This is a genomic window from Paenibacillus sp. J31R30, from assembly GCF_059692115.1.
This window is the reverse complement of the sequence record NZ_JCAUAV010000002.1, coordinates 346,028-403,698: the sequence shown is the minus strand read 5'-3', so window position 1 is coordinate 403,698 and position 57,671 is coordinate 346,028. Positions and strand designations below refer to the sequence as shown.

Annotated in this window: 44 protein-coding genes (2 of these 44 running past the window's edge); 16 read left to right on the top strand and 28 right to left on the bottom strand. The window is 44.6% G+C overall.

Annotated elements, in window-relative coordinates:
* Positions 1–1,222, bottom strand: the 5' portion of a protein-coding gene (locus tag AC58QO_RS07710) for a hemolysin family protein (RefSeq protein WP_497264718.1). It extends 59 nt beyond the left edge of the window; 1,222 of the gene's 1,281 nt are visible here — the first part of the coding sequence; the start codon lies at positions 1,220–1,222; the stop codon falls past the left edge of the window.
* A 448-nt stretch (positions 1,223–1,670) separates the two neighbouring features.
* Between AC58QO_RS07710 and rocF the strand changes: the two genes are divergently transcribed.
* The gene (gene rocF / locus AC58QO_RS07705) at positions 1,671–2,588 is read left to right on the top strand and encodes an arginase (protein ID WP_497264717.1); all 918 of its coding nucleotides are present in this window, start codon (positions 1,671–1,673) and stop codon (positions 2,586–2,588) included.
* A 14-nt stretch (positions 2,589–2,602) separates the two neighbouring features.
* Positions 2,603–2,980 carry a glyoxalase superfamily protein gene (locus tag AC58QO_RS07700; RefSeq protein WP_497264716.1) on the top strand — a complete coding sequence of 126 codons (378 nt, stop codon included), beginning with the start codon at positions 2,603–2,605 and terminating at the stop codon, positions 2,978–2,980.
* Between the two features lie 478 nt (positions 2,981–3,458).
* On the opposite strand, the gene AC58QO_RS07695 is transcribed toward AC58QO_RS07700, so the two are convergent.
* Complete coding sequence (locus tag AC58QO_RS07695) at positions 3,459–4,877, bottom strand: aspartate ammonia-lyase (RefSeq protein WP_497264715.1); 1,419 nt, start codon at positions 4,875–4,877, stop codon at positions 3,459–3,461.
* Between the two features lie 243 nt (positions 4,878–5,120).
* On the opposite strand from AC58QO_RS07695, the gene AC58QO_RS07690 reads away from it, so the two are divergent.
* Positions 5,121–6,320, top strand: coding sequence for an ornithine--oxo-acid transaminase (locus AC58QO_RS07690; protein WP_497264714.1), 1,200 nt, complete (start codon positions 5,121–5,123; stop codon positions 6,318–6,320).
* Between the two features lie 174 nt (positions 6,321–6,494).
* On the opposite strand, the gene AC58QO_RS07685 is transcribed toward AC58QO_RS07690, so the two are convergent.
* From AC58QO_RS07685 to AC58QO_RS07675, 3 genes are all read right to left on the bottom strand, one after another.
* Entirely contained in the window at positions 6,495–7,103 is a 609-nt protein-coding gene (locus AC58QO_RS07685) for a carbohydrate-binding family 9-like protein (protein ID WP_497264713.1), read from the bottom strand.
* A gap of 33 nt (positions 7,104–7,136) precedes the next feature.
* Entirely contained in the window at positions 7,137–7,580 is a 444-nt protein-coding gene (locus tag AC58QO_RS07680; protein WP_497264712.1) for a DUF2663 family protein, read from the bottom strand.
* Positions 7,581–7,725: 145 nt separating this feature from the next.
* Complete coding sequence (locus tag AC58QO_RS07675; protein WP_497264711.1) at positions 7,726–7,959, bottom strand: cold-inducible protein YdjO-related protein; 234 nt, start codon at positions 7,957–7,959, stop codon at positions 7,726–7,728.
* Between the two features lie 156 nt (positions 7,960–8,115).
* On the opposite strand from AC58QO_RS07675, the gene AC58QO_RS07670 reads away from it, so the two are divergent.
* From AC58QO_RS07670 to AC58QO_RS07635, 8 genes are all read left to right on the top strand, one after another.
* Complete coding sequence (locus AC58QO_RS07670) at positions 8,116–9,384, top strand: MFS transporter (RefSeq protein WP_497264710.1); 1,269 nt, start codon at positions 8,116–8,118, stop codon at positions 9,382–9,384.
* Between the two features lie 131 nt (positions 9,385–9,515).
* Positions 9,516–11,885 carry a helix-turn-helix domain-containing protein gene (locus AC58QO_RS07665; RefSeq protein WP_497264709.1) on the top strand — a complete coding sequence of 790 codons (2,370 nt, stop codon included), beginning with the start codon at positions 9,516–9,518 and terminating at the stop codon, positions 11,883–11,885.
* A gap of 342 nt (positions 11,886–12,227) precedes the next feature.
* Positions 12,228–13,892, top strand: a complete 1,665-nt coding sequence (locus AC58QO_RS07660) for a type 2 periplasmic-binding domain-containing protein (protein ID WP_497264708.1) — start codon at positions 12,228–12,230, stop codon at positions 13,890–13,892.
* Between the two features lie 72 nt (positions 13,893–13,964).
* On the top strand, positions 13,965–14,897 hold the full coding sequence (locus AC58QO_RS07655; protein ID WP_497264707.1) for an ABC transporter permease: 933 nt from the start codon (positions 13,965–13,967) through the stop codon (positions 14,895–14,897).
* 16 nt (positions 14,898–14,913) lie between these two features.
* Positions 14,914–15,789: a carbohydrate ABC transporter permease gene (locus tag AC58QO_RS07650; RefSeq protein WP_497264706.1), complete on the top strand. Its 876-nt coding sequence runs from the start codon at positions 14,914–14,916 to the stop codon at positions 15,787–15,789.
* 158 nt (positions 15,790–15,947) lie between these two features.
* Entirely contained in the window at positions 15,948–16,718 is a 771-nt protein-coding gene (locus AC58QO_RS07645) for a class I SAM-dependent methyltransferase (RefSeq protein WP_497264705.1), read from the top strand.
* Positions 16,719–16,846: 128 nt separating this feature from the next.
* A complete protein-coding gene (locus tag AC58QO_RS07640) occupies positions 16,847–23,566 on the top strand; it encodes a DUF7507 domain-containing protein (protein WP_497264704.1) in 6,720 nt (2,239 codons plus the stop codon).
* The gene (locus AC58QO_RS07635; RefSeq protein WP_497264703.1) at positions 23,563–25,248 is read left to right on the top strand and encodes a hypothetical protein; all 1,686 of its coding nucleotides are present in this window, start codon (positions 23,563–23,565) and stop codon (positions 25,246–25,248) included. Before AC58QO_RS07640 ends, AC58QO_RS07635 begins: the two co-directional genes overlap by 4 nt.
* A 43-nt stretch (positions 25,249–25,291) precedes the next feature.
* Here the strand turns inward: AC58QO_RS07635 and AC58QO_RS07630 are convergent, their stop codons facing one another.
* The 7 genes from AC58QO_RS07630 to AC58QO_RS07600 form a co-directional block, all read right to left on the bottom strand.
* Positions 25,292–27,055 carry a glycoside hydrolase family 2 protein gene (locus tag AC58QO_RS07630; protein WP_497264702.1) on the bottom strand — a complete coding sequence of 588 codons (1,764 nt, stop codon included), beginning with the start codon at positions 27,053–27,055 and terminating at the stop codon, positions 25,292–25,294.
* 455 nt (positions 27,056–27,510) lie between these two features.
* Entirely contained in the window at positions 27,511–27,789 is a 279-nt protein-coding gene (locus AC58QO_RS07625) for a hypothetical protein (protein ID WP_497264701.1), read from the bottom strand.
* 165 nt (positions 27,790–27,954) lie between these two features.
* Positions 27,955–28,782, bottom strand: coding sequence for a DUF8832 domain-containing protein (locus AC58QO_RS07620; RefSeq protein WP_497264700.1), 828 nt, complete (start codon positions 28,780–28,782; stop codon positions 27,955–27,957).
* 11 nt (positions 28,783–28,793) lie between these two features.
* The gene (locus AC58QO_RS07615; RefSeq protein ID WP_497264699.1) at positions 28,794–29,819 is read right to left on the bottom strand and encodes a hypothetical protein; all 1,026 of its coding nucleotides are present in this window, start codon (positions 29,817–29,819) and stop codon (positions 28,794–28,796) included.
* Between the two features lie 13 nt (positions 29,820–29,832).
* Positions 29,833–30,594 (bottom strand): DUF975 family protein, encoded by a 762-nt coding sequence (locus AC58QO_RS07610; RefSeq protein WP_497264698.1) that lies wholly within the window; start codon positions 30,592–30,594, stop codon positions 29,833–29,835.
* Between the two features lie 223 nt (positions 30,595–30,817).
* Positions 30,818–31,966, bottom strand: a complete 1,149-nt coding sequence (locus AC58QO_RS07605) for a serine hydrolase domain-containing protein (RefSeq protein ID WP_497264697.1) — start codon at positions 31,964–31,966, stop codon at positions 30,818–30,820.
* Between the two features lie 135 nt (positions 31,967–32,101).
* On the bottom strand, positions 32,102–32,998 hold the full coding sequence (locus AC58QO_RS07600; RefSeq protein ID WP_497264696.1) for an ArsR/SmtB family transcription factor: 897 nt from the start codon (positions 32,996–32,998) through the stop codon (positions 32,102–32,104).
* Between the two features lie 140 nt (positions 32,999–33,138).
* On the opposite strand from AC58QO_RS07600, the gene arfA reads away from it, so the two are divergent.
* The 3 genes from arfA to AC58QO_RS07585 all read left to right on the top strand — a co-directional run bounded on the left by arfA (position 33,139) and on the right by AC58QO_RS07585 (position 36,093).
* On the top strand, positions 33,139–34,650 hold the full coding sequence (gene arfA / locus AC58QO_RS07595; RefSeq protein ID WP_497264695.1) for an arabinosylfuranosidase ArfA: 1,512 nt from the start codon (positions 33,139–33,141) through the stop codon (positions 34,648–34,650).
* 124 nt (positions 34,651–34,774) lie between these two features.
* Complete coding sequence (locus tag AC58QO_RS07590; protein ID WP_497264694.1) at positions 34,775–35,554, top strand: sporulation protein; 780 nt, start codon at positions 34,775–34,777, stop codon at positions 35,552–35,554.
* Positions 35,555–35,655: 101 nt separating this feature from the next.
* On the top strand, positions 35,656–36,093 hold the full coding sequence (locus AC58QO_RS07585; protein WP_497264693.1) for a DUF6376 family protein: 438 nt from the start codon (positions 35,656–35,658) through the stop codon (positions 36,091–36,093).
* A 35-nt stretch (positions 36,094–36,128) separates the two neighbouring features.
* Here the strand turns inward: AC58QO_RS07585 and AC58QO_RS07580 are convergent, their stop codons facing one another.
* The 5 genes from AC58QO_RS07580 to AC58QO_RS07560 all read right to left on the bottom strand — a co-directional run bounded on the left by AC58QO_RS07580 (position 36,129) and on the right by AC58QO_RS07560 (position 41,248).
* Positions 36,129–36,902 (bottom strand): TerC family protein, encoded by a 774-nt coding sequence (locus AC58QO_RS07580; protein WP_497264692.1) that lies wholly within the window; start codon positions 36,900–36,902, stop codon positions 36,129–36,131.
* 286 nt (positions 36,903–37,188) lie between these two features.
* Positions 37,189–38,499, bottom strand: coding sequence for an LLM class flavin-dependent oxidoreductase (locus tag AC58QO_RS07575; protein ID WP_497264691.1), 1,311 nt, complete (start codon positions 38,497–38,499; stop codon positions 37,189–37,191).
* Complete coding sequence (locus tag AC58QO_RS07570; RefSeq protein ID WP_497264690.1) at positions 38,496–39,497, bottom strand: aldo/keto reductase; 1,002 nt, start codon at positions 39,495–39,497, stop codon at positions 38,496–38,498. Before AC58QO_RS07570 ends, AC58QO_RS07575 begins: the two co-directional genes overlap by 4 nt.
* A gap of 55 nt (positions 39,498–39,552) precedes the next feature.
* Positions 39,553–40,440, bottom strand: coding sequence for an ABC transporter permease (locus AC58QO_RS07565; protein ID WP_497264689.1), 888 nt, complete (start codon positions 40,438–40,440; stop codon positions 39,553–39,555).
* Between the two features lie 28 nt (positions 40,441–40,468).
* Entirely contained in the window at positions 40,469–41,248 is a 780-nt protein-coding gene (locus AC58QO_RS07560) for an ABC transporter ATP-binding protein (RefSeq protein ID WP_497264688.1), read from the bottom strand.
* A gap of 568 nt (positions 41,249–41,816) precedes the next feature.
* Here AC58QO_RS07560 and AC58QO_RS07555 point away from each other — a divergent pair.
* A complete protein-coding gene (locus tag AC58QO_RS07555; RefSeq protein ID WP_497264687.1) occupies positions 41,817–42,905 on the top strand; it encodes an aliphatic sulfonate ABC transporter substrate-binding protein in 1,089 nt (362 codons plus the stop codon).
* A gap of 39 nt (positions 42,906–42,944) precedes the next feature.
* On the top strand, positions 42,945–44,291 hold the full coding sequence (locus AC58QO_RS07550; RefSeq protein ID WP_497264686.1) for an LLM class flavin-dependent oxidoreductase: 1,347 nt from the start codon (positions 42,945–42,947) through the stop codon (positions 44,289–44,291).
* A gap of 74 nt (positions 44,292–44,365) precedes the next feature.
* On the opposite strand, the gene AC58QO_RS07545 is transcribed toward AC58QO_RS07550, so the two are convergent.
* The 11 genes from AC58QO_RS07545 to AC58QO_RS07495 all read right to left on the bottom strand — a co-directional run.
* Positions 44,366–46,225 (bottom strand): FtsX-like permease family protein, encoded by a 1,860-nt coding sequence (locus tag AC58QO_RS07545; protein ID WP_497264685.1) that lies wholly within the window; start codon positions 46,223–46,225, stop codon positions 44,366–44,368.
* Positions 46,215–46,970, bottom strand: coding sequence for an ABC transporter ATP-binding protein (locus AC58QO_RS07540; protein ID WP_497264684.1), 756 nt, complete (start codon positions 46,968–46,970; stop codon positions 46,215–46,217). The genes AC58QO_RS07545 and AC58QO_RS07540 overlap by 11 nt, the downstream gene beginning before the upstream one ends.
* A gap of 154 nt (positions 46,971–47,124) precedes the next feature.
* A complete protein-coding gene (locus AC58QO_RS07535) occupies positions 47,125–47,955 on the bottom strand; it encodes a sensor histidine kinase (RefSeq protein WP_497264683.1) in 831 nt (276 codons plus the stop codon).
* 181 nt (positions 47,956–48,136) lie between these two features.
* Positions 48,137–48,829, bottom strand: coding sequence for a response regulator transcription factor (locus tag AC58QO_RS07530; RefSeq protein WP_497264682.1), 693 nt, complete (start codon positions 48,827–48,829; stop codon positions 48,137–48,139).
* Between the two features lie 377 nt (positions 48,830–49,206).
* Positions 49,207–50,298, bottom strand: coding sequence for a GerAB/ArcD/ProY family transporter (locus tag AC58QO_RS07525; protein ID WP_497264681.1), 1,092 nt, complete (start codon positions 50,296–50,298; stop codon positions 49,207–49,209).
* On the bottom strand, positions 50,295–51,467 hold the full coding sequence (locus tag AC58QO_RS07520) for a Ger(x)C family spore germination protein (protein ID WP_497264680.1): 1,173 nt from the start codon (positions 51,465–51,467) through the stop codon (positions 50,295–50,297). Before AC58QO_RS07520 ends, AC58QO_RS07525 begins: the two co-directional genes overlap by 4 nt.
* On the bottom strand, positions 51,467–52,861 hold the full coding sequence (locus tag AC58QO_RS07515) for a spore germination protein (RefSeq protein WP_497264679.1): 1,395 nt from the start codon (positions 52,859–52,861) through the stop codon (positions 51,467–51,469). Before AC58QO_RS07515 ends, AC58QO_RS07520 begins: the two co-directional genes overlap by 1 nt.
* Positions 52,862–53,010: 149 nt before the next feature.
* Positions 53,011–53,217, bottom strand: coding sequence for a hypothetical protein (locus tag AC58QO_RS07510; protein ID WP_497264678.1), 207 nt, complete (start codon positions 53,215–53,217; stop codon positions 53,011–53,013).
* A gap of 91 nt (positions 53,218–53,308) precedes the next feature.
* On the bottom strand, positions 53,309–54,058 hold the full coding sequence (locus AC58QO_RS07505; RefSeq protein WP_497264677.1) for a hypothetical protein: 750 nt from the start codon (positions 54,056–54,058) through the stop codon (positions 53,309–53,311).
* A 246-nt stretch (positions 54,059–54,304) separates the two neighbouring features.
* On the bottom strand, positions 54,305–57,301 hold the full coding sequence (locus tag AC58QO_RS07500) for an alpha-L-arabinofuranosidase family protein (protein ID WP_497264676.1): 2,997 nt from the start codon (positions 57,299–57,301) through the stop codon (positions 54,305–54,307).
* Between the two features lie 130 nt (positions 57,302–57,431).
* Positions 57,432–57,671, bottom strand: the 3' portion of a protein-coding gene (locus AC58QO_RS07495) for an extracellular solute-binding protein (RefSeq protein ID WP_497264675.1). Its footprint extends 1,332 nt past the window's final position; 240 of the gene's 1,572 nt are visible here — the last part of the coding sequence; its start codon lies off the right edge, out of view; the stop codon is at positions 57,432–57,434.

The following is a 57,671-nucleotide window of genomic DNA, read 5'->3' as shown; positions in this document are numbered from 1 at the left end:
ACGTAAATCCATCATTCTGCCAAGCTTCTCCCACCTTCAACTCGGACTGCTTACTATATAGCCATCCGCCAATCGAATCCACGTTTTCGTCTTGAATATCAAAGCCCAGTACAGCATTTAACTCGATTATCAAAGCATTGCCATCTATTAAATAGTGTCCTTCGGCCAACTTTTCAATTTCTTTGCGTTCATCTTTATCAAATTCATCCCGAATCTCACCGACAATTTCCTCAAGGATGTCTTCAATCGTAATCAATCCAGACGTCCCGCCGTATTCATCTAGGAGTAATGCAATATGTACTTGATCACGCTGCATTTTCTTGAGCAGGGATTTCACGGGCATACCATCTGGAATCGTCATGATCGGTTGAAGTAAACCTTTAAAGTTAAAATTCGGATTAGAGAAGTAACTTAAGAAAAATTGCTTCGTATTCACGAATCCGATGATATGATCTTTGTTCCCTTTTGCAACTGGAAATCGGGTGTATTGTTCTTTGGTTATAATGCTCATGTTCTCTTCGAGTGACTTGTCCGCGTAAAGACAGATCATATCCGTCCGTGGGACCATAATTTCGCGAGCCAACAATTCGTCGAAGGTGAATATGCGATTCACATAACCGTATTCCGTCTTATTTATTTTTCCACTCTCGAGGCTGTCTGATAAAATAATGCGTATTTCCTCTTCCGAATGGGCTTCTTCATGCTCGCTGGCAAGCTTGACGCCAAAAAGCTTAACAAGCTGAGTAGCGGAGCCATTTAAAACCCAAATGAACGGATACATGATTTTATAGAAAAAGATAATGAATGGAGCGGTTAGAATGGAAATGGCTTCAGCTTTCTGGATCGCTAACGTTTTGGGCGCTAGTTCACCAAGGACAACATGAATATAGGTAATGGATAAAAAGGCGATACCAAACGATAATATGTGCGATATCGTTTCACCTAAACCAAGACCGTGGAATAAAGGTCCGAGAAGCTTTTCAACCGTGGGCTCACCTAACCAACCAAGACCCAGCGCTGTAATCGTGATGCCGAGTTGACAGGCAGATAAGTATCCGTCCAGATTAGAGGTAACAGTTTGAACCGCAATGGCATTTTTCTTACCTTCCAACACCATTTGATCTACACGGCTAGGACGAATGCGAATAACAGCAAATTCTGTCGCGACAAAAAAAGCTGTAAGTACAATCAGTGCAGCGATTAAAAACAAATTGATAAGCATCGTAACTAGGTTACCTACTTTCGAAGTTGAGTTAACTTTTAACCACAATAGAAAGTATAAGTTTTCGGATCCCGAAAACATCTTTCTATTTGGCGATAAAACCATTTATAGGGATCTTTGGTCAAAGACCAAAGTCTCTCTGCTTCTCGGGTCCCCACAAAGTAATCGGAATTTGCTTCGCAGCTTATCTTCACTTTGTGGGGTAGGATAGCGGTCGCTCATCCTTGAATGGCCTCGATAGAGGTTTTCTCATAAGTTTATCTCTCTTGGTCTCACTTATCAATTTTCATGAAAACGAAGCAACGAAAAAGGAATTCTACATCGAACAAAGAAAATATAGCTTCATATAGTAAAGAAGGATGGTTACATGTAGATTGGGAATGTTAGTCAATGGAGCGAGGGCCCGCGGATTTATCGTCTAGTCATCCAATCAAAAGGAGTTGATCCGATGAGTATCAAACCGAACATAGCTGCAATCAGTGTCAACTTTGATCTTGGGGCAGGTCGCCGAGGTGCAAGTCATGGACCTAAGGCCATTTTGGAAGCTGGATTAATGCAAGAGCTGCAGCAATTAACCTATACCGTTGATCACGTTGCTGATCTTCGTCTTGTGAATGACACAGCAACTCACTTAGATGCGCAAGTGGATTCAAGCAATCTCAATTACTTCGCTGAGGTTATAGCAATTAATACTCAGCTTGCCGAACAGGTATCTCAGGTTGTCAGCCAAGGACATTTCCCACTCATTATCGGTGGCGATCATAGTATAGCGATTGGCACAATTGCGGGGTTATCCGCTCATTATTCAAACCTAGGGGTCATCTGGATTGATGCCCATTCAGACTTAAATACACCAGATACAAGCCCAACTGGCAATATTCATGGCATGTCGCTTGCGGTCAGCTTGGGCATTGGGCATCCTTTATTAACCGATATACATGGGATTAATCCTAAGGTGAAGCCAGAGAATATCGTACTCATCGGTGCTCGATCGTTAGATGGTGGTGAGAAGAAGCTGATTCGATCGCTTGGTATCAAGTGCTTTACCATGTACGATATTGATCGCAAAGGTATGGCACACGTGATGCAAGAAGCGATTGATTATATTAAAATAAAAACTGATGGTGTTCATCTCAGTTATGATGTTGATTCCGTAGATCCCATCGAGGCGCCAGGAACGGGGACTGCTGTCAAAGGCGGACTACATTTCCGCGAGGCTCATCTCGCGGTCGAGATGCTGCATGAAGCAGGTATCGTGACTTCTGCCGAGTTTGTTGAAGTGAATCCGCTGCTGGATGACAGCAACAAAACCTCCCAGTTGGCCGTCAGCCTCATCAGCTCCTTGTTCGGTGAGCAAATCTTATAAGCTCTATGCAGGAGGTGAATCTCATACCAACGATCAAAGGATTAACGCCTATTTTTCGAATTTTCGATGAAATGAAAGCCAAGGAATTTTATCTAGATTATTTAGGCTTCTCCCTAGGCTTTGAGCACCGTTTCCAGCCCGATTTGCCTCTCTACATGGAAGTTACCCTAGGATCACATGCTATTCATTTATCGGAGCATCACGGTGACTGCACTCCAGGGGCTGCGATTCGCATAGAAATGGAAGACCTTACAGCCTTCCATAGTCGCTTACTCGAACAAAAATTCAAATTCTCCCGACCAGGCATTGAAAAAACACCATGGGGTACTCGCGAAGTGACTGTGATTGATCCGTTCGGAAATCGGATTATGTTTTATGAGAGAATTGCATAATGGCTAAAAAGAGGTTAAACAGGAATACCTGCTCAACCTCTTTTTTATTTCAAGGAGCTCAGCGGTCCAATGAATTGCTCAGACTCGGCCTCGGCCTCAACCGCAACCCAATCGCACCCTATCGGACATAGAAGACACGATTTGTTAGAAATCTGGTTTTTACAACGCTAACGGACACATGTGAAAACCACCAGCTACATCTCCATCTGCTGAGAAATGCAATAGTGCAGCCTTTCTCTATCAAGTAGATGATTTCAGCTAAAATTGATGCAAATAGGCATCAATTTCTGCATTTTCAGCTCTGTTTACACATTCTCGACCCCAAAAGATGCCTTTTTGCATTTATTTAAAACGTTGGCGTGATTTCCCCTGAAAAGGATGCTCTTTTGCATTTTTGCCACCTGTAAACCGAACATACATAAGGGGTAAGTTTCTGAACAAATAACCCCCGCTCTTTGTAGAGACGGGGGTTAAAAGTCTAGTCTGCTGGACGAAGCAATCTATCGCCTGCGATACCCGGCGTGGTCATTTGAATCGGATTCAGAATTTCTTCGATCTCCTCTTGTGTGAGCAGACCCCGCTCTAAGATGAGTTCTTTCAATGTGAGGCCTGTACGAACCGCCTCTTTGACAAGCTGCGCGGCGACCTCATAGCCAAGATGAGGGTTTAAGGCTGTCACGATGCCGAAGCTTTGCTCCACATAATTTTTGCAGCGCTCACGATCAGCCTCTAAGCCTTCAATCGCGAAGCGTTCAAAGACGCTGGCTGCGTTGCGCAATATTTTAAGTGATTGCAAGAGATTGAAGGCTAAGACTGGCCCCATAACGTTAAGCTCAAATTGACCCGCTTCACAAGCTAAACAAATCGTATGGTCATTGCCAATGACTTGGAACGCCACCTGATTCACAACTTCCGGCATGACTGGATTTACTTTACCCGGCATAATCGAAGAACCTGGCTGTCTAGGCGGCAGCTTTAGCTCACCTAACCCCGCGCGTGGTCCAGAGGCCATCATACGGATATCGTTGCAAATTTTCGAGAGGTTCACGGCGCATACTTTTAAGGAGGCAGACAACTCCGTGTAAGCATCCATATTTTGTGTGCCGTCTACGAGGTGCTCCGAGATCTCGACTGGAATCCCTGCAGCTCCTTTTAGATGAAACATGACTCGTTCCACGTATTCAGGCTTCGCGTTAAGCCCAGTTCCAACGGCAGTAGCCCCCATATTAACGATCAACAACCCCCGCATCGCCTGCTTGATTCGATTAATATCACGCATCAGCACGCGCGCGTAAGCGCCAAACTCTTGTCCCATACGGATAGGTACAGCATCTTGAAGGTGCGTCCGGCCCATTTTGATCACATCGTCAAACTCAATTTCTTTCCGTGCAAAAGCACTTTGTAACGAGCTTAATGCCTCTATTAATTGCTCTGATAAGCGGTACGCAGCTATTTTAATCGCTGTTGGGATCACGTCATTCGTCGATTGCGACATATTTACATGATTGTTCGGATTGCAGTGGAAATAACTTCCCTTTTGCTCGCCTAACAGCTCTAAGGCCCGATTCGCCAACACTTCGTTCATATTCATATTAATGGAGGTACCTGCTCCGCCTTGAATGGAATCGACGATAAATTCCTCAATAAGCCGTCCGTCGCTGACTTCTTCAGCCGCTTTTACTAAAGCTTCGCCAATTTTCTTAGGCAGCATGTGGGTATCCATATTCGCTTGTGCGGCAGCACGCTTCACTTCGGCAAGGGCCGTAATTAACTCCACATGAATGGTGACACCTGTAATGGGGAAATTCTCAATTGCTCTCATCGTTTGAATGCCGTAATAGGCATGAGAAGGAACTTGCTTTTCACCTAAAAAGTCTTTCTCAATGCGAAAAGTCATCGGACTACCATCCTTTATCACTTCATATTTCATTCCCTAAGCTTCTGCCCAACCTAACGCGGCCTCAAGTCCACGATCATGGTTATTTTTAGCTTAAAAGTCAGGGATATGCACGGGCAGGCTAACTTTGAATAGCCTAACCTCAATTTCAATTATATACTTAGGATGTCATCGTACGCTAATACTAGAATACAATGAAGTACATCTGAAGATGCTTTGATCTAATTTAGGGGAGGAATTCACATGACTTCACACAGCTCCTATATCATTGAACAAACCGAGAAATATGGTGCACGTAATTACCATCCACTGCCGCTTGTTATTTCCAAAGCTGAGGGTGTTTGGGTGGAAGACCCCGAAGGTCATCGATATATGGACATGTTAAGCGCTTACTCCGCTCTGAATCAGGGGCATCGCCATCCGCATATTTTGAAAGCATTGATGGAGCAAGCAGGTAAAGTTACTCTGACTTCTAGAGCCTTCCACAGTGAAACGCTTGGATTGTTCTATGAGAAATTATCACGATATACAGGTAAGCCGATGATCTTACCGATGAATACCGGCGCAGAAGCGGTTGAAACAGCGATCAAAGCGGTTCGACGTTGGGGCTACGATGTCAAAGGGATCCCTAGCGATCAGGCAGAGATTATCGTGTGTGAGGGCAATTTTCATGGTCGTACGACGACCATCACGTCATTCTCCTCCTCGCCGGAATACAAACGCGGCTTCGGGCCTTTCACGCCGGGCTTCCGCACCATCCCTTATGGGGATGCCGCGGCGTTGCGTGAGGCTATCGGGCCGAACACCGCCGGGTTTATTGTGGAGCCTATTCAGGGCGAGGCTGGTATCGTCATCCCGCAGGAAGGATATCTGCGGGATTGCTATGAGCTATGCCAAGCGAATCAGGTGTTGTTCGTCGTGGACGAAATCCAGACAGGATTCGGCCGCACAGGCCGCCGCTTTGCCAGCGACTGGGAAGGCGTCACGCCGAACCTGTATGTCTTGGGCAAAGCCCTTGGCGGCGGTGTTTTCCCGATCTCGGCCGTGGCCGGAGATCGCGAGGTTCTTGAGGTGTTCGAGCCAGGCTCCCACGGCTCGACGTTCGGCGGAAACCCACTCGGCTGCGCCGTGGGGATCGCCGCTCTTGAAGTGCTCGAAGCCGAACAGCTCGCAGAGCGTTCGGATGAGCTTGGGGCTTATTTCCTGAAGCGGCTTCAGGAAATCAAGTCGCCGCAGATCAAGGAAATTCGCGGCCGCGGTTTGTTTATCGGTATTGATCTGACCGTGGCCGCACGCCCTTTCTGCGAAGCTCTGAAAGAAAAAGGCCTGCTATGCAAGGAAACGCATGATCATATCATTCGATTAGCGCCACCACTAATCATCACCAAGGAAGAGTTGGATTGGGCTTGGCAGCATCTTAATGAGGTGTTAAGTGTGCAGTAGAGAATAACGTTCCCAGTTGCGCGATGGACTTCTCAGGCGTTCTACCGCTGTAAGCGTGTTTTTCATCACTACAGAGAGATCAGCTCTCGCATTTCGGTGTCTGTCGCGACACGGTGTTACCGGCTCTAACAACAAAAGACTCCCACACTTCCGAGGAAGCGTGAGAGTCTTTCTTCATTCTTTTACAAACACGAGCTCCCCAAATTGCTGCGGTATATGGAAGTTTACTTTCCACGTAGGCGACCAAGCCGAATAATGCCGGATGCCTTCGCGATCATCATCAATCCGAAAGACATTCCAATGCCAAACCGTACCTGGCTGCGGCACGCCTGCATGATCCAAGTCGGTAAAGGGAATTCGCACATCATAGATGAGCGAACCGTCATCAGGACCCGGCGTGACCTCAGCTTGGAATCCTTTCGCGCTCCAAGAGGTATCCACTTCTTTATTCCCATCTAGGGAATTATGGATCAACGCATCGAATAAGACGCCACGCGGACTTACTTCAAATTCGTAGTAGGTCGTACCGCCGCCGAATGGATCAAGAAACACCTCTACAACGTCCTCGTCATAAAGGGGATCGTCACGCTCCGTCATCGTTGCGACAATATGATCATCTTGACATTCATATCGGATATGTATAGCTTTTTTCGTCCAGCAGGCTCGAAAACGCGTTTCAAGCCGCGGTGCTTCCTCGGTCACCACATCTCGTAAGTATTCAATTGGGGACTCTGAGTAATCCCATTGATTAACTTCTTCCACGAAACGACATATATATTTCATTCTGTTACCTCTACCTCACTTCATTTTCCAATATCAGCTCTTGTACACAATATTAATATCATACTCCTTCGAAAGAAAGCTCGAAATTTGATCGCGTGATTCCGACTTCACATCTTTGAGCCATGATGCGTCAAATCGTTCAATCACTTCTATACGTAAGTCTTCATACTTACTTTTGGCCTTCTCTGTTTCGCGCGCTCGATTAGAGGCATATAGAAAGAGCGAAACACAGGCGAGCAACAAGCCACACAGCAATTTATTCGAAATAAGTAAATCCAATATCATAATGGCGTTACCGCCCGAACGGACGACGACTTGACGATATAACAAATAAATGACTAGAAGTAAGATGGCTCCTGTCGCGATTGATAGGATAGGTTGAATCATCTTGAGTTTATCCCATTTCTGTTTTCTCTCTTGCAACTCTTTCAGCAAGACTTCGGTATCATCACTCACATTAATCGTAGGTCCAAGCACAGCATCTCCCCCTCATAATCATGCTATGCTTGTCTACTGCTATTCTTTCCATAAAAAAAAGACCAAGAGCATCACTCTTCACGCCTCGCTGAAGATGCTCTCGATCTTAACCTATTATTAGAAGAAATAACTTCAATAATTTCGTTTAGAAACGTTTCTTTCCTACAAGAAACTTTTTGTTTCCTTTTTTAGATGTTACAGGCACATGCTTGTAGCTGCGCACCATCTGCGTTTTACAAAGCGGGCATGTCGGTAAAGCTTCCGTGACGAATTCTTTGCGAACCCAAGCTTTACACTCAGTTCCTTTACATTTCCAAATCTCAATCTGTTCAACTTCTGGTTTCTGCTCTTCCGTTACAATACTCGTTGATGTAGACATTTCAATTATGTGCTCCCTGCTTCGTAGATTAGACTACTTATTATTATACAGATCCGATCGAATATCAAGTCTTTCCCGTGTTCAAAAGTATTTACCAGTGGTAGAATAGACAAAGCGATTGCAATTTAGACACAACTACAAAGGCAGGAATTTCGCATGACCAATTTACTACGTGAATGGAAGCAGCAACTTGAAGGTTATAGCCGAAATATTAAGCTGTTTTTCTGGTTTAATTTTGTTTGGAACTTAGGCATTAGCATGTTTGGCCTCGTGTACAACTTATATGTGCGCAGCTTGGGCTACGAACAGACCATGGTCGGACATATCGTAGGGATGACCGCTTTGGCTGCAGCAATCATCCTCATTCCAGCGGGCATCATGAACGATCGCTTCGGCCCGAAGCGGGTCATTTCCTTCGGCCTTATTTTCACAATTGGGGCGCTCACCGCACGCTCCCTCATCGAAGCCAACGAAGGAATGATGATTTCTGCCTTCCTAGGCGGCATGGCATTGGCCGTTGTTTCGGCTACGATTCTGCCCTTTATGGCGAATAACTCCACACCTCAACAGAGGGTGCATCTGTTCAGCCTCAATATGGCGCTGGTTATGCTCGCGAATGTCATAGGCATTTCCCTTGGCGGCATCCTGTGTGATTTCTTTCAATTCGTCATTGGCGTTGACGAAATACATAGTCTTCGGTACACCTTATTAATTGGTGTCGCAATCGCAGCACTAGGTGTCCTTCCAATGTCATTATTCGAAAAGAGCGATCATGAAGAAGCAACTGAAGCATCCCCGCAAGCTGAACCGTTAAATTGGAAACTTACCTGGCGTGAACACAAAACGTCCATCCAAGTCATAGGCATTTTCTGCGTACTCGGCTTACTGTCTTCACTTGGCGGCGGGATGATCGTTCCATATCTGAACGTATATTTCGAGGATCGCTTCGAAGCTTCAAAATCCGCCATTGGGATCGTCGTTGCGTTGGGACAAGCCGCTACAGGAGTAGCTTTTCTAATTGGGCCTATGATTGCAAAACGCTTTGGTGAAGTCAAATCAGTTGTGTATTTGCAGCTAAGTTCCATTCCTTTTCTGCTGATTACCGCTTTTTCAGCTAACTTCTATTTATCTTCAGGCGGTTATTTATTCCGTCAAGCCCTGATGAATGCGGCTAATCCCTTTTATAATTCTATCAAAATGAGCTATGTGCACCGTTCGCTTCGCGGCCTTGCATCGAGCTCAGGAGAAGCTGTTTTTAACCTGGGTTGGTTCATTGCTTCTCCTATTAGTACAGGCCTTGTTTTCCGTTATGGCAGTTATTTCGGGTATGCGTATGCCTTTTGTATTACAGCCGTTGTCTATTCTGTCATTTCATATTTATTTTATTTCTTCTTTGGCAAGCAACGATTCAAAACCCTTGAATAATTCCACAAGAAATATCTCTTTTCCCTCGTTGACGTAGACGAAGGAAAGGAAATACAATAGTATGAGAGCGCATTCATTTCCAACTTCTCGGTGCTCAATGATGATAATCGAATACGAGGGGGTCACTACCTATGCGGAATAAGATCATCTTTAATGGACAGAGCATCGTATTAACGTGGTTGATTTCATATATTGTAATCCTCCTACTACCTGTAGCTATAGGTCTCCTATTATATATAGAGTCTAATCGTACCTTGAAGGAAGAAATCCAACAAGCCAATGATTCCTTATTAAAGCAAGTCCGAGAAGTAATGGACAACCAGTTCAAAGCGATGGAACAGCTCAATTTCGAGATTACTTGGAATGTGAATATTCAGGAGCTGCTCTACTCTAACAAGTATGAAACCTATCCGAAAGATTTTCCTTATGATATGTATCAAATCGCCAAAAGCTTATCGCTATATAAAACCTCCTATCCTTTGATCGACTCTTTTTATGTATATTTGAATAAAAGTCAGTCTGTCATTCTCCCTACGACCGTTCGTTCGAAAGATTTTGCCTACGAAACGCTGCATAAAAGCAATGAATTCTCCTTCAATTCCTGGCAATCTATCATGACACATAGTAATTATAAAGGATTTATCCCGATGGACCGTATTGGTGACGATAATAGTCTTCGTAAAACGGTAGCATATGTCAGTACTTATCCTGTTGAACACGACCAGCCTCTTGCTACGAATGTCATTATGATTGATCAGTCGCGCATACTAGGTGCTATTCAGAACATGGAAATCTTCAATAAAGGCCATGTCATCATTCTCAATGAACAGAATCAAGTACTGGCGTCCAGTTCCTCGAGCACGATGCCTGTGGATTTCCCCTATGCCAACCTGGGTAACACCACGAATTTTTATTTTAAAAGCACCGATGGCGAAAAATATGAAGTATTTAATATTCAATCGCCGCGTTCCAAACTTAAATACGTCTCGATCATGCCTAGTACAACGTATTGGCAGAAAGCGTCTCATATCCGTAATCTTACCTATTTAAGTTTGATCATCAGTCTTTTAGGCGGAGGTTTACTGACTTTTGTCTTCCTAAGAAGAAATTACAATCCTGTTCGCCGTTTGGTTCACGCCTTTTCCAAGAAACAGACGCTAGAATCCGGTAAGACCTATAATGAATTTCATTTCATCCAAGAGGCTTTGGATAGTACGTTAATAGAGATGGCTGATTTCAAAAGCAAGGTCGAACAGCATCGGCACATTGTACGCTCTCATTTTGTAGAAAAGCTGCTGAAAGGGAAGCTCGACGGTAAAATTCCGATCGCAGAGGCCTTAACCACCTTTGATATGAAGCTGGACCGGAGAGAATTAGCCGTCATGCTCTTTGTTATAGATAAAAGCGAGTCCTTCTTCGAACGAATTACCCATACTCCCGAAGAGGAAAAGTGGAAACTGCTGCAATTTATCGTCAGTAATGTGGTTGAAGAATTAGTGTCTCAGCAGCACCGCGGCTATGTGTCCGAAATTGATGATACGCTTGCCTGTTTGGTCAATTTGTCGATGGATGACGGCCGAAGTGCCAAAGATGAGTTAATTCGCATCGCAGACGAGGCACAATCCTTCCTAGCCACCACTTACGATATTCACCTTACCATATCCATAAGCAGTGTTTACGAGCATATTTCTTGCGTTCCTCAAGCTTTTCTGGAAGCTTTAGACGCGATGACCTACAAGCTTGTCATGGGGGGGCATGAAATTCTTGCCTATAATGATCTCAAACCCAATACGCACTGCGAGAATCCTTCTGGCTATTATTATCCAATGGGCGTGGAACAGCAATTCCTCAATGCTTTGAAGTTCGGCGAACTAACGGAAGCAAGGGACATTTTGAATGACATTATCCAGAAAAATTTTGAAGGCTCTGGTATTTCCGTTTCATTAACGAAGTGTCTAATACTTGGCTTAGTCACAACGATTATGAAAAGTATCAATGATACGGGCGGTATTCAAGAAAGCTTCTTCATCCGCAATCCTAAACAACTTGATCGCTTATTGAATAGTAAAACCGTCACCGATATAGAGCTTCAATTGGGTGACATGATCGCGCAGGTATGTGCCTTTACAGCCGCTAAACGACAACATGCGAATTCGCTGACGAAGCAGAAAGCACTGCAACAGCTCGTCGAGCAAGTGAACACCTATATTGAGCACAATTATACCGATGTGAATTTAAATGTGACGATGATCGGCAGTCATTTTGACCGTAAAGCGACATATTTATCCAAGCTGTTCAAGGATTATGTCGGTGAAGGGTTGCTAGATCGGATCAACAAGGTTCGTGTGGAGAAATCCAAACAGCTGCTCAGAGGGAGGGAACAATCGGTTGGCGACGCGGCTTACGGGGTAGGCTTCAATGATATTAACGCATTTATTCGTGTGTTCAAAAAGGTAGAAGGAATTACGCCAGGAAAATATAAAGAAATGCTTGATAAATGAGAAAAATACGACGTGACAGATCCAGATAAGAGCGGGCAACCGCTCTTATTTTCGTGAAATAGGAGAGATTTCACCTCAAATTGGCTTTTTTGATGAAGGAATTGGACATTTTGAAGAGCCTATTGCTAATTATCGAGATGCAATTGGAGAAATTCGAGATACCCTTAATGTAAGCGTTATCATATAGTTAGGTTATAGCACAGGCCACTACTCCACGAGACTTCCAAGCCTGTTTTTCTGGTCCATTTCTCATTACAGCTCATCTGCCAGCTTTTATGGCGAAAAACCAGTAACGCTTAAGATGCCAGTTTTTTTGGCGAAAAACTTTGAGGAGGTCAACACATGAAAAGAAACAGTAAAAAAATGTTCACCATGTTGGTTACCACATCTTTAATGGGAAGCTTGGTTGTTGCCTGTTCGTCAAACTCTTCAACTACAAGCACACCTAGTCCAGCAGCTTCATCAGGTACTACACCTGCTGCATCTACAGCGCCAGCAGGGGCAGCGGTTACGTATCCACTCAAATCAGACAAAACCTTAACCTACTGGGGAGAGCTTCCAGGTAACTTAACGGGGGTAAAAGCGACCCATGCCGACACGCCATTTTTCCAAAATTGGCAGAAGGTCACGGGGGTTCCGCTCAAATTCACAGCACCGCCGACGAACCAAACGACACAAGCGCTTAACGTTTTGCTAGCAACTGGCGACCTGCCTGACATGATCGAATACAACTGGCAAGGTGAGTTCCCAGGCGGACCAGAGAAAGCGATTAAAGACGGATACATTCTCAAGCTGAATGATGTCATTGATAAATATGCACCGAATTTGAAGAAATATTTGAAAGAGCATCCAGATGTGGATAAGCAAGTTAAAACGGATAACGGCAGCTACTATGTATTCCCATTCATCCGCGGCGATGATTACCTGCGCGTATTCCAAGGGCCAATCGTACGTAAAGACTGGTTAGATGAACTCGGTCTCCCTATTCCTCAAACCATCGATGAGTGGTACACAACACTGAAAGCATTTAAAGAGAAAAAAGGTGCAACAGCCCCATTCTCCGTCGTATCAGTACCTAGACCATTTAATGAGTCGGGTAACGGCGCTTTCCTCAGTGCTTTCGGTGTAACACGTGACTTCTTTATTGATGATAAAGGCGCCATTAAGTTTGGCCCTGCTGAGAAAGGCTACAAAGACTATCTGGCTACCTTCCACAAATGGTATGCAGAAGGCTTAATTGATAAAAACTTTGCAACTGCTGACAGCAAAGCTATGGATGCGAACATGGCTTCCGGCGCTACAGGCGTAACGGTAGGTAACGCAGGTGGCGGTATCGGTAAATTCCAGCCGCTGATCACAGCTAAGGATCCGAAAGGCGTTCTGATCGGAGCTCCATATCCAGTGCTCAAAAAAGGCGACATCGCGATGTACGGTCAAAAAGACCCTGCGAATGCACCTGGTGGATCAGTTGCTATTACGGCGACATCCAAAAACATAGAAACAGCTGCAAAGTTGCTTGACTACGGCTACTCCCAAGCGGGAGGATTGTTCTTCAACTTCGGAACTGAAGGCACCTCCTACAAAATGGAAAATAACTATCCGAAATACACGGATATCGTTATGAACAATCCAGATAAGCTGGCACCTGCACAAGCATTGTCACTGTATATCCGCGGAAATTACAATGGTCCATTCGTACAAGACAAACGCTATATCGAGCAATACCTGGCTATGCAATCCCAACGTGATGCCGTTTCTACTTGGTCCAAAACCGATGTAGACAAACACAAAATTCCACCAGTCACGGCAACACCTGAAGAAAGTACAGAGCTTGCCAAAATCATGACAGATCTGAACACACTTGTTGATGAGATGACTCTCAAAATCATCTTGGGCACAGAGCCTGTTGATAGCTTCGAGAAATACCAAGAAAAATTCAATTCCGTGAAATTGAGCCGTGCGATCGAAATCAAAAAAGCTTCCTTAGATCGTTTTAACAAACGTTAATAAGTAACTTGGGGGTGGGGGAGCACTAGCTCCTCCCTCCATCCATTCAATTTCCTCGGCGAAAGGAGAGATATGATGCGTAAAACAGCGGAGGCTAGCTTTACCGTACGCTTCAAACGCGATTTTCTGTTGAATAAATATTTATACCTGATGATGGTTCCCGTCCTGGCTTACTACTTTATCTTCCACTATGCGCCGATGTATGGAGCCATCATTGCGTTCAAAGAGTACACTCCGATTAAAGGGATACTCAATAGTCCATGGATCGGATTCCAAAACTTCCATGACTTCTTCACCAGCTACTATTTCTGGCGAATCCTCAAAAATACGGTTCTCATCTCCCTGTATACGTTATGCTTTGAATTTCCAGCCCCGATTATTTTGGCTATCCTCATTAATGAGCTTGCCAATAAGAAGTTTCAACGTTTTGTGCAGACGGTTACTTACATGCCTTACTTTATCTCACTCGTCGTTATTGCTGGTATGATTAAAGATTTTACGAATAACGGCGGCTTAGTGAACAACTTACTGACTTATTTTGGCGCGAATGATACAGCGATGCTGCAAAAGCCTGAGCTGTTTCGAACCATATATGTGTTATCCGAAATTTGGCAAAAAATCGGCTGGGAATCCATCATTTATTTAGCTGCACTCATGAGCATTGATCAAGAGCAATACGAAGCAGCGAAGATGGACGGCGCCACAAGACTTAAATCGATTTGGCATATTACGTTGCCTGGTATTCTACCTACCATTTCGATCATGTTCATTCTTCGTATGGGGAATTTGCTAAATGTAGGATTCGAGAAAATTATCTTGCTCTACAACCCAAGCACCTACGATACGGCTGATGTCATCTCTTCCTTCGTTTATCGTAAAGGTTTGCTAGAATTTGGCTGGAGCTACAGCGCCGCCGTTGGTTTATTCAATTCATTCATTAATTTAGCGCTGCTCATTACAGCTAATAAGATCAGTAAACGAATTAGTGAAAATAGCTTATGGTAGTGAAGGAGGGGCTAAGATGAGAACCAGTTATTCAGACCGTATTTTTTACGCAGTCAACCATGTTTTATTGATTTTGCTAGTCATAGTAACGCTCTACCCGCTCATCTATGTCGCTTTCGCTTCCATTAGCGACGGTGCACAGCTTATCACGCACAAAGGGTTTCTTTATCGCCCTCTAGGCTTCAGTCTGGAAGCGTACAATAATGTATTCAGTAATCCCTCTATTTTAAAAGGGTACCGCAACACGCTGTTTATTCTCGTCTTTGGCGTTTCGACGAACCTTATCGTGACAGCTTTAGGAGCCTATGTACTCTCTCGTAAAAATGTCATGTGGAACAAAATTTTTATTTTCATCGTAATCCTCACTATGTTTTTCAGCGGTGGACTTGTCCCGATGTACCTAATCGTGAAGGGCGTAGGATTAATTGACTCCTTATGGGCAACGATTTTGCCATTCGCCGTCAATACCTTCAACCTCATTATTATGCGCACAGCGTTTATGGCGGTTCCGGAAAGTCTCGAAGAATCGGCGAAAATGGATGGTGCCAATCATTTCACCATCTTGTTTAAAATTATTATCCCGCTTTCGATGCCCGTTATCGCGGTCATGATCTTGTATTATGCCGTTGAGAAATGGAACGGATGGTTCTGGGCCTCGATCTTCCTGAAAGATCGAGAATTGTACCCGCTTCAGCTCACGCTTCGAGAAATCTTAATCGCGAATAACACGGATATGATGTCCTCCGGCGCCAATGCCGCCGATCAGTTCCAGATCGGGGAAACCATCAAGTATGCGACCATCATGGTTGCCTCTGTCCCGATTCTCATCCTCTATCCTTTCGTTCAAAAGTATTTCGTCAAAGGCGTCATGATCGGCGCTGTCAAAGGGTAATGACTGAACGTCGTCCACTCCATACAGGAGGGGGCGACGTTTTTCTCATGTACAGGACTGAATATTTTCCTTCGGTAGGCACAAGCAGAGACTACGAAGAAACTTGGCCATACATTATAGGACAGCAATGAATTTCACATAGGTAAGGAGGTACTCTCATGTTTGTTGATCTTGGATGCGGCCAACATAAACATTTGAACTTTTTCGGGATCGATTGTGTTGATGTTCCAGGCGTTGATTTAGTGTGCGATATCAACACGGGCATTCCCTTACCTGACAATTCGGTTGAATTTGTTCTAGCAAGCCGCAGCCTTCCTTATATGACGGATCTCTTCTCTGTCATGTCTGAGTTGTATCGAATCTGTAGTCACAGAGCGATAGTGTGTGTGCTCGCCCCCTACGCCCATCATTTTCGCCATATGTCGAATCCCTATTTAAGGCATAGGTTTGATGAATATACCCCTCGCTATTTAACGAATACCTTTCTTCAACCTGCGGGAAGCCCTGTCTGTCCACCTATACCAGACTATTTGATGAACGAAGTCCCCTTTGACTTCCGCCTGATCCGAATGGAACTTTTTTACGAGCCGCCCTATTCAACGACTTTGTATGAGCAGGATGAGTTGGACATGTTGCAATATATACAACCCAATCTTATTAGTGAAATCATGTATCACTTCGTCGTGGTGAAGAAAGAGCTGCAAGTTGATGAGTGGCATCGGATTTGTAAGCAAACGTATACCGAGCCTATCTGGGCTCCCTCCCTGAGACGTCAACATTCCCCTGAGTTGGAAGAGCGTCAAGATGAAATGGAAGCCACTCACCTCTCAACAAACCCTGCTCCTATCAGCAAATCCATGAATGAGCCAGTAAAATCGCAAAAAAAACCACCAAATACCGCTAAAAAGAAATCAAAGCCGCACAAGTGAAAAAATTGAGTGCAAACGATCATTTTTTTATAATTACCTCATATCCTATCACCATCGGCCAATTTGACATTCCATCACCACACCGCCTTCTTGCTTTATGGAAGAAGGATCGGTACAAATACTAGGGGGTGACGACCATAGCTCTCGTCGTCAGGGCCACACTCAACGCAACTGGCGCGATCACGTTCACCGGAAATACACTTGGCCTAAGCCGCTCGAATACGGATGGTATACCGGGAACTCAAGACAGTATTGGTGCTTTTACTACGATTAACACTGCGCTCAAATATGGCACCTATCCTTCAGGAACTACAAGCCTCTATACACTTAACAGTTCATCTGCCATTCTAACTATTCCTGCTGGAAGTACCGTATTGTATGCAGAGTTGATCTGGGGCGGTTCGTATATTAATGGCACTGTGAACCTAAGTGCTGCTATTAATAATGCCGTCACGTTTACTACACCAGCTGGAACCTCAAGTATTACGCCAGACAATGCCACTAAGAATGAATTTGATTTAGGCAGCGGCGCCTTCGGGTATGTGCGAACGGCAAATGTCACCACGTTGGTACAGCAAGGTATGGCCGGCACCTACACGACAGGCAATGTCGTCGGAACGGTTGTTATTCCCGGCGATCCCACTGCCAACCATGCGGGTTGGACGCTCGCGGTCATTTATCAGAACACCAGTTTGCCATTCCGAAATATGTCACTTCGCGTTGGCGCCGTACTCGTACAATCTACGTCTCCCCCCGTAAACACCACTATTACCGGATTTGCTACACCAGTCACAGGCGTATTAGGAGGCAGAGCCTTATTCAGTGCTCAGGAAGGAGATGCGAACAGAACCGGGGATCAAGCGTTATTTGGACCTACGGCGGCTTCCCTAGTCGCATTATCAGGGCCTAATAACTTTGCGAATAACTTCTTCGCTTCGCAAATCAATAATGACGCAGGCAATCTGAATACAACGGGTACTTTCGGTTCTTCAAATCAAATTAACGGAGCGCCCGGCACCAATATTATCGGCGGTAGGCAAGGTTGGGATATTACCAACATTGATGTTTCTGCCAGGTTGATTAACAACCAATCTTCTGCCATCTTGCAATTGACAACCTCAGGTGATGCCTATGTGGTCAACGCCAATGGAATTCAGGTCGATATTAATGCACCGAAAATTAATGTCACCAAAAGCGCGAACGTCTCTGGAACGGTCGTAGGAGATACGATTACCTATACCGTTACCACAAGTAATACTGGAACAGCTAGTGCTGCTAGTATCGTCTTATCTGATGCGCTGCCCACAGGTTCTACCTTCGTTCCCGGGAGTGTCACCGTAGCTGGTGTAGCGAAGCCTACCTTCGATATTACATCAGGAGCACCACTGGGCTCACTGGCCTTTGGCTCTTCCATTACTGTCACTTATAAAGCAACGGTCACCAGTATTCCCAATCCTTCACAGATTGGGAATACAGCGAATGCCGCTTTTACTTTCCAAAGTGTAGCCGGCGGCCCCGTCATCACAGGTGTCATTCCCTCTAACACCGTGACCACACCAATTTACGCTCCGAAAATTGCGATCGTGAAATCCTCCAATACCGCCAACGGCTCGGTAGGAAGTACTGTCACGTATACGTTGCAAGTTGCCAATACGGGGAATATCGGAGCGAATCTAACTATAAGCGATAACATTCCTGCTGGAACATCCTACGTTGCTAATAGTTTTCAAGTAAATGGTGTCACGATTCCAGGCGCGAACCCTGTTACCGGCGTCAACATTGGGACAGTAGCAGCCGGTGGCACCTCAACAGTCACCTTCATTGTGTTGGTGAATTCACTTCCTTCGCCTCCACAAATGGTGAACAAAGCCAATAGTACATACACGTTTCAACCTCCAGACGGTCGAACGATCCCTGGTATTGCGGAATCGAATACCGTCACCATCCCTGTCCGATTACCTAGTGTTGGAGCTGTCAAAAGCACGGCAGTCATTGACGCCGTTGTAGGGGACACCTTCACCTACAGCACCGTTATCACGAATTCGGGTGTGGCGAGCGTCACCAATGTCAATATGACAGATGTAGTTCCTTCGGGTGCTGTATTTGTACCAGGCAGTGTGATCGTAGGCGGCATATCTAAACCAACTGCGACCCCAGACGGCGGGATCGCTGTTGGCACAATTGGCGCAGGAAATTCCGTCACCGTCACCTTCCAAGTGAATGTTGTAACATTGCCTGCCTCCGGGCAGCTAGCGAATCAGGCAAGTATCTCCTACAGTTCAGGTACCTTTACCGGAACCTCGTTATCCAATACAACAACGACGCCTGTTTTCAAGGCACAAGCTGCGATTAGTAAGAGCGTTAATAGTACGAACGCTACGGTAGGCGATACCCTTACCTATACGCTCACCGTGAACAATCAAGGGAATATTGCTGTTCAACCCACCGTGGTTGATCACATATCCGCATCAACTACATTTGTGCCTGGCAGTGTTACGATTAATGGCGTCTCGAGTCCAGCTTCAAACCCTGCAACAGGGATTGCCGCAGGGTCGCTAGCTCCATCTGGAACGACAACGATTACGTTCCAAATTGTTTTGCAGAGCTTGCCTTCACCACCTAGACTTACGAATGCTGCAACAGTCAATTTCACCTATCAGCCGCCAGATGGACGCACCCTGTCCGGCAGCGCCACCTCCAATACGACTGACATCCCTGCTTCTGCCCCCAATGTGACAGTGGGTAAGAGTGTGAACCTGTTCTATGCTGCAGTTGGTGAAACGCTTATTTATACGCTTGATATCCTTAACAATAGTGTTGTTCAGGTTAACAACGTGGTGGTCAATGATTCGCTGCCGACCGGCGTTACGTTTCAAGCTGGCAGTGTAACGGTTGATGGGATTCCAAAGTCTACGGCAGATCCAAACTCTGGCTTCACGGTGGGTAGCATAAGTCCTGGCGCCTCAGCACATGTCGTTTTCCGAGCTACGGTCACGTCAGTTCCTAATCCGCCTCAGCTTGAAAACCATGCAAGCCTCAGTTTTACCTCCGGCGTTTTCTCCGGAGCTGCCTTCTCCAACTCCGTCGTCACGCAAGTGGAACAGCCGATTCTATCTCTTCTCAAAAGCGCGAGCTCGTCACTCGCAGTTATTGGCGATATAGTCACTTACACCATTGAAGCACGCAATACGGGCAGTATTTCAGCCGATGTCACACTGTTTGACAATATCCCAGCTGGCTGCACATTTATTGTAAACAGCTGTATCGTTGATAATGCCCCCTTGCCTGGCGTTGATCCAGTAAGCGGTATTCCTATCGGTACGATTCCCGTTGGCGGCACCAAGGTTGTTACCTTTGAGGTTGAGGTCGTTTCGTTGCCTACACCGCAACAGCTCGTCGATCAGGCAACAACCAGCTACTCGTTTACGCTCACCGATGGCCGCACGCTATCCGGATCAGGAAGTTCCAATACGGTGATCATTCCCGTATCCGCTCCTAACGTCACGGTGATGACAACAAGTAATGTGAGTTCAGCTATCCAAGGTGACACGGTTATGTATACGATCGTCGTCACCAACCAAGGTGTTGCGAACGTCAACAATGTAGTTTTAACTAGCATTGCAGATATAAGCACTTCATTCATTCCCGGAAGCGTCATCGTGAATGGCGTATCATCGCCGAACACGAATCCGTCTACCGGTATTCCAATCGGTACCCTGGCTCCGAATGCCCCGGTTACTGTGACATTTGAGGTGATAATCACAATGCCAACGCCAGAAATCATTAACCAATCTAGTGTCAGCTTTACATCTGGTACGTTCTCAGGCTCCTCCTCTTCCAATGAAGTTGTCACACCAGTCACGCAAGCGAACTTGACGTTGCTGAAAACTGCCAACACATCGAATGCCACTGTGGGTGATACCGTACTCTATAGTATTCTTGTGACGAATACAGGCAATCTTGAAGCGAATGTAATCGTGACTGATACGATTCCAACGGGGACTTCTTTTGTTCAGAATAGTGCTCTCGTTGACGGTACACCACAGCCAGGAGTTAATCCGATTACAGGCATTAACGCCGGCACGATTGCAGCAGGCGGCTCCAAAACGGTATCCTTCTCAGTGCTCATCAACACATTGCCGAGTCCGCAAGTCATCAGCAATACCGGTACGGCTACATTCACCTTTTTCCCGCCAGATGGGCGTACAATTACGCGGACAGCGACATCCAATACCGTTTCATTCCCTGTTTCTTCGCCTAATGTTACTGTCGCCAAAAGCACACTCTCTACAGCTCTCACTGTCGGAGATACGATCCTTTACAGTACCCTGATTACGAATAACGGGATTGCCGCAATTAATAACGTTTCCTTTTCCGATCAAATCCCAGCAGGCGGAACTTTCGTTCCCGGAAGTGTTGTCATCGTTGGAGCTCCGACACCTGTCGTACCTCCTAATCCAGCCACTGGCGTCACCTTGGGCACAATTGGAATCGGCGCCACTGTTACCGTTTCATTTCAGGTACTTGTCACTTCGGTGCCTAGTCCAGCGGAATTTAACAATTTTGCATCAGTCAGCTTCACTTCCGGCGCTTTATCAAGCACAACGAATTCCAATACGATTACCACACCTATTTATCAACCTGTCATTGATGTTCTCAAAAGCGCAAACAGCACGAACGCCACTGTTGGCGATACCATTGTCTACACGTTAAACGTCTCCAATACAGGGAATTATGCGGCTGCCATTACCATTTCGGACACCATTCCAGCCAATACCACTTTCCTACCAAACAGTGTCTTTGTTGGCAGCTCACCTTGGCCAGGGGCCGATCCCGCGACAGGCTTTTCCATTGGCACACTCGATCCCAATACGACCATACCTGTTACCTTTTCCATCATTATCGATTCGTTGCCTAACCCGCAGGTCTTAACGAACACAGCTACAGCTGACTATTCCTTTACGCTTCCTGATACTCGTACATTCAATCGCAGCGTTAATTCCAATACGGTTACCATCTCGGTTTCATCTCCTGACGTCAGCATTGTCAAAAGTACAACCGTTTATGACGCCGTCGTGGACGATATCATTCCTTATAAATTTGTTATTATGAACAATGGGCTTGCTCCCATTAATAATGTCGTATTCTCTGATCCACTGCCTTCCGGAGAAGCATTCATCCCTGGCAGTGTCGTCATTACTGGCGCTCCAACGCCTCCAGTTCCGCCGAATCCTGTGTCAGGTATTGCTCTCGGTACTATTGCAATAGGTGCGACCGTTACCATCACGTTCAATGTCAGAGTCACGTCCTTGCCAGACCCTGCCCAATTAAATAACTACGGCTCTGTAAGCTTTACTTCCGGCGCCTTCTCAGCAGTCACCTTCTCCAATACCATCACAACCCCTGTCTATCAACCGATCCTGACCGCAGTAAAAAGCTCAAGTACAACCAACGCTACAATTGGTGATTTGATTATTTATACGATTAACGTCAAGAACTCGGGGAATTTCCCAGCATCCGTAAATCTCATTGACACGATTCCGAGTGGTACAACGTTTCAACAGAACAGTGTCGTTCTTAATGGGTTTACACAGCCAGGTGCTGATCCTTCTGTCGGCATTCCATTCATTTCGCAACCGGGAACTACGGACGTCATTACCTTTGGTGTTGTGATCGTTACCTTGCCAAATCCACAAACGTTAGTTAACACAGCGACGGCTGACTTTACATTTAGTCCTCCTGACGGGCGCGACATTAACGGGTCCACCACGTCAAATACCGTTACCATCCCTGTCTCAGCTCCAAATGTGACTGTAGATAAATCATCTCCTGTAGATGATGCTGTTGTTGGCGATACGGTTGTCTATAACACTGTCATTAAGAATAATGGAAGTGGTACCGTTAATAACGTTCAATTCTTTGATCCGCTTCCAGCTTCCACAAGCTTCGTAACTGGCAGCGTCAAAATTAATGGGGTGACCGCACCGAATGCAAATCCGACGAATGGTATTTCACTCGGTTCTATCCTCCCAGGAAGCCAGGTAACCGTCAGTTTCAATGTCACGGTTACTGCATTGCCTACATCCCAGCAGCTTAGCAATCAATCGTCCGTCACCTTTACAGCTGGTGCCCTATCGGCTTCCGCCTTCTCGAACACAGTTATTATCTCTGTGTATCAGCCGATACTTTCTGTGCTCAAAGGTGCGAATACAACGAATGCAACGGTTGGTGATACCATTATCTATTCCTTAACCCTGCATAATTCCGGAAATCTCCCCGCGGATGCAACTGTGTTCGATACGATCCCAACGGGTACGGCCTTTGTTCCAAACAGCGTTATTATCAATGGGGTTTCACAGCCAGGCGTGAATCCAGCAACAGGTATCGATGCGGGAACGATAGCCCCAGGCGAGTCAGTCGATGTCAAAATTACCCTGGAAGTGACCGTAGATGCGCTGCCATCTCCACAACTGCTTTCCAACCAAGCTACGGCCAACTATACGTACTCCCCGCCAGATGGACGTTCATTAAACGGCACTGTTCTATCCAATATTTTAGTCATTCCAGTATCAGCGCCTAACGTAAAGGTTGTGAAAAGCACCGACGCCGATGACGCGATTGTCGGCGATACCATTTTGTACACCATCGTGGTCACGAATAGCGGTATTGAAGCCGTTAATAACGTCGTACTGACCGATCCAATCCCAACAGGAACGAGCTTTATCACTGGAAGTGTTACCGTAGGCGGTCTTTCCAAACCTACACTTAATCCAAGCACAGGTGTGCCAATCGGTTCTATTCCTGCCAATAATTCTGTCACGGTGACATTCGAGGTGACGGTCGTATGACCGCCGACTCCCATTCCACCAATCATCTGATTAATCAATCTGTTGTCCGATTCAGCTCAGGCAGCTACACCAGTCATTCCTATTCGAATATCGTGGATACGCCTGTGGTGGGTCCCATCATTACGATTCTGAAAAGAGCAAATACAATCGTTGCTGAACTCGGTCAGGTCATCACCTATAGCTTAACGATCGCCAATAAGGGTAACTTGGATGCACAAGTTACCCTTTTTGACAACATGCCTGAGGGTACTTCCTTCATTCCCAACAGTGTGATCGTTGATAATATTCCGTTGCCCATGGCCAGACCAGATCAAGGAATTCCGCTTGGTCTTGTAAAGGTCTGTCAAACGATTGAAGTTACTTTTCAAGTCATCGTCCTAGAGGTTTCGCCTTCCCGACATCTTAAGAATCAAGCAACCACAGTTTATCACTTCCATACGCCTGGAGGGAGAGATGTCACAGGCAGTTCCAAATCCAATACCGTCATTATCCCTTTCAAGGAAGTGAAAATTCGTTTCATCAAGCAGACTAATACGACTTCCACCTATGTTGGCGATACGGTTACTTTTCATTTCACGATTATTAATGAAGAGGATTGTCCGATTCGCCGCCCATTCTTTCAGGATGAACTCCCTGAAGGGGCTGTCTTTGTTACCGGAAGTGTCAAGATTGATCAAGTCAGCTTTCCATCTGCTAATCCATCAGAAGGGATCAAGCTTAGTGAGATTCCTGGCAACACAGAAGTTGCTATCAAGTTTCAAGTCATGATCACGCATGTCCCCCCATCCGATTGCATCATAAATACGGCTGTTTTTACTTATATGAATGGCGATTATCGAGGAAAAATAATTACTAATCCCATTTCAATTAAAGTCTATGATCCTGCCATGACCGTCGTTGAATCTGTCCATGAAAAACAGGCTACGTTGGGAGACACCTTGTCGTTTAAGATCACGATAACAAATCATGGCAATATCACGACCGATGTTTGGCTGTCCGATTTCATTCCTGAAGGCAGCTCGTATGTATTGGGTAGTCTTACCATAGATGGCGTTCCTTACAGCCAGCGGATTCTACCTAGCCCTGTACCTCTTGGCGATCTGCAGCCTCATAAGTCGTTTCATATCGCGTTCCAAGTCACTGTAAACTCGTTTGCGATCTCCAAAGATCAGAAGCAACTCACCAGCCAGGCTCATGTCTTATTTACATTCCGTCTACCGGATGGTCGATTAGTCTCCAACCGCATACTGTCCAATAAAGTCAATATTGAGCTCCTGTGGCCAATTCTGGATATCCTATTGTCTGCTTCACCAAAGCAAGCTGAGCCTGGTTCCATCATTAATTATCAAATACTGGTAACCAACACTGGGAACTTGGCTGCGAACAACGTGTATCTGCTAGATTGGATTTCTCAGCTGAATACGCTTGTTCCTGGCACATTGCTAATCAATGGTGTTGTCATGGAACAAGTGGATGTAAAGCAGCCTTTACCGCTAGGTACTCTCATTCCTCATACGGCTATTGAGATTACGTACCAAGCCGCGATTATTCATCACCCTAATACCAAACGCTTCACACTAAAGGTTGCCGCAACGTACGATTACCAAGTGAATGAGCCAGTTCATAAAGGCACTGTGATTTCCAACGTAGTCGTCATTCGCATTGATCATGCAGACGAATAGAAATGCAACAAAGCCGAGGCTGTAATAGCCTCGGCTTTGCTTATTAATGACGATCGTTAATCGCTTTGATAAGTTCAACAGGGATTTTCGGCTTGCGATCATAGGTAAGCAACCCATTGATCTCTTGCTCAACATCCGTCAATTGCGTATAACAATAGCCTTGAACAACACCAGAGTTCAGGAGTGGACGAATTACGGCGCGCAGCTTTTGCTCATAATCCTCATCGTTATCGGCTCCCGAGTAGCCCCAGCCCTCCCAATCACTCTTCTTGTACGCAATCCCGCCGAACTCAGTTACTAGAATTGGCTGATCTTGATAGGGGAAGCCTTCCACGAATAAACGTCGATTCGCCGGCATCGCATGGACTGCCTTTTCCTTGGAGCTGTATCGTTCACTGAGCACCTCTTCCCGCCACTCATAATCATGAATAGCGAATAAGTCGGTTGTCACAAGCTCCCAGCCATCATTCGAAATAACAGGGCGCATCGGATCCAATGATTTGCTCAAATGATACATCGTCAAAGCATGCTGCTGCTGGCGTTTATCGATTTGAATATTCGGAACACCCCAGCTTTCATTGAGCGGTACCCAAGCAATAATCGACGGATGGTTATAATCCCTTTCCATTGAGGCAATCCATTCTTTGGTAAATTGACCCACGTATTTGTCCGAGTACTCATACGCATTCGCTGCTTCGCTCCATACGACGAGTCCTAGCACATCACACCAATAGAGGAATCTTGGATCCTCCAGCTTCTGATGCTTCCGAGCCCCATTGAAGCCCATCGCCTTCGTAAGCTCGATATCTTGCTTAATCGCTTCATCGCTCGGCGGCGTCAAATTCCCATCGGGGAAATAGCCTTGATCCAGCACCATTTTCAGAAAATAAGGACGATTATTCAAGCATAGTTTGCCATCCTCGATCGAAACTTTCCGCATCCCGAAGTAGCTGCTCACCACATCCTGGGCCTCGTTATCCATCAGAAGTGTGAAGGTGACATCGTATAAATTGGGTTTCTCTGGCGTCCACCAACCACCCAATCCATGATCATTGAAATCATTCAAACGGATCTTCCGTGCTCCAGTCCCGCTTCGAATGCCATACACATCTTCGGAGACTAGTTCACCTTTAAAAGAAATATCAACCTTCAGCTGATACTTGGACGTCGAATGTGCGTTGATACCATCGATTTCGTAGCTGATTTCAATCTGCTTCGCATCGATATCCGGTGTCATTTTCACTTTTTCCAAGTAAGCGCTCGCAGATACGGCCTCCATCCAAACCGTTTGCCAAATTCCCGTGGTTCTCGTATAGAAAATACTAGCGGAATCCGCTTTCCAATATTGTTTCCCTCGTGGCAGCGTCACATCTTTGCTGAAATCGACAGCCTTTACAACGAGCAGATTGGACCCGTCCTGGAGAGCGTCTGTAATATCCGCATGGAAAGGCGTATGACCACCTTCGTGCGTGGCTACCAGGATGCCGTTCACCCAAACCGATGCCAAGTAATCGACAGCTCCAAAATGAAGCAGAATCCGCTTATTTTCAAAAGCCTGTGGAATTTCAAGCTCGCGGCGGTACCAGACGATATCGTGGAATTCATTATTACCAATACCGCTTAATTGACTTTGAAAAGCAAATGGCACTTGAATCGTCTGCGAGAAATCCTTATCGCCTGTATGCCACTTCTGCTGCACACCAACACCTGCATCATCGAATTCAAACTGCCACTCGCCATTCAAATTAACCCAGCTATCACGTACAAATTGCGGTCTCGGGTATTCAGCTCTCGGTTGGTTGCTCATTGTGGTGGAAAACCTCCAATAGATAATTTAAAAGTTAATTAAATAACGTAATAATTCCTGATTTCATTATGCAATCGCACGTAAGTAAAGTCAATACGTGTTATTCAATTAACTTGAAAGTTAACTACATGAGACTGTGTTGACCGTGAGTAGACCGCCGCCGTCCCCCATTGTGAGCTTGATGCAGCTGTAGTCCGAACTTGCCTGCTTATTTGCGACTGTTGGTGGAGATTCGTGCCTGTAGTTCGATTTTACCCACTTAAAATGCTCATAATCAGCTTCAACCATGAAAATCGGGTCAATAGTTCGGCGAAATCGGATTAAAGTAGAAGAAGTGGTGGATTGGCCTCGATTAAGTCGGCATTTTAGGACTATTACTGATTAGACAGATGTCATGCCAAACAACCCCCACATAGCAGCTATGTGAGGGTTCTCCTTACCATGCCTATGATGACTTAGTCGATATAGCCGGCCATGCCATTTTTCATTAAATATTCCATCTCTGCTTCTAGAATCGTGTCCACCGCAAGCTCACTCAACTTCACATCGGGACGGCTCAGAATATGATCGATCAAGTCGTCGCTATCAATATCGACAGGGCCTTTCGAGCCTTGTTCAGCTTTTGCGATGAACGCTTTTTCATGTTTCAGAACAAGCTCAATTTGTTTCGGATCGGCCTTTGTTTTATTGATAATGAATTGTAACAGCTCCTGCTCATTCATGGGTGCAGTCATTCTTCTCACTCCTAATCTGGTTATATCGCCTATTGTACCATAAGTGAACAAAAAGAGACCCACAGCAACGGGCTGCGGGTCTAAAGGTTTATATTTTAAAAGGGGGTCGTCTTTTATTATAAGCGATTAACATGTATGTCAGATGACTACAATATTTCTTTTATATTACAAATTTACTTGAATTACAAAGGGAACGATGAAAACTTCGTTATTCTGCTGAAACTGGCCCCAAATTTTGTAGATCCCTTTTTTGGGGAAAAGAATCTTGAACGCCGCGGCAGGGCCCGAAGTAGCTGCTGTTTCCGTGGGATGTACATGGACATACTCCTTGCCGTCCTCACTAATCGCAACAACATGGCCTACGCTTCCCAAATAAGGCTGCAAATTCGTAACAGGCGTTTTCCCTGCACCCTGCTTAAAAGTGAACACCATGTCCAGCGTCATTCCCGCCATGAGATGATCGAAGGCTAGGGTGACTTCCTTGTCACCTATTTGTTTGGTTAAGCTTTTGTCTGGCTGAAGCTTAACAGCTTTCGGTGCCTTACCGTTAATCGTCACCCAATGGGACTGTACGGTTTCCCCTAAGCCAGTTGGCGTATAATCAGCAAAAAGCTGATAATAACCTCCTGCTGGAAACTTCGTTTGAACATCGAATCGCCCAGTGCCAGCATAGGTTGGATGAAGATGTTCGAAATAGGACAAATCCTTACTGACCACGATAAGGTGCATGAGCTTCTCGTGCATCACATCGAATTTCTCGATGGGACGATTCCATTTATTTTGAACCAAAATCGTGATGTTCGACAGTTCATTCGGTAAATAATTCGGTGAGTCCAGTGAAAAACGGGCAATAGTATCATTACTATGCTGATGTGTGACGGATGACGGCGCCAACGTCATCCCTGACATGCCAGACATATCAGACATATCAATCGTCGTTGTAGAAGCTGAACCGCAAGCTGTTACGAAGACCGTCAAGCCTAGTAATACCATTCCATGCCACTTCATTCGCTTTTGGATGACGTTACTGGTGCTGCAAGAATACTTAAGCCAAGTGAGGACAAAGCGCACAAGAAAATCGTTCCCCCCCAGAGCTCAGGTGACCAGTCCAACGTATGAAATAATTTCTGATTAGCGAAATAGAGCCCCCAGATCATCACAGGAAGAACGAAGAAAACGGCTTTGTAGCGCCAGTCTGTCACTTCCCTCTCCTTGATTTCACGGAACAGCACATCACCGATAATCCCACTTATGAGCAGGATGATAATCGATCCGTAATTTCTAAATCCGTCCAAAACGGCCAGGAAGATCGACTCAAATAGGAAAAAGAAAGTAACCGTACCGAATGGGAGTTTCCATCTTCGCAGGACAAACATCAACGGAATTACAAGAATCATCGTTGTCAGCATGAAATCCACGACGGCTCTTGCGATCGCGTCATAATCTCTAGCCATCCATAAGTTCTGGCGAAACGACCATGCGTACATCAGGAAGAAAGCGAACACGGTAAACGTTAGCCCAATCGAAGTTAACGCCGGTAACAATTGGCGAAACGTAGGAGCAGTACCCTTTTCAGCAGCGCTAATCGCACGATAAGGACTTGTCAGAATTAAGAGGGCACCTGCGAGTAACAGAAGATGCGTCGGGCTTAGCAGGGCTTCAATATTAACCTCAATGCCGAAGACGGTATGCCAGTACATATCACCAAGTCCACCGATAAAGAAGAGGATAACCCCCGCTACACCAAGCTTGTACCCTACGGGGATCGCCGCGATCCAAGTGGGAGATTGACTGCTTATTTTGTTCGAGCGAATCATCATAAAAATCCAAAACGCACAAGCCAAATAGCCCGAGTATAGAATTGCATGCCACGGTGTAAAAAAGGTTTCTACCGCGCCATGATTGTGAGCGAAGCCGTCAATGAATAAACCGATTATCAACCACATGCCCATAATCATTGTGATTGAGTGCTTGGACGTAGCCGTAGCTGTGTTTGCTTTTAGGGGACTAACCGTCGTTGGGATAGACACAATAATCAGCTCCTTATGAAATAGGTAGGTTTAATTCTTCAGGGGTGCTCAATTTATCGTAAATGGCCTGTTGACGCAAAACCAAATATAACTCTGCTTTCGTAGAATTATAATACGGTAATACGAACAACACACCTACGCCTAGCGCTAAGACACCGAGTAGAAACCACCCAATAAAAGATAGATCAAGAACAAACATCCGCCATTTAGACCCTCGGGTCATCTGATTGCTGAGCTGCACAGCTCTCTTCCTGCCAATGGTCGGATTATCACCAAGAATATATGGCACCATACTGTACGCATAAGTCTTCACAATGCCTGGGATTATGAGCAATAAATACCATAAGAAATTAAGTAACGCGCTCCAGAACATCCCAGCCACAATACCTAAATATCTGCCTTTGCCAAAAGCATACAGGAGATGATGCATATCGACCTCCCCCTGAGAGGCTTGTTTAAAATATTGCTGTGCATTCACCTTGAACGGAGCAAGCACAAATATGTTGAAAGCTATTGCTGCCAATCCAGCTACACTCGCAAAAATAATGATGAAAATTAGAATTATTGCACCTACACCATCGGATACATCGCCAAACCCTCCACTCATGTCAGAGAGGTTAAAAGACGAAGACGAGCCACTTCCCGAATTCCCAGAACAACCCGGAATCCCACCGCTAACTATGGCAAGCAGCAAGCTGACCAGAAATGCCTTCCAATACGAAGTACGTAGTACTTGTTTCGCTCTACTTTTTAACTCTTTACGCGACCAATCCACAAAACCCCTCCTAAGGTATGCCTATATACCATCTTATTTTATCGCAGATAGTCATAGAACAGTACCTGTTTTTACCAAAGAATACATTAAGTTTCTTGGATCATTGAAGTGATTAATACGGTTTCGACTTAACTCAAATCAACAGAAAGAAAGCTGCCGAGACGTTCTCGACAGCCAGAGGCAGCAGCCTTCTATACCCCTATTATGGCCTTCATCATCATTACTATAGCGATCCGTAAATAACAGAACGTAGACGGGGATGAATATACGGCTCTAGACTCGGCAGCATTTGCTGCATGTACACAACGGACAGTTGTTCCTGCGGATCAATTAATACCCAGGATCCAGCTAGACCTGCCCAACCAAATTCGCCTATCGAACCGTTACAGCCGCCAGCTGCAGGATCTATCATAACTCGAACGCCTAGCCCATACCCATATCCGCTATGGTGAGGCCAATTGTAATCTTGGAGCTGTTGTGGACTTAAGTGATTGGTCGCCATCAATTGCACCGTCTTCCGGCTAAGAATCCGCACGCCATCCAACTCGCCGCCATTCGCCAGTGCCTGCGTAAACCGGCTGTAATCGCCGATGGTTGAACGTAGACCAGCACCACCGCTTTCATATTTGCATTCAGGCTGATAAGGAACATCCGTATCGTTATTAGGGGTCAGCACTCCATTATCTGCGCGATTATAAATTTTACTAAGCCTATCCCGTTTATCTTCCGAAATACGGAATGAAGTGTCAGTCATCCCCAGTGGGTCAAAAATTTCCTTCTTCATAAATTGACCTAGTGTTTCACCAGACAAAACTTCAATCAATGCCGCAAGGACGTCGTGGCTCGTCCCATACTTCCAATGTGTGCCAGGATCGAATGCGAGCGGAATCTCCGCAAGTGCTTTAGATAACGAGCGCATATCCATCGTTGTAGCATTTTCTATTAACGAGCGTGTCAACCGTTCGGTTTCTAAATTGTCCCCTCCGTAAGTGAACCCCGAAGTCATGGTAAACAAATCTTTGACCAAGATCGGAGAAGCCGCCGGAGATACTGATCTTACGCCGAATTCATTATAGCGGTGGACCATCAGATTTTTAAACTCAGGCAAATAATTCTCGAGCGGATCGTTTAGAAGAAACAGTCCCTTTTCGTACAGCATTAAAGCTGCTACACAGGTAACCACCTTAGTCATGGAGTAAATGCGGAAGATGGTGTCCTTTTCTATCTTCTTTTTCAGCTCTATATTTGCGTATCCAAAGCTTTCCTGATACACCACTTGGCCATTTTTGATCACGGTGCAGGCACATCCAGGAGGTCCTTTTTCGATCCATTCCTTTAATAACGGCGTTAAACGTTCTTGCAATCGTTCCATGAAATTCTTCACCCTTTCCGATATGAGAACCAAGATTTGTATGAGAATCATAGGTGATTAGTTCTTGATAACAACTATTTCCTTATGTATCCTGTAACTCCTTCGTGCCTACCCTAATTTCTTCGTCATGGACTTTTACTCATAGTAACATCTCAACAAGATATCTTGATCATAATTCCCGAATCCCTTACCGAAAAGAGTCAGCCCGCCGCGTCCACGTTTGATATCCTCCGCACTTATTCGGAAGCTCCAATAATTCGGGTCTACCCGCAGGTCACGGATGCTCACATCTGAAAGACGTTGACCATCAATGTACGTACCATTGTCAGTAATGCGAAGCACCTTTAGCAGCCCGTATTGATTCACATCCGAATGCCACCACTCAGGCGTCAGCTTGCCCCTCGATTCCCCATAATCGCCAGGACTTGTCCAAGTACCAAGCAATTGATCATTGAGAGAGAAACAGATATCGGAGGGCCAGTTTTCATTCACTTGAGGAGCCTCGGATCCAATTTCCAGCGAAATTTCTATTTCTCTTAATACGTGATCTTTTAACAAGTAGTTGGGCACTTTATACTCGACAAATCCCTTGGCTAACCAAAGAATTCCTGCATGTACCCTTTCCGGATCCATAAAATAGGCTGGATTATCATAGTGGCCAATGATCTTCTCCGTCTTCGCAATGCCACATGTCGGCCATGCTTCATAATCGGTATAATGTCCGATGGGCACGGACACTTCCTTATAGCTATTTGTTCTTTCAGGAGACAGCTTGACTTGCAAATATTCCGTATTCACGAAGCAAAATTTGTAGGTCCCACCGTTAACTCGTCTCATTTTACTGCCTACAAGACCCGCTTGTTCAAGCTTGTTGACATGACTGCTTACAATCGCACTACTGAGATAGAGCTCTGCAGCAAGCTCCTTAATATGCATTTCTTTAACGAATAATTTATCTATGATTTTGAGGCGAACCTCGCTCGCCAATGCTTCGTAAACCTGGAGTGACGCAGAATCCGTCTTTAGATACATCGAATGACACCTCTCAGAATTAGCAATTTAATTAATTCTAAACATTATGCTTGAACGTTATACTTATTATCATACATAATATAAGAGAAATTAACAAACTCAGAATTCACAAATATACTAATCCTTAGGGGGAACACCCAATGTCTTTACGTTCAACTATGCTCATTGACAAAAACTTTATTAAGGCTCCCGTCGATCCTCGCCTCTACGGATCATTCATTGAACATTTAGGCCGAGCTGTTTATGGCGGCATTTACGAGCCAGGTCACCCTACCGCAGATGCGAATGGTTTCCGACAAGATGCGATCGAAGCTATTCGGGCGCTGCAAGTTCCTATCATTCGATATCCAGGAGGCAACTTTGTATCCGGATATAATTGGGAAGATGGCGTTGGACCTAAGAAAGATCGTAAACGCCTCCTAGAGCTCGCTTGGTGGACAACGGAGACGAACGAAATCGGTACCAATGAATTCGCGGATTGGGCGAAATTAGTTGGTTCAGAGGTCATGATGGCGGTCAATCTCGGGACACGCGGCATCGACGATGCCAGAAATCTAATCGAGTACTGCAATCATCCGTCAGGCTCCTACTATAGTGATTTGCGAATTTCACACGGCTACAAGGAACCTCACCGCTTCAAAACCTGGTGCTTAGGCAACGAAATGGACGGGCCATGGCAAATTGGCACCAAAACAGCCGTTGAGTATGGTCGCCTCGCCAATGAAACGGCAAAAGTTATGCGTTGGGTAGATCCTACCATCGAATTGGTTGCTTGCGGCAGCTCCTCTAGCGGCATGAGCACCTTCGCAGACTGGGAAGCAACCGTTCTCGATTTGAGCTATGAGAATGTGGATTATTTATCCTTACATGCTTACTACAATAACAATAGCAATGATACTTCCAATTTCCTTGCCACATCGCTTAATCTCGATCAGTTCATCGACAGTGTCGCATCCATTTGCGATTATGTGAAGGCCAAAAAGCGAAGCAAAAAGAAGATTATGCTCTCCTTAGATGAATGGAATGTGTGGAACTCCATTGGTACCAGTCGCGCGACAGAGCGCTGGCAGGTTGCTCCGCCAGAATTCGAAGATGTGTATACACATGAAGATGCATTAGCCGTTGGCTGTTTCCTTATTACGTTATTGAAGCATGCTGATCGTGTCAAAATGGCTTGCATGGCTCAACTAATTAACGTTATCGCACCGATTACCACAGAAACAGGTGGTCCGCTGTGGCTGCAAACGACCTACTATCCTTTCCTTCATGCTTCTATTTATGGCAGAGGAACTGTACTTCATACTGTCAATTCTTCACCGAAATACGATTCCAAAGATTATACGGATGTTCCTTATCTTGAATCGATTTGCATATACAATGAGGAGCAGGGGCATATTACGATCTTCGCTGTGAATCGTCATCTGACAGAAACGATGGAATTGCAGCTTGATATCCGCAGCTTCGGAGATGTCAGCTTGATCGAGCATATCGTACTTGAGCATGAAGATCTGAAAGCGATGAATACCAAGGCGAATCCAAACCATGTAACTCCTCACTGGGGAGGTAAATCCCACATAGATAATGGATATGTCACGAGCCAACTTGCCAAAGCATCTTGGAACGTCATTCGCTTGCAAACTAAAAGAGGGTAGTAATCAGCCAATATCCGTAATAGCCAATTTCTTCTAAAGTTGCATTTTTAGTGACAAATTCTGAAACCTCTTGCTCATTACTTCGTATCAGTGAATATATGAATGCCAAGGAGGAACTTTACACATGACCATGTTCAAACGAATGTTAGCAAGCGTCGGGATTGGCGCAGCCCAAGTAGACCTTATGCTCCATGAAGATGAGGTGAATGCGGGGGATATGATCAGCGGCGTCGTCCGGATTCAAGGGGGGCGCGTAGATCAGCAGATTGATGACGTTTACGCTTTCGTTATGACACGCTACGTGAAAGAACAGAACGATACTAAAGTGCAAGTCGAAGCAGCCGTGGCCAAATTCCAGCTGACCGGGAAATTTACGGTTGAGGCTGAGCAAGTTTACGAGTTACCCGTCTCGTTCCAGCTTCCAGCGGTAACACCAGCGACGATGGGGAGAACTCCTGTTTGGATACAGACCGGACTTGATATTAAAGAAGCGGTTGATCCGAAGGATCATGATCAGCTTCAAGTAAGACCACACCCGCATGCCGCGGTTATACTGGGGGCTGTCGAAGAGCTTGGTTTCCGACTCCGTGAGGTGACATGCGAATATGCGCCGGCATATGGCAGAATAAACGGATTGCCTTTCGTTCAAGAATTCGAATTCGTTCCCACTACGCAATTCCGGGGACAACTCGATGAATTGGAAATCATCTTCTTCCCGGATGAGAACGGTGTCGAGCTGTTGCTCCAAATCGATCGCAAAGCGCGTGGGCTAGCCGGCCTCTTCGCCGAAGCGGCTGGTATGGATGAGAATTTTGTAAGAGTACGGTTCGACCGCAATCAACTAGCCTCTGGAACGAACTACGTTGCTGGTGAACTTGCCGATTTGATCCGCAATTATGTATAAGATATCAGAAGCCTTTCCCACTGAGGAAAGGCTTCTTTATTTGAAACCCTTTGTATCGAAAAACGTAAAAAACAATAACAAACTTAAGGAGAGAAAAATATTTGAAGAAGTTACTGTTATTACTACTCATTCTTTCAACCATGATGTTGAGTGCGTGCTCTTTATTAGAAAAGGCAACGGGTTCAATCGATTATGTAAATCAAGCTTCTGAGCACATTACGACATTAAGTAATTTTGCAGAACAAGCACCTCAAAAGATGAAAGAAGCCGCAACGAATCCAGAGATAAAGCAGGAGCTTGAGAATCAATTAAATGGATTAAAAAAGGAAATCGAACAATTCAATTTAAGCAGTGTCCCTTCGATTGCAAAGGATGTTCATCAACAAATAGTGGACAAAAATAAGATATTATTAGATGAGATCGATAAAGTGATAGTGAATGGTCATTTGGCACTTGATAAACTTCAAAATTCACGCATATTCACGACAATTAGTGATATCAGTAGCTTACTCAATCGAATTAATAATTTAGGCGTTTAAGAACTTCACCATAGGTGAAGTTCTTTTGTTTCATTTTAGGTATGACCAGCTTGGGATTGTTTACTGCCTGGAGTAAACCAGCCAATAACGGCAATAGCAACCAAGACTCCGTAGAAGATCAGAGTCCACCCCGTGCTATGCGGGAAATTATGATCGATGAAGCCAATATCCCCATGGGCAAGGGTAATTACCGCAAGCTTCACTCCTACCCAGGCTACGATCGCATAAGCCGTTGTCTCCAAAGCAGGTCGTTGCCCAAGTAACTTCACAAACCACGCAGCCGCATATTTGATTAAAACTAACCCAGCGATGCCGCCAAGTACGACCACGATAAATTGGCCTCCGTCCATTCCGCCGAAATCGCCTAGCGGTGAATCTGGCAGACCAAGCGCAAGAGCTACTGCAGCAAGAATCGAATCAATTGCAAATGCAAGATCAGCGAATGCAATCTTTCCTACCGTTGGCCAGAAGCCTTTCCCAGCGGACTCTTTCGCCTCTTCACCATGAAGAACATTCTTTCCTTTACTCAAGCGTGCTTGTATGATGTGCTTTAATCCGAGATATAAAAGATAGGCCGCCCCAAGCGCCTGCACTTGCCAAACATTAGCGATAAAAGAAATCGCGAAAAGAGCAACAAATCGGAAAATAAAAGCCATCAAGATGCCATAATTAATGGCTCTCTTCTTTTGGTCATCCGGCAAATGTTTCGCGATTACCGCTAGAACTAGCGCATTATCTGCAGATAACAAACCCTCCAAGCCAATGAGAACTAATAATGTCCATGCATACTGCAGCCAGATTGATTCCAATTTCTACTTCCCCTCTCTTATTAATATCATTTCTGCAAAGTCTAACTACCAACGCAAGTTGTATTGAAAATTAGGATTTTATTACCATCCCCTCTTTTTCTGCTTTAAACACATTCACTACAAAATTATCGTTACTTGTGATACGGTTCTCCACGATTTAGGTTTCTCACTCTAGCAGCCCAAATAATCTCGCAGATACTTGAAAAACGAAATTAAGAAAACCGCCAGGGCATCCTGACGGTCTTTTGAGTTTATTTTTTTGGTAACTAGGATCACAAGTCTACGACTAGACCAAGCTGCGCACATTACCCGGGCGCACCAGCCCAAGATTTTCCCGAAGGGTTCTGCCTTCGTATGCGGTGCGGAAAATGCCCCGATTCTGAAGCTCCGGAATGACCTTCTTCACAAAGGCCTCCAACCCGCCGGGAAACGTCTGCGGTAAGATATTAAACCCGTCGGATGCACCTTCACGGAACCATTTCTCGATAAAATCAGCCACCTGCAGCGTTGAGCCGGTGAACGTAATATGTCCATGACCGCCCGCATGGCGGTATATCAACTGCCTGATCGTCATCCCTTCACGGCGAGCTGCATCGAGAATGACTTCCTGACGGCTGCGAATTCCGTTAAACGCTTCAGCCGTTTTGGCTTTGTCCAGCGGTACTGGACCATCCAGCGGGTACGCAGCCAAATCAACGTCGAAACGCTCCGACATGGCCTGCAGCGCTTTCGGCAAATCCATCAACCCATTCAGCTCAGCCTCAATATCACGGGCTTCCGCTTCTGTATCAGCCACAATTGGGCTGAGCCCAGGCAAAATATGCAGCTCATCGGTCGACCGTCCGTACTTCTTCAGTCTACCTTTCACATCCGTGTAGAACGACTGCCCGGCGCCGAACGTCTGTTGTGCGGTGAAGATGACCTCCGCCGTCCGGGCAGCCAGCTCTCTGCCTTGCTCGGATGAGCCGGCCTGTACAAGCACAGGATAGCCTTGCGGCGGACGTGGAATGTTGAGCGGTCCTTTGACGGCATACACATTCCCCTTAAAGTTGATCTCTCGAACTTTATCTTCCGCAATCAAGATACCGGCCTGCTTATCGTACACAAGCGCGTCATCCTCCCAGCTATCCCACAACTGCTTGACCACTTCAACGAATTCCTCTGCACTTATATAGCGCTCGGCAAGCTCGGGATGTGCGGATCTGCCGAAGTTGTGTGAAGCATCGCCAGCGCCTGTCACAATGTTCCATCCAGCGCGACCTCCACTAATGTGATCTAGCGAAGCAAACTGTCTGGCTACGTGGAACGGCTCATTGTAGACTGTCCCTACGGTAGCAATTAAACCGATACGTCGGGTAACCGCAGCCAAGGCGGCCAATTGGGTGAACGGCTCGAGTTTAGCCGTACGCCCGGCATAGCCGTCAGCCAGAAAGACCGAATCCATTAACCCGTCTTCGGCGATCAGCGCCATTTTACTCAAATAATGAATGTCGAGATCGCCTTCTGGATGCACCTCCGGATGACGCCATGCCGCTTCATGATGACCGGCTGCTCGCAAAAACACATTCAAATGCAACTTCCGCTTCGCTTCACTCATCGCGCAATCAACTCCAATTTCGCGCCGCTTGTAATGGCGTCAATCTGTTTAAGCTCCTCGCTGCTTAGCTTCTCGCCTAGAACGGGCAGCGCTTCAGTAATATGCTGAGGCTTGGAGACACCTAGAATAGCTGACGTTATCACTGGTTGACTAAGGACCCAGTTCAGTGCTAGCTGACCCAGCGTCCAGCCTCTCCGCTCAGCAAGCGGCTTCAGCTGTTCCACGATATGGAAATTGCGCTCTTGCTCCAGCAGCACCTTGAGACGCTGCTCGCCTGCTGCTCCGCGCGTTCCTACCGGCGGCTGTCCGCCGTAGCTGTACTTCCCTGTCAGCAAGCCGCGTCCAAGCGGGCTATACACAATAACGCCGACGCCTTCCGAAGCGGCCAAAGGCAGCAACTCCTGCTCAATCCCTCGAGCGATGAGGCTGTATTCCGGCTGGATGCTTTCGTACCTTTCCAGTCCAAGCCGAGCTGAGATTCCGTGCGCCTTGGCGATTTGCCAAGCAGCATAATTAGAAGCGCCGATATAGCGGACCTTCCCTTTACGCACAAGATCGTCCAGCGCTCGCAAGGTTTCTTCAAGCGGCGTCTCTTCATCGAAGCGATGTACTTGATAGAGATCGATATAGTCGGTCTTCAGCCTTTTTAAGCTATTGTCTATCGCACGTTCAATATGATATCTGCTCTGGCCCGCATCATTGGGTCCCAACCCCACTCTGCCGTGTACCTTGGTGGCGAGAACAATCTGATGTCTGCGCGCACCTAGAAGATTACCTAGAATGGTTTCGGATTCGCCAGTTTCCAATGGGTTGCCTTTATCCATTCCCGAGCCATACACATCCGCTGTATCAATGAGGGTAATCCCTGATGCTAACGCCGTATCGAGCACTTCTGCCGACGCCTTCTCGTCAATCCAACGACCGAAAGCCATCGTGCCGAGGCTCACTTCCGATACTTTCAACCCAGCTCTGCCTAATCTTCTTTGTCCGATACTCATGCTCAACATCTCCTTATTATTAGGTTGAATTTGTCCTCAGCGTGAAACGCTTGATTCATCCATTAAAGCTGTCTCGCCATTTCAGCAGCTTTTTCTCTAAAATCCGCACCAGCGAATCCGAACCTTTTCCGACAAAAGCAAAAATTAAAATACCGACAAACACAATCGCCGTCTGCGAAAACTGCCTGGCATCCATAATTAAATACCCCACGCCTTCGCTTGAACCCATGATTTCAGCCACGACTAAGCCAAGCCAAGCCACCCCGATGGATAACCGCAAGCCTAACAAAATATTCGGCAGCGCTGCCGGAAGCACCAGCTTCGTGATTTGTTTGAACCGATTAAATTCCAGCACGCGCGCTACATCGAACAATTTGGAATCGACATTGCGAATGCCTAGAAACGTCTGTACATAGAGCGGAAAAAAAGCGCCTTTGGCAATAAGCAAAATTTTCGAAAACTCCCCAAAGCCGAACCATAAAATGAATAACGGGGTAATCGCTAAGTGGGGAATTGTCCTCAGCATTTGTACCGAAGGGTCTACCGACTGCTCAAACTTGCGGAATAAGCCGACTAATAGACCGAACAGCAGCCCCAAGCTTCCTCCTACCAAAAATCCGACCGCTGCGCGCCAAATACTGATTCTCAAATGCTTAAACAACTCACCGGTAATTAACAGGTCATAAAAAGCAACCCCAATTTCAGCTGGCGTTGGCAGCAGCGTTTTCGAAATAATGCCTAACGATCCCACGATTTGCCAAATAATTAGAACGGTTAACGGAAGAATCGATCCTCTTACGATGAGCAGCCACTTGGGATCTTTTTTAACTGCTTTCAGTGCATGTTGGCTTATCTTCGGAGTCTGCGCTTCTTTGGGAGAATTGGATTGTACAAATCCCTTTCCTCCCTTTCCAACACCGGCTACCACTTCTGCTTGACTCATATGGATTCACCCCTTCTCATTTTCTCCTTTAAATTCCTGAACTGTCGATCAGCTCTAATTCCTCGATCCGCTCGAATTCACTCATAACGATTTTGCGCAATTCGAGGAACGAAACGGACGCTTTCTTTCTTGGATAGGGCAGATCAACCGGAATAATGTTACGGATTGTACCAGGCCTTGCATTCATCACAACAACACGGTTCGCCAGAAACACAGCCTCATCGATATCATGAGTAACGAGCACCATTGTCGTGCGCTTCGCTTCCCAAATGTTCAGAGCAACCTCCTGCAAATGTGATCTTGTAAAAGCATCCAGCGCTCCGAACGGTTCATCCAGCAGCAGCACTTTAGGATCACGCAGCAGAGCTCTGGCAATCGCCACACGTTGCGACATGCCACCGGACAATTCTCGTGGGAAAGCTTTCTCGAAGCCTTTCAGCTTAACCAATTCAATCAACTCATCGACTCTTTTGCGCACCGCAGGATCCTTTAAGGAAAGATCGGCGGCTATATTTTTCTCAACGGTTAACCAAGGAAATAAGCGATGCTCCTGAAAAATAAAACCTTTATCAATGCCTGGCTTAACCACCTGCTGCCCATCCAACGACACTTTTCCCTCATGATCCGTATCTAGTCCTGCGATTATCTTCAGAAGTGTGCTTTTACCGCAACCGCTAGGTCCGATAATCGTAATAAATTCACCTTGTTTAATCGTTAGTTGAATGTTGTTCAGAGCTTCAATGCGAGTGCCTTGCGGCGTGTGAAACCATTTGTGTGGCAGATCGATATCCAGTGTAATTACACTCATTGTAGACTCCTCCTTACTTGTTTCTCCGAATGAATACTTTGCATTACACATCACTCCCTCAGGAATCTTAAAAACACAAAGACTCCCGACCCGATTCTAGGCAAGAATCGAATTGGAAGCCTCCAGTTGTCCGGTGGACTTATTGGTATGAGATACGACTAAACTGTAAAAATTTTGAATGTAAACCGATCATAACACCACCTTTTAATCGGGTCAATCATTATTTCTCATAAAACCCACTTGAATAATCGGAATAAACCTGATAACATGACTCCAACACCACAAATAAGCCCACTGGTCATCCAAAGGCTCCCTAACTGACAGCGTTTAAGACGTTGCTCAGCTTACGGAGTCTTTTGTTATTCATTAGATTGATCACGCGATTGGAGGCAGAACTGATGTGTTATTACAGCCAATTAAACAAGCTTACTAGGGGGTGTCCATGTTGGGGAATACGAAAAAATAGCTTCATCTAGGGAATTCATATTTAGTGTCCGCCATCAAGCAGGCGCTTGTATCATCCATGTTTGAAGATTCAACTACAACCTATATAAAGGAGTTTTTAACTATGTCTATTAAAAGAGGGTCATTCAAGCACTTATCCGTCCTAGTCTTTCTGGTTTTTGCACTTACCTTAACAGCTTGCGGCCAAGGCAGCCAATCAACTACAACAGGATCTAGTGCCGCAACCCCATCTACCGCTGCCTCACCGGAAACGGCTTCTGCTTCGGCGTCGACAAAACCCAAGGAAAAAGTGAAAGTGAACATCGGCGTACAAGGCAAAACAGGTATCCTGGTTTATGCTCGTGAGAATAACTTCTTCGAAAAAGCATTCGCTGCCGTAGGCGCTGAAGTCACTTGGAACGAGTTCGCCAGCGGTCCTCCTCACTTTGAAGCGTTGGCTTCAGGCAGACTCGATTTCGGTAGTGTCGGTGGAACCCCAGTCGTATCAGGCCAAGTTGGAGGCATCGATTTCAAAGCCATCGGCGTCACCAGTGACGGCAAGAAAGGCAATATGATTGTCATTCCGAAAAATAGCCCGATCAAAGAGCTGAAGGATCTGAAAGGTAAAAAAGTAGCAGTTGCTAAAGGGAGCAGCGCTTATAACTTTCTGTATATGGCCATCGCTAAGGCTGGTCTAAAAGATGACGATATCAAGGTAATTCAACTGCAGCCAGATGAGGCCAGACCGGCGCTGGACAGCGGCGCTATCGATGCCTGGTCCATTTGGGATCCATACGCAACTATCGCTGTGTTCCAAGCAGGCGCCAAAGTGTTAGTCTCTGGTGAGGATCTCAATATTAATGCGCCAGGCTTCCTTATTGCCAGAACGAAATTCACGCAAGATCACCCTGATCTCACTGTGCTGTTCCTCAAAACGTATGAGCAAGCTCGTAAATATTACCTGGAACATCAGGATGAAGTTGCTGATAGCTTTGTCAAAACACAGAAGCTGGATAAACCTATTATTGAGACTGTACTCAAAAACTCTTTCCCATTGCTATCTCCCATCACACCGGAATTCGCCAAAGCCCATCAAGAGCAAGCCGATTTTCTTTTTTCACAAGGAGCCATTAATAAGAAATTAGACACTTCACAAGTGTTGGAAAGTAAATTCGTCGAACAAGCGCTAAAGGAATTAGGCACCCAGAAGTAAGGCGGTGGGCTATATGAAACCATGAAGGAGAAGATGACGATGACAGAATCGAAACGACAAATGCGACTAGGAGCATTTCTCAGCGGAGCAGGACATCATCTGGCCGCATGGCGGTATCCAGGAGCAAATGAGCAAGGTATTCTAGACTTCCAACATTATAAATACTTGGCACAGTTGGCTGAACGCGGGAAGTTCGACATGATCTTTTTTGCTGACGTTCTGGCTGTTTCCGAACATTTCGATACCGCAATTACACGTATGGCCACCATTCGTCCTGAGCCTATCACCTTGCTCTCCGCTCTTTCAGTGGTCACTGAGCGTATTGGCTTGACCGGAACACTGTCTTCCACCTTCAGTGAGCCTTATAACGTAGCAAGACAATTCGGTATGTTGGATCATTTAAGCAACGGACGCGCCGCATGGAATGTGGTCACAACGTCCAATCAAGGAGCAGCCGGCAACTTTGGTGAAACGCCTCATTTGGAGCACCATCGTCGATATGAACGGGCCAAAGAATATTTGGATGTCGTAACCAAGCTGTGGGATAGTTGGGAAGACGACGCGCTGATCCTCGACAAAGAGAAAGGTTTATTTGCCGACAAGGACAAAGTCCACCCTGCCAATCACAAAGGCCCCTGGTTTTCCGTTAAAGGACCGCTTAATATGCCCCGTTCGGCGCAAGGGCGCCCCGTCGTCATTCAAGCGGGCTCCTCGACGGATGGACGAGATTTTGCTGCTCAAACTGCGGAGGTTATTTTCACAGCGTGGCAAACACTTGAAGAGGCACGTGCTTTTTATCAAGATGTGAAAAGTCGAGCGGTAGCATATGGACGTTCTCAAGGTGATCTCTTAATCTTGCCTGGTGTTCTTCCGATTATCGGGGCAACAGACGACGAAGCTCTTAGGAAATATGAACATTTCCAGAGCCTCATTCATCCGGAAGCGGCAATAACGCTACTCTCTGGTATGATCGGTTATGACCTCACCTCCTACGATCCGAATGAGCCCTTCCCTGATCTTCCCGATACCTCCAATGGTGTGAAGGGCAGGCTGCACTTAATCAAAGATATTGCCAAACGAGATCAGCTTAGCATTCTAGAAGTAAGCAGAAAAATCGCAGGCGCTCGGGGACACTGGACCATCTTTGGCACCCCTTCCTCTATTGCTGATCAGCTCGAAGCATGGTTTGTTGGGGGAGGCTGCGATGGCTTCAATATTATGGCTCCTTATTTCCCAGGAGGACTCGAGGAATTTGTCGATCTCGTTCTTCCCGAACTTAGGAAACGCGGTCTGTTCCGCAACGAGTATGAGGGGACGACGCTGCGTGAAAATCTCGGCTTATCGAGGCCAACAAATCGCTATACCAAAGAAGCGACGCCAATCTGAATAAAGAAGCCAACCTTCACAGCAAAAAAGGCATCCAATCACTCTATTGGATGCCTTTTTCATATAAACCTGCTTCAGCTGAACGTGAGATGCTTTTTTATCACATTCAAATAATTCCTTCTAATGAACAAGAAATAAACGATTTGAAAGAGCAAGAAGATGCCCATTATGGTAACCGCGGCTGCGCCGACTTCCAGTTTATTTAGCCTTTGCAGAGCTGCTAAAGCAACTGCGGAATGAATGGTTGCCACCATGTACGGAAACAAGAACAAAACGCCAATTTCGATCGAAAGCACTTTGTTCATTTCTTTTAAAGTAACACCGATTTTATACAATTGCTTATATTTCTGTTTATCGGCTTCCTGGTCCATGTAAAATTTGTTGTAGATAAAGCTTCCTGAAGCCACGAAGAAGATGCTGCCTAAGAAAATCGATAAGAACATAATCGTGCCGTATGCTCTTTTTTCGGTTTCATAAATATGGGATTTGGACAAAAATAACGATCTCGAATTATCCCCATATATCTTCTCATATTCGTCATAGACGACATAAGTGCCAGACCAATCCTTGACTTGAAACACATACTGGGGCGGGGCTTCCTCTGTGATCTCAATGCGATCAAATAACTGATCGGAAACGACATATATGGCATTAAATTGATCCTGTAATAGCTTCGCACGTATTTCTTCTTTTATTTCGATGCTATTTCCTTCAATCGCTAGACGGTTTGTGCCGTCGTTTTCCTCGGGGGGGACGATTTTAATGGCTTCTTGTTCACGGATAGACACGGTTTTCAAGTTTAATTGCTTGGCGAATTGATTATAAACGCTTGCTTTCATTACAGATAAAGCAGACTCGTCCTCTTGGATAAGATATTTAATGTCCACAACTATTTTTTCATATGGAAAATGGTTTTTCTTTAACTGATCTTCAATTAATCGGATCTCCTCAGCGGCTGAAGGATTAACACCGAAAGTTTGATAAGAAAAAGCCAGTTGATATCGCTCTTCTATATCATTTAATGTATTCGTCCAATAGGCATACGATGCACCGCTCAATATGACAGCAGCTGTAGCTGTGATGGTAATGATGAAAAACATGCTGGCATTATCCCGCATGCGATAGAACATATTGGATACCCAGATCAGATTGGTGTTTCTTAAATAATATAACCTGTTTTTCTTTAATAAAGCGATCGCAAAAACGCTGAACTGCGAAAATAACAAATAAGTGGATAAGACGACCATGCCAATAATAATTAAAATATAATTCCCTAAATTTCCTTTTGTTGGAACAAAAGATAATGCATATCCGGCAATTAGCAAAAGGAGGCCAAAGATTGCAATTAGTTGAGAAAATTTAGGAGCGGTCTTAGGGGCCTTAGTTGCTTTCAGCAGACGTAAGATATCTTTTTCCTTTACGATCCATGATGTGAATAAGGAGACGAACACGCCGAGCAGCAAGAAGCATACAAGCGTAATCAGAATCGCTTTTATCGGAAAATAAAACGGCAAGGAAGTAAGCCTCAGCAGCTTCTCGATGATCGTCAGAAATAGTTTGGAGAACACTAACCCTGTAACAATCCCGCCGATGGTTGCCGCGACACTGATAATCATATTTTCAATGGCGATCATCTTGAGCAGCTGCTTCCTCGATGTGCCGAGCATATATAGGATGCCGAATTCCTTATACCTCTTTTTTAATAATACACTGATGGAATAGAAGACAAAGAAAAACAAAAATAAATAAGCAATTATTTCAGCACCCAAAAGGGATACTTTGATATAGGATTTGAATGCTCCTTTATCAGGGTGAAGAATAAACATAGTCAGGGAAAAAAATAGGGTAACGGATATGATTGTACTTAAGAAATAAGCGAAATAGGCCTTTCCGTTGCGCAGGACATTTCTCGTCGCAAACTGTTTAAACTCCATGATCAGGTCCTCCTAGCAGCGAAAGTACATCGAGTATCTGTTGATAAAACTGCTGCCTTAAGCCTCCGCTATGAGTTTCATTATAGATAGTGCCGTCTTTAATAAATATGATCCGGCTGCAATAACTGGCTGCCACAGGGTCATGTGTCACCATAATTGTAGTCTGTTGATGTTCTTTATTGATTTTCTCAAACAGTTCCATGACGGTTCTTGCCGATCTGGAGTCCAGATTCCCGGTCGGTTCATCTGCTAATAGGAGAGAAGGATTATGGATGATGGCTCTAGCTATAGCCGTTCTTTGAGCTTCGCCTCCGGAGATTTCATAGGTTCTTTTGTCCAACAGATGCTCAATGCGCAGTTTTTTGGCGATACTATTCAGTCTAATATCTTGCTCTGAAACCGAGATCCTATCCAGAGTAAGGGGCAAAACCACATTCTCCCCAACGGTTAACGTATCGAGCAGATTAAAGTCTTGAAATACAAAACCAAGCTCTCTGCGTCTAAAGAGTGCAAGTTTATCACCCTCCAAATGTAACGGATTGAGGCCATTAATCAGAATGTCTCCGGTTGTAGGTTGGTCGACCGTAGAGATCATATTTAATAACGTCGTCTTGCCGCTGCCCGATGGGCCCATCACTCCGACGAATTCTCCGGGTTCAATGGAAAAGCTCATTTGATTTAACGCATGATACATCACTTCTTTGCCGTAGGTTTTACTTATATGACTGACTGTTAACATGTCCATTCAACGACTCCTTTTTGTTTGGTTTACATGTACCATCGTACTTCGTCGCCTCCCCTTGAGCGATTCATCTTTCTTACTTGATTCTTACATTGTTGTAAGGTTAGAAGTACGCAAAAAGAACATGCATTAGGAATACGGCACGTTCTTCATGGTATTAGATATGATCTGTTTGGATATGATCAAACAGAATGCTTACTTTGGTACCTCGGTTCACTTCGGATTGAATCGTAATCTGATGATGTAAGTTTTCGCATATCTTTTTGGCAAGATACAGCCCCATTCCCGTAGATTCTCCCAATTTTCTTCCGTTTTCACCGGTGAAGAAAGGTTGAAAGACTCTCTTAATATCCTTAGGATGTATGCCAATGCCCTCATCTACGACTTCTAGCACAGCATGGTCTTCTGTTTGATAAGCGGAAACAGTCAAATATTTTCCTTTTCCCTTGGAATACTTGATGCTGTTTGTTATTAATTGCTCGATGACAAACTTTAACCATTTTACATCTGTGTACACCTCAATGGAGTCGTCGACGTCTGCTTTAGGCAGTATATGATTTTTGATGAACAGCTTTTTTTCTTGGCTGATGCTGTCCAATATTATAGGCTTCAAGCGTATCCTTTCGATAACAAAGTCGCTTTCAAAAGCATCGATCCGCGCATAATATAAAGCCATATTCAGGCCCTTTTCCATTTTATATACCTCTTCGCTCATACCGTGTGCATAAGGTTCGCCTGCATGTGCTTCAAGCTGAAGCCGGATGACCGAAAGCGGCGTTTTCATTTGATGCACCCATTGATTGATAAAGGTTAAATGCTCTTGATGGTTGTTGTTGATTTGCTGCATGTTCCTTTCGTATAAGCGGTATTGCTGATTTAATAAAGCTGTTATATGGCGGCCCCAGAAGGAATCACCTTGATCCAAGGAAGTTTCCTCGATGGCTTTGAAGTTACGTTTTAGTAAAACATAAATGTCTTTCGTCTTCACATATTTCCATCCTATAAAAACAAGCAGAATAAATGAATTGAATAAGAGTGCATATAAAACATCTAAAAATAAAAAATCACTCGCAAGGACACAATACAAAGTGGTCAAAATCACGGAAAAATAATAGACAACGATATAACTCTTGTGCTCCTTTAAAAAAAAACGCATCTACCATCATCTCCTACCAGCTCTTGTTTAATTTGTAGCCCATGCCTCTTATTGTTTCGATCCCATTCTCAATTTCAAGGTCTTGCAGTTTTTTTCTTAACCTTGTGACATTGACGTTGAGCGTGTTTTCTTCAACAAAATCGGAATGATCCCACATTTGTTCCAAGAGATAGTTTCGGTTAACCACCTTAGGGTAGGTCTGAATTAGACTTTCGAGCAAAATAGCTTCTTTTTTAGTCAGAATGATAGTCTTTCCTTGAAACTCCAGATCTAATCTTTCCGGGTATAATTTTAATCCTTCCAATTCAATTACCCGCTCGCCTACAGAATGGGCATAGTCCCCGAAGACCCGTCTGAGATGGCTGTTTATTTTGGCCATTACAACCTCGTAAGAGAATGGTTTCGTAATATAGTCATCCGCACCGTTCTCAAGAGCTCTCACTTGATCTATCCCGCTCTCTCTTGCCGAAATAAAAAGGATAGGAACCTTGGAGGTTTCCCTTATTCTCCTGCACCAATAAAACCCGTCAAACTTAGGCAAATTAACATCTAGCAGGACGAGATGAGGTTTGATGAGATGAAACTCTTTCATTATGCTTTCAAAGTTCTCCGCAACACTTGCTGAAAGTCCATATTTCTCAATATGTTCTTTAAGCAGGCGACTAATTGATAGATCATCTTCAATAATATAAATCGTATATGTCATAACAAACGCCGCCTCCTAGTTTAGAACCATCGATAAAAAGCCGCCAAAACTGGCGACTCCTCGATACACTGCTCGTCCCTTTATTGTCCCTTAATGGTATCACTTTGGTTCCTGAATTGTGTATTTTTTTTTATTAACATGAAAAGGGATATCTAGAAAAACGTCATTGTAAAAACCTCGTGATATCAAAGCTATATTCCCCCTGGACCGCTCTTCCATATTACCAAGGCAATGTTTCATTCGTTTTAAAGAATTGCAAAAAAAAGGTCCCCGCCGCATACATGGCTTGCGACACCCTCTTCATTTTGACTAATCTTCTTATAACTACCTAGATATCGTCTTTTCAATCAACGCGCAGCGCGCGGATACTTCTTGCACTATGATGCAGCGACTGATCGGCCTCTAATAAGACTAGCGAGTAGAAAAACAATCGGAAAACCGACGATGAAAATAGGGAAAATAAATGTAGTCCAGACAAGGTTCGCATAATCCAATATCCCAAAGACATTCGCAGGTACTATGGAGATCGCGAAAATGACGGGTGCCGTGATTGCGATCATTCCCCGCCATTTCTTGATACCAAACAATTGTGCTGTTCCATAACTATTGATGAACAAGTAGATGGATAACTTTACCAATACGCTGAAAATCCAGATAAACACAATCCAGACATCCATATTTTGAATAAACTCTAGATAATTAATAAATCGAACCATAGCAAAATACGGAAAATACATGCTCGATCCGATGTTTGTTCCGAATGTTGAAATAACCATAATAGTCGCAACAATGGCAAGTAAGGATGGAATGCATATTGACAATAGAATCGGCTTAAGCAGCTTTTCCGGCTTCGCAATAAAAGGCGTTAACATCATGATCATCATGGATTCCCCAAGGAAAGATGCATTCACCAAAGACCCCTTTAATATGGGCATGAGACCATTATCCGCGTATATGGGCAGAAGCAGCGCGGTGTGCAAATTGGGTATATTTAACGCAAATGAAATGATAATGCCAGCTATAATCAAGGGTCCAGCCAGTTCACTGAAACGTGCAATGGCCTCGACACTGCCAGCGAGTGTTATGTAAACCATTGCCGCCATCATCAGAGCTGAAATGCTCCATACCGGCGTATCGTGGAACAGAATTTGCTTAATAAATAATGAAAATATCCGCAATATATCGGCACAGACGGAATACCATACCACAATATACATCAGGCTAATTAGCTTTCCGACCCACTTCCCAAAAAGCTTTTGGGCAAACTCTACCAGCGTAAGGGAAGCATGTCGCTGACTGACACGAACTAGAATCATCGTTACGGCCAGTCCAATTAAACCCGCCACCGCAATTGAGATCCAAGCGTCTTGTTTAGCGATTTCAATCGTTGGAGATATGGTCAGCCAAATGGACATCGATATCTCTAACGTTGTAAACATCCAAAACAACTGCCAAGTTGAAATTTTCATTCTTTTTCTCCTTTATCTCCTTTTCTTACGATTCGCTTACGGATATCTCCCGTACTCTGAATATTCAACTTAACATCGACCGCCACTTCAACCGTCGGAAAGATGTCATCCCATCTATTTCGAAGTTCTTTCCATTGATATGGATGTTCTCTGTGAAATTCTTCGCCGATTCCGAATACGTCCTGCCCAAACTGAGTCTGCAACTTCTTAATTGTTTCTTCTACTCTCTTTGATTTAATTGCGTTTAGCTTATTTTCTACGTGAATGCGTTCTGTGGATACAGAAAGATCAATGTCCGTATTGTTTTCCAGTACCCTTCCGGATCCCACTAGTTTTATATAGGCTTTCAGCTTATTTCCATCAAATCTAGTTCGGATCGTTTGTTTTAAATTGGATTCATATAAAGATATGCTTCCTTCCTCGATCTCTTCGGTCACGAATTGATTTTTCAATACACCTTTGACCCAAAATAATTCTAGAGATTCCCTCCCACTCACTTCCCCGACCATCTGCAAATGTTTATTAAAAATGGCAACAGATCTGACATCAAATATTTTGCCTTTCTCTTGCGGATTCATCGGTGAAATCTCAACCATCGGCATGGATGGACGAATGCCATCCCTCCCTACATCGATTAAGACATCTCGTAAAGCAGTATCACCTAATCGACAATATCGATCTTGATCAACAGCCACGATCGAAGAAAATTGATTGAACGGGCTGTTAATATGCAATACTTCCTTTCCTTCCGCGTTATTCACAACGAAAATATCCGTCCGTAAACGAGTATCCGTATTTCGTGTAAATTGATCCATAACATCAATTAGCCCTTTTCGTGCCAGCTTTTCTCCGATAAAAATGGCTCTGCGATGCCCAAGGAAAACTTTACGGGGCAGCTTGTCTTGAATTTGTTGCGTCAAATCTACGATAGACGAGCCGGTCGCCGTTAATACAATGTTGGCCCTTTGGTTGTTTCCCCCACCGCCTCTGATACTTTTGAAATCAGCAGGAACCGCGATTTGAGCGCTTTTTTTTAGTTTACCGTTTTCCGATAGATCTAACGCAGTACCAATCCAGAATGCGTAATCGTTAATTTCATTTCTGTCCCAACATCCAGAGAGCATCAGTGCCTGAATCGAAAGAATGATAAAATACCCAATTTTCTTCATTATTTTTCTTGTGCCGATATGTACTTTTTATTCATGCGTATCAGCGTATCCTTCCAGAAGGCTGGACCAATAGGTGCTATCGGTTTTAAATAAGGCATACCGAATGACTTGAGTGTCACAAGATGAATCATAATGAACATAATTCCGATCGCAATACCGTACAGACCAAGGACTCCACCTGAGATCAACAGCGGAAATCGCAGAATACGAAAAGGTAATGCCAAACTATAGCTTGGAAAAGCGAACGATGCAATCCCGGTACCAGCAACAATCATTACGATGGGAGCAGAGATAAATCCAGCTTGAACGGCTGCTTCCCCAATAACAAGTGCACCTACGATACTCACGGCTGAACCGATGGCTTTAGGCAATCGAAGACCGGCTTCCCGTAATCCTTCGAACATAAGCTCCATTAACAAAGTTTCAATCACCGTTGGAAACGGAATGCCTTCTCTAGATGCTGAAATACTAAGCATCAGTGCAAGAGGGATCATCTGTGGATGGAATGTCGTAAGCGCAACATAGACGGATGGAAGCAAGCACGACATGATGGCCAGTAGGAACCGTAAAACTCTGACAGCCGAGACATATAAGAAGCGTTCATAATGGTCTTCTGCTGCTTGAAAACCTGCCCAGAATGTCATTGGCATAATCAGTGCGTTGGGGGAGCCATCAACGATAATGGCCACTTTCCCTGCCAATAAACTGGCGGAAACGGTATCTGGACGTTCTGTATTTTGAATTTGCGGGAAAAGGGAGAAGGATTTGTCCTCAATAAATTCTTCAATATAACCTGAATCCAGTAGTTGATTTGTGTGGAAAGCTTGAAGTCTTGCCCTAACTTCTTGAAGCAATTCTGGTTTAACTTTATCTTCGATATACGCAACGACAAACGAAGTATTAGTAACTTCACCTGCTTGATGGTTTTCGAACTTCAGTTGCGAATTACTTATTTTTCTTCGAACCATGCTTAAATTTGTTTTTAGGTTTTCCGTGAACCCCTCACGCGGACCGCGTATAGATGCCTCATTGGAAGGCTCATTGATTGCGCGTTGCTTGAACGCGGCTAGATCCGCTACATAAGCAAAAGGCTTACCATCTAAAAAGATGGCCGTACTTCCTTTCAGTACTTTTGCAACAATTTCCGAAAAGTTAACTACAATTGTATACTGTGTCAGTCGGTCAAAATCATGGCTTATCATGCATGCCGAAATAATCTCTTCTAATCTGTTAAAATCCGTTAATTCTTCAAAATAAACGAGAAGTATGTTCGAGTGATCAGATAATTTCAGTGGTCTAAATACGACATCGGCACAATTATGAAAAATGTCATGCATCGCGTCATGATTGATTTTAATACTTTCGCTCACATCGACAGGTATGCTAGGTTCCACATCGTTCCCCCCTTTCCATAAATTTCATTGCATATTATGTGCGGATATAGGTTGCCTTATTCGAGTAAATATGAAGAGAAGCACTGCTCGCAGCAGTGCTTCTCTAGGTATAAGCTTTTATTCTCGCTATTGACTATCACTTGCCACTATCACCTGGTGAATAATTTTTGTGCTCCCTTCAGAATGAACTTCCCTCCTTCTTTGATAAGAATTCCTGGGATTTTATCTCCAACTTCTTTCACAGTTTGAATATTTTCATGCCGCAAGATCTGGTAAATAGCGCTCCGCGCTTCATCAGATAGTAAGTTAATAAAATCCCAATCTATATTCAAATCGTATTTATCTCGCCAATTCATAGGGTCATCTCCTTATTTTTATGTTCTTAACCTGTTTATAATCTCATTGGCCATTACCGGAATAGCGACAATCAGCAAGTTCTTAAGCAGCCTAGGCATTGAATTCACCTGCTTTCTTCTTTCTGATTCGATCTTTAAGGTGCCTGCTTTTTACCCAGCAAGAATTCTCATAGAACTCCTCTTCAGGACGATGATAGACCGGCAATCCCTTGCTATTTCTTGCAACCTGATAACCGTTCGGATTTTCAATGATTTCTTCACAATAAGCACATCGTATTGGTGATTTAAATTCCTTAATATAATTGAACAAATCAGAATATAAAACGTCTTCGATCGTCTCATACTTAGGAATGACAGGGTAGAAAGTCGTATGCTCCAGAAAAGTGACCTGGCGTGAGACCTGGAAGTGTAATTTGCGAATCTTCTCATCCAGAAGTTTTGTAAATTCCCCAGCAATCCCTCTAGTTATAATAGTAAATACTGTGCTATCTGTATAGCCTGATAAGTTCTCAGTGGTATCTCTCCCATAGTGTCTAAATAACTCTTGTAAAACCTTTTCCTGCTCTTCCATTCCCTTGAGTATCATTCGCAGTTCAAATTGAACTGCTCTTAATAACCTGTTAGCCTCTTGAAAAACTTGCAACGTGCTAATCCGAAATGCACGGATACCAAGCTCCTCATTATCATCTGGTGCCAAATAACCACGAAGTAAATTTATCATAATGTTGTGCCTAAGTTTGTCTTGTTTCTCTCCTTGATTATTAAATCTCTCAATTTTCTCCTCGTCACTTAAATCCAGATTAGCAAAAGCGAGCACCATCCAGTATTTCGATAGCTCCATTCATGCTCCCCCTTTTCCTCGTTAAGGTTAGTATAACTATTCTAAATTCCATAGTATATCGGAAACTTCTTAGGAATCTTGAGATTTTTCACAAATAATCTGCCAATGGTTAATGTAAGATGAACTGTCGCAAAATAATCGCTCCTGCACAAAAAACACGATGCCATTTTGGCTCGTGTTTTTTGAACATTCATTGGATATACGAATATGTTTGTGTCGTAAAATGTTATGCACCTATGTTTGTGATTACTTATAAATCTTTACATTATCCACATTTGTATTACCTGTGTTAGCATCTGCTGCATAGAATTCTATTTTGCTAATATCTGTAACAGCGCTTCTAAGTGCAACCTGACTAAGCTTCTGAACACCATCAATAAACAAATCCAATTTATCTGTATCCGTATTGATGACTAGTTTCAACGCATACCATGTACCTGCTGTAAATGTTTGTACCGTTTGCCAAGTTCCATTAACGTTTACTTTAATATTGCCACTATCAAAGGCAAGCGTTTCTGCCCCAATTCCAGTACTACTAGTGATATAAGGCATACACCACCAGTTTGTGGTCGCATCTCTTCTGACTCTTGCTTCCACAGAAACAACACCACTTACTGGACCAAACGTCTTATACATGGACGTCCTATTTCCTAGTGTTGTGTTTGATTTACTTATCCCTACACTCTTATCCGAAGAATCTGGCACATTCTGTACAGAGACTGTTCCTACCGTTGTGTCTAGGACCCATCCCGAAGGCGGATTACCTGTGGTCGTGCTGTTAAAGTCATCATCGATATATTGAGCACTCACTTTATCCAGTTTGAAATAGTCGACAGCTGTCGCATAATTGGTAGATGCTGAATTCTTATCCGTTACTGTAAACCTAAAGCTATGCATGCCAGCACTTAACGCCATTGTTCCCAAATCAACCTCTTGATAGGACAATGTAGAGCTATACGCGTCAATAAGTGAACCTTTGGGGATACCATCAATCGTTAATTTGGTAATGCCTCGAGAAGGACCTTTTTTAACGCCAATCTTAATATTATAGGTACCAGCCGTGGCAATGTTCACGTTATTATATTGCACATATTCATTCACCGCTTGCAACTCAGCACTACTCCAGTGGTCATTACTTGGACCAGCGAGCTCGGATACCGTTGTTAATGTACGACCCGCCGTGATGTTAGCTCCACCGTTAAAGTTTTCTGTTTCGTAGATCGTACTACTGTCAGAAGAAATCGTACCATGAACTCTAATAATTGCCATGGAATAAGCTTCAGATGAATAATTGATGAGATTACCACTTACACTGGTCGTGGTTGTTCCTGTATCAACTTCATTTAAATCTGTACTCAGCCCATAATCAAGCCCATTGAGGTACCTACTATCTCTGGCATCCTTATTTCCTGCAGTTTTTGGTTTTAAGAAAGTCACATTTGCAGTAGGGGAAATATTGGTCATGCCATTGATTGCAACCGTACTGTTGTTAATATTGGCGCTATTATTAATAAGCTTTAGAATGACATCACTGGTTTCTGTATCTTTGCCCGCTACAACCACAAGATTGGAAGCTCCTGTTTGTCTGAAATTAACATTATAGTCGGCCAAATTTTCTGCCCACATCTTCTCTTCGTGATAATAGTTCGTTTTAAACACATTCGCATTATCAAAATCTATGACTTTTCTTAAAAGTGTAAAAGCGGACATGTTTAAAATATCCCCATTTTTCTCGAATACGGCTTTATCTTTCGCTGCATCAAGCGCATCGATAATTTTTCCATCCCTGATATTGGAGCCATATTCCCCTATCATGACCTGTGGTTTGGAACGATCATAACTATTAATGAACTCGATCCATCCAAGACTACCTTGATTAAAATAATAGTGGTCATCCACGCCAAACGCACCTAAATTCGTGCTAAAGTTATAGAGGGAGTGGGAGTCACTTGCGGTTACAATCAGTTTGAGTGCAGGATATGCAGCGTGAACAGCATTATATATTTTGGTAATATCTGCTCTTGCATTCGTACTGTTATGCTCCTCATTTCCAAGGCCCAGGTACTGTATGTTAAATGGTGCTGGATGTCCCATAGCGGCACGTTTGGCCCCCCATGTGGAAGTAGCACTTCCATTGGCAAACTCTACGAAGTCCAGTGTATCTTGTGTAAGTTGAGCCATTTCCGGACTATTAGGGTCTAGAGCACCGGCAAGGTGTGTGACGCCAACTGGAAGGACGGGTACCGCAACCATGCCCATATCTTCACTTAACTGCAGCCACTCGTACATGCCCATACCATTGGATATATGGTCTGTCGTCTCATACATATTCCATTGTGAATTGTTGTACTCTTTACGTCCTTCAATAGGACCTACTTGATCCTTCCAATTGTATTGGTAATCGGCACTATGGATGATGCACCCACCTGGAAAACGCAGGAAACCGAGATGCATGTCTTCAAGAGCAGTTCCCATGTCTAATCTAACGCCATTTGGACGATTTTTATAGGTTACACTAGGAAATACCGAAATAAAGTCCAAATATACATCGCCAGTTCCTTTCGCCAATACGACCAATTTGGCATTTGGATCCGTCGCATTAACAGTAATGCTACCTGTATACTTAACCCAATTCGTCGTAATAGCATTTATGGTAGCTGTACCATAATCTGCACCTGATTGATTAGCGAATCCGATCGTTATGGATGAGTTAAAATTTGATCCTCTTTTGGCATAAAGCGAATAATTATAGGTAGCTCCAGAAGTTACACTAATTCCGTACCACCCGCCATTGGATAATCCGACGCCATTTCCTGCTGCAGTAACATTAAAATGCGCATAATGTGTATTTACCATGTTCAGAGGGCTGGTGTTTTCCACTGTAATGCTTCCTGCACCGCCATCCCGGTATAACTGTGTCCATCCTGCTAAGGGATGATTATAGGTCCCACCGTCACCAGAATTAAATTCAAATGAGCGGTTAATAACCTTCTCTGCGTAAAGACCCCCGTCAACTGCATTATGAAGGTCTTCCGTGAATCCACCTATCAACTGCTGCGAGACTTTGTTACCCGTAACATTCGCATTTACGTCAACACTTGCTGTAGTTGTGGCCGCATAGGCAGGTTGGCTTACGCCTACTACCCCCACACCAATGACACTAAGTAACATTGAAAACATTAAGATGAATGAGATATAATTTCTGCCCCCCGTTTTTACATGCATACCATGTCCAGTCATCATATTACCTTTTTTCCCGTTTTTTTGTATTTAACAGTAGTCCTCCATTCAGATCCATCTCTGTATTAATTTACTTTCCATGCATATAAGCCGTTGATTGGACAACGGCTTATACGAAACATTTATTACCTTATTATTTATGAGTTTTATTATACCAATCTGTTGCTTCTTTGATCGCTTGGTCTCCCCCACGCTTCTTCCAATCCTCAACGAATTTATCGAAAGAGTCTACAGGATCCTTACCAGTAATGATTTTCGCAGCCGTTTCTAACCACAAGCCATCTCTTCCAAGTTCTGGATGCGTTTGCAGGGTTGGTAATGAAGGCATGCCTAGAGAATCATTTTTACGGCCTTCTTTGGAAGCAACATCGAT

What these genes read in the sequence shown, in the direction of transcription:
- AC58QO_RS07520 (WP_497264680.1), bottom strand. Translation starts at nt 51,467, where the DNA reads ATGAAGAAAATTGGGTATTTTATCATTCTTTCGATTCAGGCACTGATG.
- AC58QO_RS07565 (WP_497264689.1), bottom strand. Translation starts at nt 40,440, where the DNA reads ATGAGTCAAGCAGAAGTGGTAGCCGGTGTTGGAAAGGGAGGAAAGGGA.
- AC58QO_RS07545 (WP_497264685.1), bottom strand. Translation starts at nt 46,225, where the DNA reads ATGGAGTTTAAACAGTTTGCGACGAGAAATGTCCTGCGCAACGGAAAG.
- AC58QO_RS07600 (WP_497264696.1), bottom strand. Translation starts at nt 32,998, where the DNA reads ATGTATCTAAAGACGGATTCTGCGTCACTCCAGGTTTACGAAGCATTG.
- rocF (WP_497264717.1), top strand. Translation starts at nt 1,671, where the DNA reads ATGAGTATCAAACCGAACATAGCTGCAATCAGTGTCAACTTTGATCTT.
- AC58QO_RS07525 (WP_497264681.1), bottom strand. Translation starts at nt 50,298, where the DNA reads ATGAAAATTTCAACTTGGCAGTTGTTTTGGATGTTTACAACGTTAGAG.
- AC58QO_RS07660 (WP_497264708.1), top strand. Translation starts at nt 12,228, where the DNA reads ATGAAAAGAAACAGTAAAAAAATGTTCACCATGTTGGTTACCACATCT.
- AC58QO_RS07605 (WP_497264697.1), bottom strand. Translation starts at nt 31,966, where the DNA reads ATGGAACGATTGCAAGAACGTTTAACGCCGTTATTAAAGGAATGGATC.
- AC58QO_RS07690 (WP_497264714.1), top strand. Translation starts at nt 5,121, where the DNA reads ATGACTTCACACAGCTCCTATATCATTGAACAAACCGAGAAATATGGT.
- AC58QO_RS07685 (WP_497264713.1), bottom strand. Translation starts at nt 7,103, where the DNA reads ATGAAATATATATGTCGTTTCGTGGAAGAAGTTAATCAATGGGATTAC.
- AC58QO_RS07670 (WP_497264710.1), top strand. Translation starts at nt 8,116, where the DNA reads ATGACCAATTTACTACGTGAATGGAAGCAGCAACTTGAAGGTTATAGC.
- AC58QO_RS07655 (WP_497264707.1), top strand. Translation starts at nt 13,965, where the DNA reads ATGATGCGTAAAACAGCGGAGGCTAGCTTTACCGTACGCTTCAAACGC.
- AC58QO_RS07620 (WP_497264700.1), bottom strand. Translation starts at nt 28,782, where the DNA reads ATGGTATTACTAGGCTTGACGGTCTTCGTAACAGCTTGCGGTTCAGCT.
- AC58QO_RS07560 (WP_497264688.1), bottom strand. Translation starts at nt 41,248, where the DNA reads ATGAGTGTAATTACACTGGATATCGATCTGCCACACAAATGGTTTCAC.
- AC58QO_RS07540 (WP_497264684.1), bottom strand. Translation starts at nt 46,970, where the DNA reads ATGGACATGTTAACAGTCAGTCATATAAGTAAAACCTACGGCAAAGAA.
- AC58QO_RS07630 (WP_497264702.1), bottom strand. Translation starts at nt 27,055, where the DNA reads ATGAGCAACCAACCGAGAGCTGAATACCCGAGACCGCAATTTGTACGT.
- AC58QO_RS07505 (WP_497264677.1), bottom strand. Translation starts at nt 54,058, where the DNA reads ATGGAGCTATCGAAATACTGGATGGTGCTCGCTTTTGCTAATCTGGAT.
- AC58QO_RS07510 (WP_497264678.1), bottom strand. Translation starts at nt 53,217, where the DNA reads ATGAATTGGCGAGATAAATACGATTTGAATATAGATTGGGATTTTATT.
- AC58QO_RS07675 (WP_497264711.1), bottom strand. Translation starts at nt 7,959, where the DNA reads ATGTCTACATCAACGAGTATTGTAACGGAAGAGCAGAAACCAGAAGTT.
- AC58QO_RS07500 (WP_497264676.1), bottom strand. Translation starts at nt 57,301, where the DNA reads ATGATGACTGGACATGGTATGCATGTAAAAACGGGGGGCAGAAATTAT.
- AC58QO_RS07590 (WP_497264694.1), top strand. Translation starts at nt 34,775, where the DNA reads ATGACCATGTTCAAACGAATGTTAGCAAGCGTCGGGATTGGCGCAGCC.
- AC58QO_RS07625 (WP_497264701.1), bottom strand. Translation starts at nt 27,789, where the DNA reads ATGACTGCACCCATGAATGAGCAGGAGCTGTTACAATTCATTATCAAT.
- AC58QO_RS07530 (WP_497264682.1), bottom strand. Translation starts at nt 48,829, where the DNA reads ATGACATATACGATTTATATTATTGAAGATGATCTATCAATTAGTCGC.
- AC58QO_RS07635 (WP_497264703.1), top strand. Translation starts at nt 23,563, where the DNA reads ATGACCGCCGACTCCCATTCCACCAATCATCTGATTAATCAATCTGTT.
- AC58QO_RS07570 (WP_497264690.1), bottom strand. Translation starts at nt 39,497, where the DNA reads ATGAGTATCGGACAAAGAAGATTAGGCAGAGCTGGGTTGAAAGTATCG.
- AC58QO_RS07695 (WP_497264715.1), bottom strand. Translation starts at nt 4,877, where the DNA reads ATGACTTTTCGCATTGAGAAAGACTTTTTAGGTGAAAAGCAAGTTCCT.
- AC58QO_RS07550 (WP_497264686.1), top strand. Translation starts at nt 42,945, where the DNA reads ATGACAGAATCGAAACGACAAATGCGACTAGGAGCATTTCTCAGCGGA.
- AC58QO_RS07575 (WP_497264691.1), bottom strand. Translation starts at nt 38,499, where the DNA reads ATGAGTGAAGCGAAGCGGAAGTTGCATTTGAATGTGTTTTTGCGAGCA.
- AC58QO_RS07645 (WP_497264705.1), top strand. Translation starts at nt 15,948, where the DNA reads ATGTTTGTTGATCTTGGATGCGGCCAACATAAACATTTGAACTTTTTC.
- AC58QO_RS07665 (WP_497264709.1), top strand. Translation starts at nt 9,516, where the DNA reads ATGCGGAATAAGATCATCTTTAATGGACAGAGCATCGTATTAACGTGG.
- AC58QO_RS07650 (WP_497264706.1), top strand. Translation starts at nt 14,914, where the DNA reads ATGAGAACCAGTTATTCAGACCGTATTTTTTACGCAGTCAACCATGTT.
- AC58QO_RS07555 (WP_497264687.1), top strand. Translation starts at nt 41,817, where the DNA reads ATGTCTATTAAAAGAGGGTCATTCAAGCACTTATCCGTCCTAGTCTTT.
- arfA (WP_497264695.1), top strand. Translation starts at nt 33,139, where the DNA reads ATGTCTTTACGTTCAACTATGCTCATTGACAAAAACTTTATTAAGGCT.